The following is a 57,671-nucleotide window of genomic DNA, read 5'->3' as shown; positions in this document are numbered from 1 at the left end:
CTTATCACGACAATCGTAACAGTAGCTAGTTTATTTTTAGCATTCAGTTTCTCACATGGAGCAAGTGCAAAAAAAGTAAGCGGCAATATTACTTGGTATAATGGTGTCGGCAAAAAAGGCGCAGATGGAAAAAAACTCGGTCATTGGGATGCAGCAACTAAAATGGGCTTTGACGTACCGAAAAAAGGTACAAAACTAAGAGTGACAACAAAAGCGAAACCACATAAAGTGATTACAGTATATAAATATGATGTAGGCAGAATGCCAAATGCTGTACTAGACGTAAGTCCAAAAGCATTCAAAGCACTTGGGTATAAAACAAGTAAAGGTGTCGTAAAAGGGCATTACACTTATTAATACATAGGCATGCAAAGAAGCGGGAAAAGTTCATTTTCTGGCTTCTTTTCTTGTAGAGAGGGTCTGAAAGGCAATGAAAAAATCAACATGGTGGATCATCACAGTCATTGGCGTCGCAGTGATTGCGGCAGTTATTTTCTTCATGATGAAGCCTGGGCAAGAGGCGAAACATACAGGAAAAGTCAAAACAAATCAAGATGCAAAAGACGAATTGCTCGTTTCATTTACAGATCAAAAGTTAAACAATACTTATTACTTGCATGATCGGGCGCTTCATACGGAGAAACTGACAGCATATCCTTCGATTGCTTATGATTCTACGAAACAAGTTTTATATTACACGTATACGGATGAAGACACGCAAAAGGTGAGTATTCGGGAATTAAATGTGAAATCTGACGAAGAAAAAACACTGTTTACGAGTGATGATTCTATCGACAGTATGAGGCTGTCTGGTGACGGAAAGAAGTTATTTCTAAGGTATAACAAGGATTCTGGAGAGCAATTTTATGTCGCATCTTTTGATTTGAAAACACACAAAATGAAGGAGCTGTATCCGGAAAAAAGCAAGGATGATACAGTGAGTTCTTTTGCATATGATCCGACTTCAAATGATTTGGCGATCCAGCATTATTCTTTAAAAGAAGATTATCAAAAAACCGATGAAGCAAATGAAAAGGGCAGAGATCCTGAACCAACAACCATGAAGATTACCCTTCAAACAGGTGAGAAGGGGAAACGCATTGCACGCATCTCACAAACGATCAATGATATTTCATTTTCTCCAGATCATAAGAAATTGATTTATACAGAAGTAAAGGTTCGTAAAGAAAAAGAAATATCCTCGATTAAGATGCTTGATGTAGAAACAGGAAAAACGGCGACACTCGTTAAAAATAGCCAGGATGTTCATATTTTAAGTGCTGCACAGCCGCAATTTTCTACGGACGGGTCGTCTGTTTATTTCTTAGGTGTTGCAAAAAACGCAGAAGAATTAAAGGATGACACTGGACGAAAGGCGAAGGTAAGAACGATTTTTGAATACAATATGAAGAAGAAAACGGTGGAAGCCGCTTGGGAGAAGGATGGCGGAATCGTTAACAATTTCACTGTCAATCGATAAAGGAAACGTTCAGTTATTTATATAACTGGACGTTTTTTTATTTTGTCTCTTGAAATGCTGGAGAAATGGTGGGTTTATAGATGGAAAATCAATTTTTAAGCAGTGATACGAGGGCTATTTTCATATTTTGCTTATGTGACAGAGAGAAAGGAAAAGAGTAATATGAGTGAACATAAAAAAACGAGAGGACTGATGACATCTCGTTTTCTCTGTTTTATTTGTTTTCATCTAATAAGTTTTGAAAGATAAACAGGGCGTTAATGGAGTGAGGGAAGCCAGCAACCTTTGTACAGTGTTTAATAATCTCCATAATCTCTATAACAGAAAGTCCGGTATGTAATGCTTGTTCAAAATGAGTCTTTAAGTCTTCATCACAATTGCCTTTTGTGATGAGGGAAGATAATGTGCTGATGGCCTTTTGTTTTTCATCTAATATGAAGTGATTGAATTCTTTTTGTTCACTGAGTTCAATGGTTAGTTGTTCAATGTTTGACCGAATGCTCTCGTTCTCATGAATTGAAAGCTTCTCTCTGTTACCTGCCGCTGTTTCTTGTTTGACCTGGCAAGTCTCTTTTTCTTCATTCAAATTGAACTCCTCCGTTTTTTATCGCAATTTTCCATTTGTTCGTTCATTATGGCTTATGTGCCTCTTGATAGATGTAATGGGTATATAGTAGTATTATCGGTTTGCTGCGTCAACTTTTTAAGTATGGAACGCTCTTCAAAGGAATGATTCATGCGATTTATTTTTCCATTTTGAAATGGATCATAAAAGGGCTAATGAATAGATGTCCGTTAGCCCCTTTGTAATCAGCAGTTTCATACAAATTCTACGCTTTTAGCGGAAGAGTGGTTTCATTTTTACTGAATGATATCCATTGGCCTCATCATGTCATAATCTTCATGCTCTAAAATATGACAATGCCACACATATCGGCCGCTGTATGGAACAAATCGAGCAACGATCCGAATGACTTCACCTGCATGCGCCTGAATGGTGTCCTTGTAGCCTTGTTCATGTAAAGGAGGCGCTTCGTTTGGTCCTGTATACACGATTTCTCCTGTCGATTGATAGACTTCTGTATCAAATGGCCTTCTGTCTAAAACCCTAAATTGAACAAGGTGCAAATGAATAGGGTGTGTCCCCCTGGTTGGATTGACGATAGACCAAATCTCTAGACTGCCAAGACGAGGATTTTCAGTGACAGGGTCATTCCAAAATTGGTTATCGAGCAATAGGATAGGGCGGCCATATTTATCCTGTGTGCCGGTAAGTGTGAGCGTACGCTCTCTATCAGCTCGACTTGGCCGAAGCGATGGCAGCGGTTTGAAAATCGGACGTAATGTTTTAGGTACTCTCCCTTTTAGTGGACGTGTGACCTTGAATTGCATAATGTTCGCATCTGTATCAGGATTCACATCCTGTCCGCAGCCGGCTGTATTTTTGAGAGTGATCGTTTTGTTTTCATAAGCTGAAAAGTCGATGATGACATCGAAACGTTCAGCAGGTGCGATGCTAAAGGATTGATGGCGAACGGGTCTTGGCAAAAAGCCACCATCGGAACCAATTTGCAAGATTGTAGCGTCGTTATCTAGATGCAGCTCGTAAGTTCTAGTATTGGACGCATTTAAAATACGAAAACGGTATTTTCGCGGCTCTACTTCTAAATATGGCCATACTTTTCCATTGACTAAGATCGTTTCTCCACAAAAAAAGGGCACGATGGATGGGTCTGGTATGTCACTGTCCTCTGGCGTATCGTTTGGTCTGCTAGGATAAAACAGTGAGCCATCCTCCTGAAACGTCCGGTCCATAATCATTAAAGGAATGTCATAGTCATCTTTCGGCAGCTCTAAGGACTTTTCAAATGCATCTGAGATCAAATAAAACCCAGCTAAACCGGCGTACACATTTAGTCGTGTCAATGCCATCGCATGATCGTGATACCATAATGTGCAGGCTTGCTGATGATTTGGGTAGACGTAAGTCTCTCTTTCAAAAAAAGGGCCGGTTGCTTCAAAGTCCCGTGAAAACCAGGCCTCTGGGTAGCCGTCACTGCTTGCTGGTGTGACACCGCCATGCAGATGAACGACTGTTTTCACCTCTGGTTCATCGTGATGACCGGAGTGGATGGTGTGATCGACAGGCAGAAAATGTTTCGATGGCAATTTGTTCATCCATTTCACTTTGACCTTTTCATTTCGATTGGCTTTAATGGTTGGACCAGGCAAGCTGCCATTATAGGTCCATAGCTTGGTTGGGGGCAGGTCTCTATGAACTTTTAAGAATACCTCCTCCATAGCAATCTCATAATACGTTTGTCTTGGGTTCTTTTTGACGGGCTCCGCGACTTCTGGAATTGGAAGCTCGTCAACAAATTTTTCTAGGTTCATGTTGACTAATCCTCACTTAAATTCAATTTGATACAGTATAAGTGCGGACATCCAAATAGGTGAATAAAATAAAAAAACCCGCTTTTCAGCGGGAGAATTACGGGTGTTTATTTTCAAGCGCCGCATTTGCAGGCACTTTTTTATTCGGTTTAAAGATAAAATAAGCAGCCAGTACGCCAAAGGTAATGATACTCGTCAAAATGAGCTGTGGCCGCATGGATTCGATAAACAGCATCGATGCCAAGATGGCGCAAATGACCAAAATGGTAAAATACGTGAGGTATGGGAACAGCCACATTTTGATTTTGAGCTGTTCTGGATTTTCTTTTTCGATTTTGCGTCGCATTCTTAATTGAGAAACGGCAATGACCAAGTAAACAAGAAGAGCAATGGCGCCAGATGCATTGACTAAGAACAAAAAGATGGTTTCAGGATAAAAGTAGTTCATCATGACTGCAATGTAGGAAAAGAAGGTACCTGCGACTGTAGCCGCTACAGGAACACCACGTTTGCTGATTTTCATAAAACGTTTCGGCGCTTCGCCTCTTTCTGCTAATGAATAAAGCATTCTGGACGTTGTGTACAAACCGGAGTTTAAACAAGATAGAACAGCTGTTAAGACAATGACGTTCATGACTTGAGCGGCTGATGGAACACCAATGTATTCTAATACCGCAACGAACGGGCTTGTTAAAATACTTGCGGAATTCCAAGGAAGCAAGGTGACAACGACAGCAATTGATCCGACATAGAATACGATAATACGCCATACAACAGAGCGGGTGGCTGTCGTCACAGATTTGACTGGGTCTGCTGATTCACCGGCCGCTATGGCCACAATCTCCGTTCCCATGAAGGAAAAGATGACGACGACGATTCCGAGTAACACAGAGCTGAATCCATTTGGAAGAAAACCGCCGTTCCCTGTTAGATTGGCAAGACCTGAAGTATGATGACCGCCAAAACCAAAGATAAATGCAAAACCAATGAGTAGAAAGAGAATGATGCTGACGACTTTAATTAGTGAAAACCAATATTCAAATTCGCCAAAAGATTTAACAGAAAAGATATTTGTTAATGTTAAGAGGATTGTGAGGATAAGACTTGTGAGCCAAACAGGTGCATCTCCATACCAATATTGAATAATGGCAGCACCGGCAATGGCTTCGATGGCGATGACGATCACCCAGAAGAACCAGTAAAGCCAGCCGATTGTAAACCCGGCCCATGGACCGATGGCATCGCTCGCATATTGTGAGAAAGAACCGCTTGTCGGATAGGCACATGCCATTTCTCCAAGCATTCTCATAATAAAGATCACTAGAAGTCCGGCAAAAGAATAGGAAAGAATGGATCCAGGGCCTGCAGAATGAATGACAGCGCCGCTACCAACAAATAGCCCTGCCCCAATGACCCCAGCAATGGAGATCATCGAAATATGTCTTGTTTTAAGGTTTTTTTGAAGACCGTTTGTCATGTTGGACATTTCTTTACCTCCAAACATTTCTCATGTATAGAGAATTTGTTTTTAGAATATTTTAAATTTTATCATACTGAATTGTCATTCAGCATTGGACAGGTTATCAAACTGACATTTCAAACCTCTTAACATGATGTTAAAAAGTAGAAAGGATTTGAGAGATTATGTTCCCTCTTTTCCCTCTGTTTATTTTTAAAATAGCATAAAAAAGGAAGGAGGGAAGTTGTGTCTCGAAATAAAATTATTCTGATAATTTACCAGAGAAGAGTGATTTGACGATATGTCCATTTCGAAGAGAAATGGAAAAAGGTTGATAGGAGTAGGTCTTGAGGTCATTTGACCTTATAAAAATAAGTTTACTTAGGTCAACACATTTCTATTTATCCTATTTTGCTGACGTAAGCGAATCATGTTGCTGTAGACCCACACGGGCTTTGCTTTGTAAGATAAATAATAGAAAAGTGATGTGTGAGGAGGCGCGGTTCAACATGGAGCGCTATAACGAATTAAGACAAGGTGAAACAGGTGCTTGGGTCAGCATCATTGCCTATGTGATCTTATCTGCGGTCAAACTCATTATTGGGTATGTGTTTCATTCAGAGGCTCTTTCAGCAGATGGATTGAATAACACGACGGATATTATTGCATCCCTTGCTGTGTTGATTGGGCTGCGTATTTCTCAAAAGCCGCCTGATGAAGATCATCCGTATGGTCATTTTAGAGCGGAAAATATTGCGTCTCTTGTGGCTTCCTTTATCATGATGCTTGTTGGACTTCAAGTTTTGCTGAGTGCAGGCAAGTCGCTCTTCTCATCTGAGCATCAAACGCCGGATATGATCGCGGCTTGGACGGCAGCAGGAAGTGCTGTTGTGATGTACGGTGTGTATATCTATAATCGCAATCTGTCCAAACGGATCAATAGCCAGGCTCTTCATGCGGCAGCTGCTGATAATAAATCAGATGCGTATGTAAGTATTGGCACATTTGTAGGAATCATGGCTTCTCAATTTCAGCTGGCATGGATTGATACGCTTGCAGCGTTTGTCATTGGCTTAATTATTTGTAAAACTGCGTGGGAGATTTTCAGAGATGCCTCTCATTCGTTAACAGACGGTTTTCATATCAAAGATATGTCTAAATATAAAGAGACCATTGAAGCAACACCAGGAGTAGGCGATTTAAAGGATATAAAAGCGCGTTATCTTGGAAGTACTGTTCATGTGGATGTAGTGGTTGAGGTCGAGCCTAACTTGAACATAGCAGAAAGCCATGATATTGCAGATGAAATTGAACGGAGAATGAAACAGGAGCATGATATTTTACACTCTCATGTTCATATGGAGCCAGCAAGTAAGCCAAGAGAAGAGAAGAAGTCTTTCCCATCGTGAGAAGGCTTCTTTTTTTATACGTGCTGATGTTATATGCAAATGCGCGTTGTATGGTAAAGTTAGACTATATGAAATTTGACAGAAACGTGATAGGAGGATCAGGATGGCATTTGATGAACCGATGCATTCAGATTTACAAAAAATCGTAGATAACATCAATAAAGTCATGGTTGGGAAAAAAGACATTGCGATATTAAGCCTTGTTGCGATTTTGGCGAAGGGGCATGTGCTGCTAGAGGATGTGCCTGGTGTAGGGAAGACGATGATGGTTCGTGCTTTGGCAAAATCCATTGGCTGTGAGTTTAAGAGAATCCAATTCACTCCTGACCTTTTGCCTTCAGATGTAACAGGCGTGTCGATTTACAATAAAAAGACGAATGAATTTGAATTTAGGCAAGGACCGATCATGGGCCAGATTATTTTAGCTGATGAGATCAACCGGACCTCTCCTAAAACTCAATCAGCATTGCTTGAAGCGATGGAGGAAGGCAGTGTCACAGTGGACGGAGAAACGATGCCGCTTGCGGATCCTTTTTTCGTCATGGCGACACAAAACCCAGTGGAATATGAAGGGACGTATCCGCTTCCAGAAGCGCAAATGGACCGGTTTTTATTCAAACTGCAGATGGGATATCCGACCATGCTCGAGGAGCTGGAGGTGCTCAACTTGCAGGAGAAGCAATCCCCGATTGATACGCTCCAAGCTGTCATGACAAAGGAACATATTCATGCGTTGCAGCAGGCTGTTCAGACTATTCATGTGGATGCATCCATTAAAGAATATATTGTTGAAATTGCTCAAGCGACGCGTAAACACCCATCTGTTTATCTAGGTGTAAGTCCAAGGGGATCGATCGCCCTGATGAAAGCGGCACAGGCGTATGCACTTTTGAATCAGCGCGATTATGTGATTCCTGATGATGTACAGTATTTGGCGCCTTATACATTACCGCATCGTATGATTTTGACATCAGAAGCGACATATGAAGGGAAGAAGGCGGAGACACTGCTGCGGCAAATGCTTGAGCAAATTGGCGTCCCAGTTCAAAAGTCGATGACTCAATGAAGTCACGTCATCGTGTAGCAATTTCATTATGGTTAAGGGTGATGATGCTCATCATTCTCACTGCGGCAGCCTTTTGTTATGCCATGTTTCAAGGAGGGTTTGTGAGCTGGTTCCTTTTTTATGCATTTTTACCATATGCTTTGTATGCATTGCTGTTTGTACTTGTTCCGCTTCGCGCGACAGCCAAGAGGACAATACAGCAAACACGCTTAAAGGCGGGGGATGTGCTGTCCGTTGACCTTGAAATCAAGCGGACCCATCCATTTCCGTACGTTTACGTCATGATAGAGGATGCTCCGCCAGAGACCTTTCACTTAAAGGAACAGATTGAAATGAAGCAAATGCTTTTTCCTTGGTTTCGGAAAACTTGGCGATTTTCCTATCAATTGAATGATGTCATGCGGGGAGAGCATCATTTGACAGCCGTTAGAATCAAAACGGGGGATATGTTTGGTTTTGTTGAAAAGGAAATCATCATTCCGTTAGAGAAAAAGCTGCTTGTCTACCCAAAAGTGCTGGATATCCCTGTAGAGCCTGCTGAGTCAGTGAGTGAAAATGGAGGCAAAGCGGTTCACTCGTGGTTCAATGAACCGGCCCATGTAACAACAGGCGTACGGGAATATCAGCAAGGCGACCGTTTTGCTTGGGTGGACTGGAAGACGACGGCCAGAAGAGGCCAGCTGATGACGAAGGAATTTGAACAGAATCAAGCAAAGGACCTTGTCGTGTTTGCTGATTTTACTGATCAAGCTGTTTTTGAAACAGTCGTCTCGATTGCGGCATCTGTTCTTCAAACGGCTGTGAAAAAAGGAGTGCCGTCAGGTCTTGTCCCTCTAGGAGATCAGCATGCCTTTCGAGTCGATCAAGGAGAACTTCATTTACAGGACATGCTTTATTATTTAACAAGGGTGCAGCATCAGTCTTCCCGGGCACTAGAATATAAATCGTTAGCAGCGAGTGAGTACCAGCATTCAGGAAAATATGTCGTCACGGGTCAGTTGCAGGAGGAGCTTGCGGCAGGTCTCTTTGGAAATCGAAACAGAAAGAACATCACCGTGCTTTTAGTGAAGAAAGCCGTTGACCATTTGACGACAAAAGAAAAACAGCTTGTAGACCGGCTCAAGGCTTCTGGAATACGCATCACCCTTTTATTTGAAGACCGGCTGCACGAAAGAACTGTGAGGTGACAAACATTTATGCTGCATACGCATCTGCGGCAAAGCCGTTTTGAATTGTTCATCTATTATGCTGTAGCTTTTCTGCTGCTATGGGAGTGGCTTCGTCCACTTCAAGATTTTACAGAGACGAGCCATACGTCTTATTTCATCATTTTTATCGGGCTTACGTGTTTGTTTACGTTCTTTCGTCTAAAGTGGTATGTGACGTTTCCTATTTGTGCTGGACTGATTTTGCTCGCCTTATATTTGATCTTTTATCAATCAGCGCCAGGCTATCCGGCTGCTTTGTTTGCTGATATCAAGGATAATATCACGTTAATGAGCATGGGCATGTGGAGTGACATGTATCCGTCTTTCCGCACATTGTTGTTTTATATTTTGCTGTGGCTGCTTGTCTACTTGCTTCATTATTGGGTGGTCTATCAGCAGCGTATCTTTTTCTTTTTACTGATGACGATTGTGTATGTCACGATTCTTGATACGTTTACGCCATATGATGCGACCTTTGCGATCGTTCGTATTATGGTATTTGGCTTTTGTTTGCTTGGATTGCTGTATTTCGATCGACTGCGTTCAGCTGAGGGCGTTCGGGTGTCACAGAAAGCGCGTCTAAAGTGGTTTTTGCCCATGCTGGCGCTTGTCCTCCTATCAGCGACACTCGGCGCTTCTTTGCCGAAGTCAGATCCAAAATGGCCCGATCCTGTCCCGTTTTTTAAGGCGGTCACGAATCAAGATGGGGCAGCTGGGCAGAATAAAGTGGGATATAGTGCAGATGATTCGGCGCTTGGCGGACCGTTTAGTGAGGACCGCACACCTGTCTTTAAATGGAGCGGAAAGGAGCCGTCTTACTTTCGTGTAGAGACAAAAAGTATTTACACAGGAAAGGGCTGGGAGGATGCTTCAAATGATACGAAGCCTACTCGGCTAAAGGACGACACTGTGCCGAATCGGTGGTTTACTGAGCGAGTGAAAACAGAGGAGCATGAAACAAGAATTGATATAGAATCGGATTATCGATTTAATCATGCTGTGTATCCTATTGGAACGATCATGCTGACGCCAATGGAAAACATTCCGCTGCAAATCATGGGCAAAACGGAGAAAATTGTCCCGTCTATGCAAAACCCACCCAAAAATTTAGGGAACTATCAAGTCAGCTTTTTATCTCCTACATTTATCCTGGAGGATTTGCAAAGGATTAAAGTACCGACAAAGAAGCAGGTGAATCAGCAGGTTGGCCGTGAATACTTGCAGCTTCCATCGTCACTTCCAGAGCGTGTGAAAACTTTGGCAAACAGCTTAACGGAAACGAAGGACAATATGTATGATAAAGCGAAAGCAATCGAAGATTATTTAGGATCTGCGAAGTTTTCATATGAAACGCAGAATGTCGCTGTGCCTGGTCGTAATGAAGATTATGTGGATCAATTTTTATTTGATACGATGATTGGCTACTGTGATAACTTTTCAACCTCTATGATTGTGATGCTTCGTTCGATCGGAATTCCGGCGAGATGGGTGAAAGGGTATACGTCTGGTCAGTTATATGAAACACAAATGGATGGAAACAATGTGTATGAAGTGACCAATAACAATGCGCATTCATGGGTAGAGGTTTATTTTCCAAACAGAGGCTGGGTCACCTTTGAACCGACAAAAGGATTTACAAACCCAGAGACATTTACGAATGAAGCTGTTTCAAGCGATCAAACGGATGATCAAAAGGAAGAAGAAGATCAGTCTAGTTCTGATGCAAGTGAAGAAAAGCAGCAAGACCAGCCGCAGCAGCAGGAGAGAGAGCAGCCGGCACAACCAAAGGAACAAACAGCGCAGGCAAAGCCAAATATGGTGCATGTTGGTTGGGTTATAGGTTATGCGGCAGGAGCTATTGTCCTGCTTGGATTCATCAGCTGGATGCTTTATCGATTCAGAACAAGATGGCTGCCATTCTTTATTGTAAAAAAGGTGAAACGTCTGCCAAAGGATGAAGCATTCTTCTATGCATATGCGGCTCTATTAAAGCAGCTAGGGCGCAGAGGAATCGAGAAAAAGCCAGGTAGGACGCTAAGAGAATTCGCTTCGCTGGTTGATGAGAAGGATGGAGATCATCATATGTCAGAGCTGACGCAGCTTTATGAACGTGCGCTCTACCGGCGAGAGGATGCCTCGGCGCTTTGGCAGCAATCGGCAAAGTTATGGGAAAATTTAATAAACAGGAGATAGTCTTGACCGCGTACCTTCCTGTTGTTAGAATAGGTGAATATTAAAACCTTCTAAAATACATGAAATTGAAGCGTTCGGATGTGAGTCTGGGCGCTTCAAAAGCGTGATTCACACTGAGAGCAGGTTTTCTCCTCTCATTTTTTCTGTGCGTTTATAAAAAACTATATTGGACATAGAGGTGACACCATGACAAATTTAGTAAATGAAATGATTTTGGTTCTCGATTTCGGCAGTCAGTACAATCAGCTGATCACACGCCGTATTCGTGAATTTGGTGTGTACAGTGAGCTTCATCCGCACACTTTAACTGCTGAAGAAATTAAAGAAATGGCACCTAAAGGAATCATCCTTTCTGGTGGACCAAACAGTGTTTATGATGAAGGATCTTTCCGCTGTGATGAAAAGATTTTTGATCTAGACATTCCGGTTCTAGGCATTTGCTACGGCATGCAGCTCATGACTCACTATTTAGGCGGGAAAGTAGAAGCGGCCAGCCAGCGTGAATATGGAAAAGCAGATATCCATATTAACGGAACACCTGCTTTATTCAAAGACCTTCCAACTGATCAAGTCGTTTGGATGAGCCATGGTGACCTCGTTGTGGAAGTACCAGAAGGCTTTACAGTCGATGCAACAAGTGCACATTGTCCAAACTCAGCCATGAGCTTAGCTGAGAAAAATTTCTATGGCGTTCAGTTCCACCCAGAGGTTCGTCACTCTGAGTACGGAAATGACCTATTGAAAAACTTTGTCTTCGGCGTGTGTGATTGTGATGGCAAATGGTCAATGGAGAACTTCATTGAAATCGAAATGCAGAAAATCCGTGAAACAGTAGGCGACAAGCAAGTATTGTGCGCATTAAGCGGCGGTGTGGATTCATCTGTTGTGGCGGTATTGATCCACAAAGCCATCGGCGATCAGCTGACATGTATTTTCGTTGACCATGGTCTTCTTCGCAAAGGCGAAGCAGAAGGGGTTATGAAAACATTTAGCGAAGGTTTCAACATGAACGTGATTAAAGTAGATGCGAAAGATCGTTTCTTAAACAAGCTAAAAGGTGTGTCTGATCCTGAGCAAAAACGTAAAATCATCGGTAACGAATTCATCTATGTATTCGATGACGAAGCGGACAAGCTAAAAGGAATCGACTACTTAGCACAAGGAACACTTTACACAGACATCATTGAGAGCGGAACAGCAACGGCACAAACAATCAAATCTCACCACAACGTAGGCGGTCTTCCAGAAGACATGCAGTTCGAATTGATTGAGCCACTCAATACGCTATTCAAGGATGAAGTCCGTGCCCTAGGTTCAGAGCTTGGCATTCCTGATGACATTGTCTGGAGACAGCCATTCCCAGGTCCAGGACTAGGTATCCGTGTACTAGGTGAAATTTCTGAAGAAAAACTAGAAATCGTCCGTGAATCGGATGCAATTCTACGCGAAGAAATTGCCAACTTCGGCCTTGAGCGCGACATCTGGCAATACTTCACGGTTCTCCCAGACATCCGCAGCGTAGGTGTTATGGGTGACGCAAGAACATACGACTACACAATCGGCATCCGTGCTGTTACATCTATTGATGGTATGACGAGTGACTGGGCAAGAATCCCTTGGGACGTGCTAGAAAAGATCTCAACTCGTATCGTCAATGAAGTGAAGCATATTAACCGCGTGGTGTATGATATTACGAGTAAGCCGCCTGCTACGATTGAGTGGGAATAATTGTAAAAGAGCTAAAAGCCTTTGTGTATCAAGGGTTTCTAGCTCTTTTTTATTTTTAACTGCACTTTTTCCTTCCGTCATCATGTGTTCATTCATAATTCCATCCCTTACACACATCAATCCATTGTGAATAACCGGAGTATTTTTCTAATTGTTTTATTGTGAGTTCAATAGCACTGTTACTGCTCCCGCAGGCTGGATAGACTGTCTCAAAACGTTTGAGTGAAATATCTAAATAAACAGAAACGCCATTCTTTATAGCAAAAGGACATACTCCGCCAATTTCATGACCGACCAAGTCAACAACCTCATGAGGAGAAAGCATTTTAGCTTTTGTTTTAAAATATTCCTTGAATTTTTTGTTATCAACTTTTGCATCGCCAGAGGTCACAACTAAAATAGCTTGTCCATTTACTAGAAAGGAGAGTGTTTTTGCGATTCTTTCAGGTTCGCAGCCCAATGCAGAAGCAGCCAAGTCTACGGTGGCACTAGATACTGAAAACTCTTGAATTCGAGTATCCATATCATATTGTTTAAAATAATCTTTTACTTGTTTGATGGACATTATCATTTCTCCTCTTTATTATCTATTTTTTAAACGATATTGATGTGGTGTTAGGTGATAATTTTTCTTAAATAAACGAATGAAATGCTCTACATTTTGATAACCAACGGCTGCCGCAATATGATCTACTTGTGAATTGCTGCCAGTGAGCATTTCGCAGGCTTTTTCCAATCTTATTTCTTGTCGAATCTCACGAAATGATTTGCCAAGCTTACGAGCTATATATTTTGACAGGTAAGACTGTGAAAGGTTAAATTCCTCTGCCATCTCCTGGATTGTTATATGCTCACAACATTGCTGAATATATTGGAGCATTTCAATAATACGTATATCACGATATTGTTTGACCTGATTTACGTTCATATGACTTGGTTTGAATCTTAATAAGAGACATAATAATATCTCAAACAAATTATTCATAATCAACTGGTAACTAGGGAACCGATTATAATTTTCTGTAAATAGTTGAAGAGAGCAGTCTAGCAAATGTTTATCCAAGTGACTATGGAAAATAAGAATATTTTTATTTTCTTTTATATACAATGCATTCAAAAAGAACTCTGAAATGACATTGTTTCCTTTTAACATTTTAAAAAACACTTTTTGAAAAGTACTCTTACGGATCATGATTTGCATGGCGATTGTATTCTCCAATACAATTGGCTTGTGTATGGTGTCAGGTGGAATAAAGGCAATATCTCCTGATTTTAAAGTCATTTTTTTGTCTTCCACTTCTACATACATCTCATTTTCCAGAACATAGATCATTTCAAAGAAATCATGGATTGCCGGCAATTGAGGCATAAAACGGCTATACTTTCTCACTTCGATATCTTTCTCCTGACCTAACCACATGGTATCCTCTTTTTCAAATTCGTTCTGCCCTTTTTGCAAAAATTCTTCTATATATATTTGCTTATGCATTAAATTGTGTTTATCATAATCCTTCAAAAATAATTGCAATGATTGATTGTCATGCTTTTTCTGTTGGTATTGTTGATAAAAGATTTCTTGCTCGTTATATTCTCTTAAATATTGCATCACTTCATGTTTTTCAAGTTTATCTTTTTCCATCTACATCCAAACCTCTAGTTTATTTACTGCAACCACCAGGGCCTTCACTGTTGCTTCTATAATATCTTTATCAATTCCAGCACCCCAATGCATTTTTCCTTGATATGAAATGCCAATCTGTGCACAGGCTTGTGCTTGGGAATCTTTGCCCAAAGAATTCTGTTCATAGACTTCCAAAACATATTCGAGATGAAAATATGCTTTTAACGCATTACTGATTGCATCTAAACTTCCAGTGCCAGTTCCTTGTATTTCAATTTGTTGATCATCTCTCAGCAAAGTTAAGGTAACTTCCTGCTTTTCTCCTTTATGAAATTGATAATCAAGCAGCTGGAAATGAGGGTGATAATCAACATACTGTTCTTTAAAAACATGATATATTTCTTCGACACACAATTCCTTACTTGCCTGATCAGATACTTTCTTCGCTTCATATCCCATGGCTTCATTCATTTGATAAGGAAGTTGAATGCCATAATTTGTTTCGAGTATATAGCCTATGCCGCCTTTTCCAGACTGGCTATTGATTCGAATCACATCCGTTTGATAATTCCTCCCCAAGTCAACTGGATCTACTGGGATATACGGAACGTCCCATTTATCAACATGATTTTCCTTTCTATATTTCAAACCCTTAGATATCGCATCTTGATGTGAACCAGAGAATGCGGTGAAAACCATCTCCCCAGAATAGGGCTGCCTCTCGGGAACAGTGATTTTTGTTAGTTTTTCATATTTTTTACGAATCGCTTCTAGGTTATTGAAATTCAATTTTGGATCATAACCTTGTGAATACATATTCATCGCCAAGGTAATTAAGTCTACATTCCCTGTACGTTCACCGATACCAAATAATGTACCTTCGACTCTTTCTGCGCCAGCTAGAACACCAAATTCTGCATCACTCACCCCAGAGCCGCGGTCATTATGAGGATGAACAGATAATGTCACACTGTCTCGGTAAGACAGATTTTTGTGTATATACTCAATCTGACTTGCAAAGATATGAGGCATTGAATATTCAACTGTTGTCGGAATATTGATGATTGCTTTATGAGTTGGTGTCGGTTTCCAAATATCTAAAACACTATTACAAATATCTAACGCATAATCAACTTCTGTTCCTGGAAAGCTTTCTGGACTATATTGAAAATAAATATCACTATTTGTTTTTTCGGCAAGTTCTTTTACTAAAATAGCTCCATCAATGGCAATTTGTTTAATTTCATCTTTTGTTTTCTTAAATACCTGTCTGCGCTGCGCTTCTGAAGTCGAATTATATAAATGAACAATCGCTTTCGGTACTCCCTTAATGGCTTCGAAGGTTCGGCGGATAATATGCTCTCTCGCTTGTGTGATCACCATAATCGTGACATCGTCTGGAATCATATGATGATCAATCAGTGTCCGTAATAGCCTAAACTCCGTATCAGAAGCAGCTGGAAATGCGATCTCAATTTCTTTAAAACCTATCTCTACTAATAACTGAAACATTTCCAATTTTTCTTCTAAGTTCATAGGAATAGGTAATGCTTGATTACCATCCCGCAAGTCCACACTGCACCATATCGGAGCACTTTCTAATGTTTCTTTCTTCACCCAATCATAAGTAAGGTTCGGTGGCAAAAAGTATTTCTTTTCGTATTTTTTGTGGTTAAACATGATCGATTCCTCCTAGAAAATAGAATATAAAAAAAGCCTTTCATCCCCAATATTTACCTTGGAGACGAAAGACTTCTTCTTACGCGGTACCACCCCTGTTTCATGATAACCGTACATTATCATGCCCTTATTCGGATACAGATTGTTTCATCTGATATCCTTCCCATATAACGGTGGGGTGCCGACCTTAACTACATTCAATACTTTTCATTTCACTAAGGCTACTCTAAGGTGAGTTCCCTGCTTTTTTGTTATTGCTTCTCATCAACCAGCAACTTTCTGAAAACATTTTGGCAAGTACTATTCCTTATCATCGCATTCTAATTTTTCTGATTTTTTCTATTATACCAAGTCTACAAAAAAGAGATAGTGATAGGGATATCTTTTTTAATTGATTTTTTTTGTTCTATGGGTGCTTATCTTTAATCCTCTTCACCAAATAAAATTCCAAGGCCACAAATAAAGGTGAGTGAATTCATAGCGAACAATAAAATCGCACCAATTTTTTTCATGGCAATGAACCTCCTCTTAAATTCAGTCTGCTAGCCTTCAAAATTTAAATTCACTGGTTCATCCTCTAAATGATCCACGGTATTTTGTTCTGTCACTGGCACACTTTCATCTACAGTTTTAAAACTAAGTTCGTCCATCCAAATGTGACCTTGACCATGTAGCAATATGCCAAACGCAATGACTTCACTTTTGACTGGAACATCCAATACTACACTAAAATGATTCCAGCCGTTTGTTCCTGTAATGGGGCGGTTCATCATGTTGTCAAACGCAAGAACTTCACCTGAAGAATGGTCAATCCTCATCCATAAACCAGCTGAACCTTTCACATCTTCGCTTTTGACAAAAGCAGAAAATTGAAGGCGTTCTCCGCGGTAACGATCAGACTTAATTTGCTGCATTAAGGTCGCGAATCCTCGTGCTTTTTCATCCTTTGATTTCAGGTAAGCTGAGGTAGTACCACTGTGTACAATTCTGTCATCCAGACCTGTTTCATAATCAGATGGTGTTTCTCCCGTCATAATCCAGCCAGTAGGTGTGTTCTTATTTGCAGCCATATTCGTTTCCTCCTTATCAATGACATTCCTTAGTAATCTCCGATAACGTGCGGGTGACATGTCATATATCTTCTTAAAGGCTCTAGTGAAGGATTCCTGTGAACTAAAACGATACTGCAATGCGATATCAATCGCCCTCTGATCCGTATGAATTAAATCCTTCGCCGCTTGAGTCATTCGACGTTCCCGTATATAGTCAACAACTGACTTCTTAATCACTTTTTTGAACATACGGTGAAAGTGAAACCTAGAATAACCAGCGTGTTTCGCTAGAGTTTGAAGCGGTAAATCATCTTTCAGATGCTGTTCAATATAATTCAATGTTTCTTGAATCGTTTTCTCATGTTCTTGATAGGACAACCGAGCACCTCCTTGCCTTACGAGTTTAGTATAGCGGAAATGCTTTTTAGGGAACTTGACTTTTTGTGCTGTGTTGCAATTTTAGAATAGACCTTCTAGTCCTGGTTCAGGACTTGGTATCCGTGTACTGGGTGGAGTTTCTGAAGAAAATCTAGAAATCGTCCGAGAATAAGATTTAATTCTACTCGAAGAAATTACCACCTTGGGCTTTGAGTGAGACATCTGACAATATTTTAAGGTTCTCCCAGACATCCGCAACAAAGGTGCCATGGATGACGCCAGAATATACGACTAAACAATTGGTATCGGTGCTATCACTTTGATTAATGGCAAGAAAATAAAAGGGTACTCTAAAAAAACTGTTGAGCGCATTTTAAATACAGTTTGGGATATTTACCATGTAAGATTAATAGAACAATCTTTTTTTAAGATAATAGTAATAAGGAAGAGATATTTTTATCATATTTCAGTTCAAGAGATGATGCTTTTAATGAGTTATCTAAAATAAATCAAATAAAGATTTTTGTAATTAATGATGGAAGACCGCTTGCAATTCGAGATATAGGTATAAAAGATATTTGTAACGACGAATTTTACAATGAGCTTTCATTCTTCATTTTTATTGCTATTTTTGAGCATTCTTCTCTGTTTTGATTTATTAGCCATATCAATCCTACAAATATAGATTCAATACCTAGCATAATTGTGGCTATTATGATTCCTATAAAACCAGCTAAGAAATATAAAATCAAAAATACACCTCCTCTAAAAACATCCTACTAAAACATTGAAAAGAACCCCTAACCAGGAGTTCTTTTCTCTATTCAATATTTTCTTAATGGGATATTTCCAATAAAGTTTTTTAGTGAAATTTTATAATGTTGTTCAATGTCACGTCCAAGGCTTTCATGTAATACCTTCATTTGTTCAATTATATAATTAAGATCGAAGACATTATATAACTGTTGAGTTTCCCAAATAGTGGTGAGTCGAGCCTTATTATCAAATGGTATTACTGAAATAATGGGGTCGTCTTCCTCATACTCCATTGTGTAATATCTATACTCTGTAACTTTGTTTTTTTTCTTTATCTTTTTAATCCAGTCGTGCAAAGATGCATAAAATTCTAATAAGGCGATATTTTCTTCAAAATATACTTCGCCATTTATAACTATTTTAAACTCTCCCTCTACTCTTAGAGCTGTTGACGGATCTTTCTTCATGTTCTTTGGAATATCTTTCTCATCAGATGTGAACATATAATTAAATTCTACTTGATTGGATAAGCTGTCCATATTTTACCATCCCAACCTATAACTATTTTTATTTTTGTCTCACCTTTTGTTCCGATCTTCTTTTTCAGATTTGCAGTGATGACAAAGGATAGTTTTTTATTATTGTTTATAGTAAACGAAACATTTTTAGATTGTAAGGCTTCTTTTATCCATTTATTCACTGTGCTCTTGCTTTTGGTATCAAATTTTCTGTATCTACCTTTTGCATTACTAAGATGTTTGTTGCTAACAGAAAACTTAGAAACTTTTTTTATACCTTGTTTAATTACCTGTTTTTTAAAAGTTTTTATTATTAGCTTCTTTCCGTATTTTTTAATAGCATATTGAATACCAAACCTAGAAACAATTCCAACTATTATTGCTGGAACAATTGATGACTGAGCTTCTATGGTGCTAACTTTATACTCTTTTCCTGTTTCATCATCCACAAAGGTTGCTGTAAAATCATTTCCTTCAATCTCTTCAATTAACACGTTGAATTTGTTAGTTTCTTTTTCCCCATTTTCTAACTCTGTAATACCATCAACTGTGATTTCACCTGTCTCATGATTAATTTTCATGTCAGTTTGGACATTCATACTCTCAGCTTCAAGCTGAGTAGATACATTAACTTCATCTGGGCTTTCCTTAACTTCCATTAACATATCTTGTTCTAGCTCTATCCCCAATTCTTTTTCAACATTCACTTCATATTCTTTACTAGCATTCTCTTCTATTCTTAAAGCATCAGAATCAATTTCGCCTGATTTTGCACTTGCAAATTCAGGAACAACTCCACACAAAAACAATGTTAACACAAGAATTTTTATTAAAACCTTCTTCAATCTAATTCTCTCCCTTGTTACAAATAATCATCCCATTGCCATACTCTCTGTCATAACCTAGCTTTCCAAGATCAACTGTATTTTTCTTGAGTGTTTGATGAACATTCTCTTTAGATTTGTATTTTTTAGAATACAAACAGCCTATAGCACCTGTTGCAAACGCAGTTGCAAAGGATGTACCTTTAACTTTTGTATATCCTCCGTGTATATCAGTTGTTTTAATATTTACTCCAGGCGCAGAAAAGTCAATTTTTCCTTTTGCTGAAATTGGATCAATTTTTAGTTTTTCGTTAAGTGAGGATATCGATAAGACGCCATCATATTTCGCAGGGTATTCAACAGTTAGACCTAATGTATTTCCAGAAGCAGCTGTAATTGTTATATTGTTATCTAAAGCAATTTTTATAACATTTCGTAATTCATCGTAGTCTTTTCCAAATCCGAAACTTATATTAATTATGTCTACCTTTTGCTCAATACACCATTTAATCCCTTTGACAACATCTTCAACTTTTCCTTTGCCATTTTTATTTAGTACCTTGACATCATAAATAATGGGATTCTGTGAAATACCTTTTATTTCTTCACCAGTTGCAGCGATTATTCCGGCAATTGCTGTACCATGACCATAATCATCTTCGATAGATTTTTTTGGTTTAATAGCATTGTACTCATAAAAAGTTAAATCTTTAAACTCTTTATGCGACTTATTAATACCGCTATCAAGGATAGCAATTTTGACATAATTCTTATGATTATTAGGTTTTTCATGACCTATAACTTTATATCCCCATAGCAGGTCTTTTTCCTTCTCTGTCTTGTATGATTTACTATTATCCTCAGAAACATCGCCAGATAGTCCCCAACATAATACAATTGCAAGAATCACTAGGCACGAAACAAATAGTAATAAGGCTTTTGACTTTTTCATTCAAGCTTCCTTCTCACATGCAGTATTTAGAATTAATACAGAATATACCTCCCTTACCTTTTTTTGAAATACAAGAATATATTAACCTATATTTATTTTGATGTAAATGTTATTTAAGGGATTATATCCTTATATATTTAAAATTTACCATGCGTGTACTACTGTAATATGCCAGTTCTTCTTCTTGACTCGTTTACTTAATAATTATCTATGATTTTTTTGATTAAGAATGTTTTGCCACTGCCGCTATGACCTGATAACACAATAAGTTTATTCATTACTTGCTGTAACCTCACTCCAATTCCACATGTCCAACGTTCTCCAAAATTGAAAGCGAAACAAGTAAACATAAAAATAATGTCACAAAAATAGATTTTGAAAATGAAAAATCTAAATTAATCAGTGAAATTGAAAATGGACAAAAGTTCTTTTTTTGGAATATGAATTCTTCTAACTAAAACAGATTAAAGAATAGGCTATTTTTATTTGAATCTTGTACCTAGAAAAGAAAAGTAAGTGAAATAGTGTAATTACTTAAGTGTGGATCTGCATTTTGTTCAAAAATTTTTACTATTACTGATACAATAATTATAGAAAGGGTGTTGAATATTGCTGGAATTGTAAGTGAATTAGAAGGGTTACCATGCAAAGAAACCTCTAGTCATAAACTTGACTAGAGGTTTCTTACTGGGTAATTGTGCAATTTTAATTCATTCACTTTAACGCTTCTGTTTAAAAATCATTCAGTTTATTTGAAATCTCTCTTCAAAATCGAATACATAAACACATCATCAAACCCGTTCTGACCAAAATCATACTCCCTTAATAAACCCTCTCGAACAAAATCAACATTCTCCAATAATTGAATAGAGGACGTATTTGCTGGATCAATAATCGCTTCAATCCGATTCAGGTTCATTTCCTGAAACCCATATCGTAACACCGCAGCAATCGCCTCGCTCATAATGCCTTTTCTCCAATGATCGTGATGCAATTCATAGCCAATTTCCGTGCGGCAGTGCTGTTTTTCCAAATTAAGAAACCCACAGCTGCCGATGATCGCAGGATCATCTTTTAGAGAAATGCCCCAGCGGATGCCTGTTTGTTCTTTGAAGATGTCGTGATACCACTTGATTTCTTCTTTTGTGTCTTCAATCGTTTCATGAGCATCAATCCCCATGTAGCGGCACACGGTTTCATTGGATAAGTAGATGTGCATATCCTCAGCGTCTTCGATCGTTGCTTGTTTTAAGATTAGTCTTTCGGTATGTATTGTTGGAAATGTTTGTGGAGAGTTGATTTTGTTCATTTGGTTATCCTCCATGCGATGTCTTTTTTTCTGTACATGCCTTACAATAAAAAACCCCTTCATTCCTCAGCCAAGCCTTCACCTCTGTCATCCCTCGTCTCTTTGGGTAGGTCAGCTTGACGTACACTTCTTCGTTTCCTTCTATCTTTTTTTGACAGCTAGCACACGCGGGTTCTTCAAATAGAAACAATCGACTTACTCCTTTTTGTACATATTTCTTCCATTATATCAAATGTTCGACATGTTCTTTGCGGCCCGTTATTCACTTTTTCTATTTTTGTCCGACATATGCTAAGGAAAAGAAAGTTCCATTTGTTGAAACCGTTTGAGAGAAAGCTTGCTCTAACAGGTGTAGGAGGTGTGAGTGAGATGAAGCAAGTGCGTCTAATTAAAAAAGCACAAAAAGGGAATGTCCCGGCATTTGAGAAATTAATGCTGATGAATCAGGAGCGTTTATATAAAACGGCTTTTCTCTACACAAGAAATAAAGAGGATTCGTTAGATGCTGTTCAAGAAACGGTCATTAAAGCGTTTAAGCATCTATCTGGATTAAAAGAACCGGCTTATTTTTCTAGCTGGCTGACGCGGATTTTAATTCATACGATTTTTGCGATGAAGAAAAAGCAGCAAGATGTTGTTCCGTTTGAACAGCAGCACGAAAGCGTTGAGCGACATGATTTTTTAGAAGACAAGCTCGATTTAAAAAATGCACTTGAAGTGTTAGATGAGCAATATCAGCTCGTGATTCAGCTATTTTATTTTCAAGATTATTCGATTTCGATGATTTCTGAGCAGATGGGTGTGCCTGAAGGAACGGTTAAAACTCATTTGTATCGTGCAAGAAAGCTATTAAAGCAAACATTGGAGAAGGAGGAGAGTGTCAATGGAAACAAAAGAAATGAAAAAGCTCTATGATGATATTGGTGTACCAACAGTTGAAGTGACCTCTGCCATTCGTCAAGCCATTGGTGATGTAAAAGCGGAACAGAAAAGACATTGGTTCAAATGGAATTGGAGAACGCCAATATACTCTGTCCTCGTTCTCATCGTCCTTTACTTTTCATCAGGTTTCCTTTTTCCTTCTCTTAATACAGCGATGGCACGTGTACCGATTATTGGACAGTTTTATATGATGTTTCACGATAAAGTAGGAATGGCTCTTTTTCAGAGTGATTTGGTGAAGCATGTCAATGAAGGGGCTGAATCAAGAGGGGTGACTGTGAAAGTAAACAGCGTGTACTATGATGCCGGGCGGCTTGTTTATACGTTCACGGTGGAGAATCTCCATACAAAAGAAGATTCTGTTTCGTTCATAGTGAATGCAGAAAAAATCGATGGAAACTTCCAACTTAATTATGATAAAACAGAGTTGAAAAAATTAAAAGATGGCCGCTATGTTGGGCAGACGGAAGTCTATACAAATGGACAAACGATCAAACAAGGTCAGCAAGTGCCACTTGTCATTTCGAAGATTGGGGATATTGCAGGGAATTGGCGTTTCAAGTTACCTGTGGTCAAGCAAAAAACCACCTTACTAGCGGGACAAAAAGACGTGTCTATTTTAAATGGACGTTATCAAATAAGAAATGTAAAGGTAGAAAATGGAGTGAATGGCTCTGCTATTCAATATGCCATTGATTACAATGGTTTTGCCAAAGATGATAAAGTTAGTATACATGGGATGAAAGATAATTTAGGAAATGAGTATGAGCTTGAGATTGGAACTGTTTTAAGGAAAAAACACCTGACTTCTGATAAAAATAGAAAAGAACATTTGACGATTTTGAATCAGCCGATCAATCCAAAGGCGACCGAATTGACATTTGACACATCTGTGGATATCGAACGAGAATACAGCCACATCATTCCTCTCAAGACAAAGCTGCCTGTTCAGTTCAAAACAAAACACCATGGCATCGGAATCAAAATCAATAAGATAGAGCAAAAAGACCGTTCTGTGATTGTTGATTATCAATTTACTGGAGTAGATCAAAAAGAATTAGATCAGGATGTGATGGAGAATATAGGTGAATTCATTGGATTAGGCGATGTTGAAAAGATGAAATCATGGCCCGATCCACAAGCAGACTATGAAAGCGGATATTACTTGAAGGGGAACCATGCGAAGATGACGAATTTAAAGACAGCTTCCATGCAATCCACCTTTGAATTTGATGATAAGAATTTAGAAACTTTATCATTAAAGCATTTTTCTTTTAAAGAATATGGGCTTTACCTTGATTTGTCAGAACTGAATATGTTGGCACCACAGAAAGCGATAAAGGTAACCATTCCAGTCAAAAAAGAAACATCAAACGCTAGTCAATAAATAAGAGAGCGAACATGATTACACATGTTCGCTTTTTGTCTGTTGTTCCACCAGTCGATGACGATTGAACGAATACCGAATCAACATCAACGCCACAAAACTAGCTAATCCACCAATCCAACTTAAATTGGTTACATTTGTATACTGTATAATCACACCGCCCATAGACGATCCGAGCATCATGCCGATGTTCATAATCGCTGTATTAAAGCTCAGCACAGTTTCTGATGCTTGGGGTTTAAGGGAGATCAGATAAAATTGCTTCGCTGGTGTTGTTGTCCATGTGGCGATGCCCCAAATGGCGAGTGTGATCAAGACGCTAATTGTAGAGAATTGCGTAAAGAATAAGGCAAAGAGAGCGAACATCTGGATCATGATGCTGATCGAGATGGTTCGGTTTGGTCCCCATTGATCAACGGCGAAGCCGCCAAAGCGTGAGCCAATAAAAGCAGAAATGCCTAAGACGAGCAAGGCCATGCTTGTCATTTCAATTGAAAAGCCGGCGGTCTGTCGTAATAAAGGAGAGATATAAGCAAAGACCATCGTGTAGCCTAAGATCCAAAAGACCGTCGTGGCTAAGCCGCTGATCACTCTGCGGTCTTGAAGAATGTGTAATTGCTGCTTTAATGGCAGATGTGAATGTCCCTCTATGCGTGGCAGCAATTGATAAAGCAGTAAGAAGAGACAAGCAGTACCTAGTGCAATGATGAGAAAAATATAGTGCCAATCCACATGACCTGATAGAAATGTTCCAATCGGCACACCAAGTACGAGTGAAACGGTGAATCCAGTAATGACAGTCGCCATTGCGCTTCCCTTTTTTTCTGGCGGGGCGATCTGCGCTGCATAATTCGTGGCGACGACAATATATAAGCCGCCGCTCATGGCCATGATGACACGAGAGAGCAGGAGCAGCACAAAATGATGGCTGAAAAAGGCGAGCATATTGCCTAAAATAAACACAAAAATAGCTGATAACAAAACCTTTTTTCGGTTCAGCTTCGACGTTGCCATGACTAAAAAGAGAGCGCCCACTGCATAAAAAAGAGAATAGACGGTGATGAGCTGTCCGGCAGCAGGAATAGAGATGTGTAAATCAACAGCAATGATATCTAGAATGCCTGACACAACGAATTCTGACGTGCCTGTGACAAATGAACCGACAGCTAAAAGAATGATCAATAGCTGATGAGATGTGTTTTTCATTTTGAACCCTTCCTTCATGTTGATACGTTGTCTTTAGTTTAAATTCCGTGCTAACATAAGTAAAATTGATGTTTTTCATGAAGGAGATGAGTAAATACTCATGAGCTTTGTTCGCTTTGATATTATCGCAAAAGTTGTGGAGCTTGGCAGTTTTACAGCAGCAGCTGAAGCATTAAATATGACGCAGTCAGCTGTGAGTCATGCAGTGGCGAATTTAGAGTCAGAGTGGGGTGTGTCTTTATTCATTCGTGACCGAAAAAAGGGCATTATGCTGACGGACATTGGTCAAACGCTTCTCCCGCATATTAGAGAAGTGCTAAATAGAGTGGAGAAAATCCAGCAAGAAATTGCGTTAACGAAAAATATTGAAACAGGCCTGATTCGTATCGGCACATTTGCCAGTGCCTCTGCTTGTTTATTGCCTAAACTGCTTGTAAGCTATCAGAAAAAACATCCGAAAATCGAATTTAAATTTTATGAGGGAACGTATGAAGAAATATTGGAGTGGCTGGATTCTGGCATCATTGATGTTGGATTTGTTGTAAAAGGCCATGCGGATGAAGCCTTTGATTTACTGCCGCTTATGAAAGATGAGATGGTCGTCGCCTATCACCCAAATCATCGATATGAGCAGCAGCCCATTGTAGATATAACAGATTTGGCAGATGAACCATTTATTATGCCGACTGGCATGTATCAATCACATGTAGAGGATATTTTTTCGGAGGCGCAAATGAAGCCGGCTGTTTTATTTGAAGTTCATGATTGTACGACCATTGCCCGTATGGTCGGGGAAGGACTTGGCGTCACAATAGGCCCTGAGTTATTTTTAAAAACGCAGCAGCTTGTGCATATTCGCCAGCTGAATGTCTCTCATCATCGTGAGGTTGCGCTTGCCTGTCCGTCGCTCTCTCAAGCTTCTCCGGCAGTGAAAGAGTTTTTCCATGTAGCCGAAGCGGTTTTTGCAAAAGAGAAGGATTTGGGGAAGGGTGTATAAAGAACTAGATGTGAATTTCCAAATTCGTGTAATAAGACGAATGAAGCGGACATTTCTTTGAAAAATGTTCGCTTTTCGTATTGTGTTTTAAAAATGAAGTTGGTACAATAGACACAGAAATCAAATAGATAGAAGTCGTATAATCGCGGGGATATGGCCCGCAAGTTTCTACCAAGCTACCGTAAATGGCTTGACTACGTCAATTCACACTCGTTTGATATAAATCATGCATTGTTCTTGTTTTATGTCACAGTCTGAATTCACATATGTAGTCAAGCGTCCCAAAATTGTTGGGGCGTTTTTTATTTGACTAGTGAATGGGGCAGGCTAAAGCAAAAGGACATGAAGGGAGTCAGTTGGCTTGAAACAGTTTTTTCAGTTTGATGAATTAGGTACGAATTACCGCAGAGAGATCATCGGTGGTTTAACCACATTTTTGTCGATGGCTTACATTCTGTTTGTTAATCCGATCACACTTGCATTAGTGTCTGTGCCGGATTTTCCAGATAAATTACGAATTGATCAGGGGGCAGTCTTTACAGCGACGGCGTTAGCTTCTGCTGCAGGGTGTATTCTGATGGGATTGATCGCCAGGTATCCGATTGCGATTGCACCCGGTATGGGTCTGAATGCGTTCTTCGCCTTTTCGGTTGTACTTGGCATGGGCATCAAATGGGAAGCTGCACTTTCAGGTGTGTTTGTTTCAGGATTGATTTTCGTTGCTCTTTCTTTAACAGGTTTCCGTGAAAAAATCATCAATGCCATTCCGGCTGAGCTGAAGCTGGCAGTTGGTGCGGGTATTGGTTTGTTCATTACGTTTGTCGGTCTTCAAGGCTCTGGCATTATCGCCAATAATGATAATACGCTCGTTTCGCTTGGAAATATTCATAGTGGTCCGGTTCTGTTAACGGTGTTTGGTATCGTTGTGACGGTCATTTTAATGGTACTTCGAGTGAATGCAGGTGTTTTCATTGGGATGCTTGTGACAGCTATTGCAGGGATGATTTTTGGTCTTGTGCCAGTACCATCTCAAATTGTGGGAAGTATTCCAAGCTTGTCTCCAACCTTTGGTCAAGCCTTGATTCACTTACCAGAAATTTTCTCCATTCAAATGCTTGTCGTGATTTTAACGTTCTTATTCGTTGGGTTCTTTGATACAGCTGGTACACTTGTGGCTGTGGCAACACAGGCTGGTTTAATGAAAAATAATGAGCTGCCTCGTGCAGGAAGAGCGCTTCTGGCGGATTCTTCTTCTATTGTTGTAGGTTCTATTCTTGGTACATCTACAACAACATCTTATGTTGAATCTAGCTCAGGTGTTGCTGCTGGTGCGCGTTCTGGTTTTGCAGCTGTCGTCACAGGTATTTTCTTCTTGCTTGCGATGTTCTTCTCACCACTTTTATCCATCGTTACATCGAATGTAACAGCACCTGCTTTAATCATTGTCGGTGCGCTGATGGTCGCTCCGCTGGCGAAGATTGCATGGGATCGTTTTGAAATTGCGGTACCAGCTTTCTTAACGATGATTATGATGCCACTGACATACAGTATTGCAACAGGGATTGCGGTTGGCTTTATTTTCTACCCGATTACGATGATCTTTAAAGGGAAAGCCAAAGAAGTACATCCAATTATGTATGGATTGTTTGTCATCTTTATTCTATATTTTGCTTTCTTAAATCATTAATTGAACATTTGAAACAGCAGCTCATGGAAGCTGCTGTTTTTTTGTTAAAAAAATCAAAACATAGTTGACTTATAGGAATTATGTGTTTATGATAAAAAGACATAATTCGCTGATTGGATCACCAAAGGCGCTTTGATTTCCTTTTTTAATAGAAGGTTTCAGGGTGCCTTTTTTTCTTGCAGACATTCAAAAGGGGAGGAGATGTCTTTTGTCACGCTGGCTTCGACAGGTGATTGAACGAAAAAAGCAGGTGCTGATTCAAAAGCTCCTTTTATGGGGGCATGAAGAAGGGCAGGAAGCACTCATGCATTATACAATTCATGAGCTGGAAAATGAGGTTCTCTATTTAAAAGAGCGAAAACAAAAATAGGGGGATGAGCGATGGATGAACAAAAGCTGAATTATATTTTATCTGCCTTAAAAGGGATCGACTATGGATCAGTGGTCATCACCATTCATAATGGACATATTACACAGGTTGATACGACCAAGAAGACTCGGTTCCCCGCTCATCAGGAGAATCTCCGGGTCCAGCAAGGAAAGCGGAGTCAATATCGTTGACCATGAATTTCAACATTGATAAAAAGCTGATGGAGGCCGTCAGCTTTTTTGTTTTGTCTTATTTTCTCTCCATTTTAAAACCTCTGCTGCCTTTTATCCGTCTATTCGTATGAACGTCAAGGAATCTTGACTGAATAGAGAGACTCCGCTACTTTAAGAGGAGTCATCCGAACAGTTCATGCACTTTTAGCACTGTAAGGATTGGATAGGAGTTGATATGAGATGTTAGAGAAAGATCAAGATCAGGGGACATCTGAAAAGAAAAACGAAGAGTCATCAATAGATCAAGAAACAAGGCAATCCCGCCTCAGCCGCAGCGCTGCAAAACGAGGAAGAACCTCAAAAACAGCGGATGATGAGCGTTCAGCTATCCAGCGTATACTGCAAGGTGTAGGAGGCGCGTTTAAGCGTTATGGTTCATATGGACTGGCGATGTTAAAATCACCGAGCCGGGCCATTAATCAAGCGGAAACATTGCGTATGAAGTACGCCTGGATCTCGATTGTGTTATTCAGCGTGTTTTTTGCTTTAGGCAACTATGTTCAATTAAAGGCGTCAAAGACCCGTTTATTAGGCTTTGGCATTCATTATTCTTTTGGTGACGCCTTTTTGAGAGTGGCAGTCTTTACGCTCATTGTGCTGACATTGATGATGCTTACCGTCTGGCTGCTCGGAAAGTACATGCTAAAAGGAAACATATCACTGAAAGAAGTGATCATGAAGTTTGGTGCTGCGCTTGTGCCGGTGTTGGTTTTATCCATCCTTTGGCTTGTATTTGCCATGCTGAATATTCCATATGTGACCGTCATAATATCCGTAATGATGTTTGTCGGCCTCCAGTTGATTGCGGTCGTGCTCTTTCGCTCGATTCAATCGGAGCATGATGCCGTACGTGGAGATTTGATGTATGCAGGCTGGGTCTTTTTATTGGTTGAGCTTGTCATCATTGCGCTGCTCTGGGGCATAGTCGGGGAGTATTTGATTCCATCACTTGTTCCTGTTCGATTTGGATAAAACACACTGAAAACCTCCTTTTTTGAAAAAGGAGGTTTTCATGTTGAGAAAAGAAAAAAACGGGTAAACTCTTGGTAACAAAGACCACCCTTGTTGTCGAAAGATATATGTGTTTTGATCGCGTAAATTTGATTGTATCAAGGTATGTTCTCTAGTAGAATATGGGGTGCTTTATTTGATTTTTTAGTGCAGGGGGTTCGAATCGTGCTTCAACAACTTTTATCCAATGCGTTCACCATGGTTTTAATCATTTTAGTGATTAATATTGTTTATGTTTCTTTTTCCACCATGCGTTTGATTTTAACGATGAAAGGCAGACGGTACGCAGCTGCTTTTGCGGGTACGATCGAAATGCTCATTTATGTCATTGGGTTAAGTATCGTTTTAGATAACTTAGATCAAATACAAAATGTCATTGCGTATGCGCTAGGTTATGGGATGGGGATCATTGTCGGGATGAAAATTGAAGAGAAGCTGGCACTTGGCTACACAACTGTTAACGTGATCACAAAAGAATTGGATGTCGATCTCCCAAGACAATTGAGAGAAAAAGGATATGGTGTCACCAGCTGGGTAGCAGGCGGTCTTGAAGGAGACCGGACAGCATTGCAAATTTTAACACCGAGAAAATATGAACTGCAATTATATGAAACGATTAAGACGCTGGATTCAAAGGCGTTTATCATTTCATATGAGCCCAAATCGATTCACGGCGGCTTCTGGGTGAAGGCTGTGAAGAAAAGGAGAATTAAAGAATGACCGCAAAACCAAAGAAGAAAAAATTCTATGTGGAAGACAACATGACGATTGATCAAGTGTTGTCCCAGATGGCAGCGGAAGGCTACTCGCCTGTCCGTCGAATGGAGGAACCGATTTTTCAAGAAAAGAAGGAAAATGGGTCGATTCAGATCATTCCGATTGGGAAAAAAATCGTATTTGAAGGAAAAATAGTCTAAATCCGAACATTAAAACGACGACTTCATAGATTGTTCGATAAATCCGTTGACATCATGAACATCCGTTGTTAAGATAAACATGAAATCAAAACACGAGCCTCATATAATCTTGGGAATATGGCCCATAAGTTTCTACCCAGTTACCGTAAATGACTGGACTATGCAGGATAGTGAACAAAACTGACATGGCGTTTCAAAAGCGAACAGCGCTTACCATGGCCCGGTTTGTGTTGCTTCCTAACATTGCAATACAGACCGGGCCTTTTTGTTCGGCGTTTGACAAGCTGCTTAGGTTTGGGAAGCGTGTCAAACGATACAAAATCGAATAACAGCTTAAAGGTGGGGACAAAATGAAGCCGCTTGTAGGTGTCATCATGGGAAGTACATCTGATTGGGAAACAATGAAAAATGCGTGCGACATCTTAGAGGAATTAAACATTCCGTATGAAAAACAGGTAGTATCCGCACACCGGACACCTGACTTGATGTTTGAATATGCGACTGAAGCAAGAGGTAAAGGACTAAAGGTCATCATTGCCGGTGCTGGAGGCGCAGCACATTTACCGGGGATGGTCGCAGCAAAAACGACACTGCCGGTCATTGGTGTGCCTGTACAATCAAAGGCACTAAACGGGCTTGATTCCTTATTATCCATCGTTCAAATGCCAGGCGGTGTACCAGTTGCTACAGTAGCAATTGGCAAAGCCGGTGCAACAAATGCAGGCCTTCTTGCCGCACAAATGATTTCAGCATTTGATGAAAAGGTCGCAGCTCGCCTTGAAGAAAGAAGAGAGCAGACAAAACAGACTGTACTAGAAAGCAGTGATCAGCTTGGCTAAGCAGACCATTTTTCCAAACGCAACCATCGGGATCATTGGCGGCGGACAGCTTGGCAGATATATGGCTGTCAGCGCAAAGCAAATGGGGTACCGGGCAGCAGTTCTAGACCCAGTTGCACAATCTCCTTGCGGACAGGTTGCTGATAAAGAAATCACAGCCGCATATAGTGACCTTGAAGCGATTCGAAAGCTGGCAGACATCAGCGATGTGGTGACTTATGAGTTTGAAAATATTGATTATGATGCACTCAATCAGCTGAAGGAAGAAGCCTATTTACCACAAGGAAGCGACCTTCTCCTTTTAACTCAAAATCGTGAGACCGAGAAAAAAGGAATTGTAGACGCAGGCTGTGAAGTAGCGCCTTACCGCATCATTCATGATGAAAAAGAGCTGGAAGACGCAGTGGACGTGCTCGGTTTGCCAGCCGTGCTGAAAACATGCAGAGGCGGCTACGACGGAAAAGGACAGTATGTCATTAAAGAAAAAGGACAGCTTCAGGAAGCAGCTGCACTGCTCACACATGGAACTTGTATTTTAGAAAGCTGGGTTCCATTCCAAATGGAGCTATCAGTGATCGTCACTCGTTCTGTTCATGGAGAGATTGCAGTATTCCCAGTCGCTGAGAACATTCATAAGCATAATATTTTGTTCCAAAGCATTGTGCCTGCAAGGGTAGAGAACCGCATTCAGGAGAAGGCGAAAGAATTGGCAACAACACTAGCTGAAAAGCTGGGGCTGGTTGGTACTCTTGCTGTAGAACTGTTCCTGACAAATGACGGAAAGCTGCTCGTCAATGAACTGGCACCACGCCCGCATAATTCTGGTCATTATACACTCGATTTATGTGAGACAAGTCAGTTTGAACAGCACGTCCGCGCTATATGTGGTTTGCCGCTTGGCGGTACAGCCCTTTTATCAGAGGGAATGATGGTGAATTTATTAGGCGATGAAGTGGACATTCCAAAAGAGCATCCTGAGCTTCTCAAAGAAGCGAAGCTTTATCTATATGGAAAGCATGAAGTAAAAGCCGGCCGCAAAATGGGGCATATGACGTTTATGAAACAGCTCGATGATGAGTGGATGACAAACATCACAAAGATATGGACTGAAAGAGATGGAGGAAACGGGAAATGATCGAACGTTACGCACGACCAGAAATGTCAGCAATCTGGACAGAGGAAAACAAATTTAATGCATGGCTTGAAGTAGAAATTCTCGCTTGTGAAGCTTGGGCAGAGCTTGGCGTCATTCCGAAAGAAGACGTTGTGACAATGCGCAAAAATGCAAGCTTTGATATTGGACGTATTTTAGAGATTGAACAAGACACGCGCCACGACGTGGTTGCCTTTACGCGTGCTGTCTCTGAATCTCTAGGAGAAGAAAGAAAGTGGGTTCATTACGGATTAACATCGACAGACGTAGTGGATACGGCGCTTTCATATCTATTAAAACAGGCGAACGATATCCTGCTCAAGGACATTGAGAGATTTGTTGACATACTAAAAGAAAAAGCAAAAGAGCACAAATATACCGTCATGATGGGCCGTACACACGGTGTACACGCTGAACCGACAACATTTGGCCTGAAGCTTGCTCTTTGGTACGAGGAAATGAAGCGTAACCTAGAACGTTTTAAACAAGCAAAAGCTGGCATTGAATATGGCAAAATCTCTGGAGCTGTTGGCACATATGCGAACATCGACCCGTTTGTTGAGCAATATGTATGTGAGAAGCTTGGCATCAAAGCTGCACCAATTTCAACCCAAACCTTGCAGCGTGACCGCCATGCAGATTACATGGCTACTCTTGCTTTAGTCGCAACGAGCATTGAGAAATTTGCTGTTGAAATTCGTGGTCTTCAAAAGAGTGAAACACGTGAAGTAGAAGAGTTCTTTGCCAAAGGACAAAAAGGATCATCAGCGATGCCGCATAAGCGTAACCCAATCGGTTCTGAAAATATGACGGGAATTGCCCGCGTGATCCGTGGATATATGCTGACAGCTTATGAAAATGTACCGCTTTGGCATGAGCGTGATATTTCTCATTCATCTGCTGAGCGCATCATTTTACCAGATGCAACGATTGCACTGAACTATATGCTCAACCGTTTCTCAAACATCGTGAAAAACTTAACGGTTTTCCCTGAGAACATGAAGCGCAACATGGACCGCACACTCGGCTTAATTTACTCACAGCGTGTTCTTCTTGCATTAATTGATACAGGCATGGCACGTGAAGAGGCATATGACACGGTTCAGCCAAAGGCGATGGAAGCGTGGGAGAAGCAAGTGCCGTTCCGTTCATTAGTAGAAGCAGAAGAAAAAATCACGTCCCGCTTAACACCTGAACAAATCGCTGACTGCTTCGATTACAACTATCATTTGAAAAATGTCGATATGATTTTCGAACGTCTAGGTCTTGCGTAAGAAATGGGCCGCCTGCTTGCCAGGCGCCCAATCCTGAAAATTGCCAACATTCAAATTAGGAGGCCAACCTGAATGACTGTGAAACAAGAACTTCTCTACGAAGGCAAAGCGAAAAAAATCTATCAGACCGATGACGAGCATATTTTATATGTCGAATATAAAGACTCAGCTACAGCATTTAACGGCGAAAAGAAAGCAGAAATCGAAGGCAAAGGCAGACTGAACAACGAAATTTCGAGCTTAATCTTTCAAATGCTGCATGAGAAAGGGATCAACAATCACTTTGTGAAACGTCTTTCTGAAACAGAGCAGCTCATTCAAAAGGTACAGATTGTTCCGCTTGAAGTGGTTGTACGAAATGTAGTGGCAGGCAGTATGTCAAAACGCCTCGGCATTCCAGAGGGAACGAAACTGGACACACCTTTGATTGAGTTTTACTACAAAGATGATGCGCTCGGCGATCCGCTCATTACAGAAGATCATATCCGCATTTTAGATGCAGCGACACCAGAGCAGGTCGAGGAAATGAAACAAATCACAAGACAAGTGAATGAAGAGTTAAAGCAAATCTTCTCAGACTGCCATGTGAATTTAATTGATTTCAAGCTTGAATTCGGAATAGATCACGAGAATCGTATTTTGCTAGCTGATGAGATTTCACCTGATACGTGCAGGCTTTGGGACAAAGATACAAACGAAAAGCTTGATAAAGACGTGTTCAGACGAAACCTGGGCGGCTTAACGAATGCATACGAAGAGATTTTCAAAAGACTTGGAGGCCATAAACATGTATAAAGTGAAAATTTTTGTCAGCTTAAAAGAGAGCGTTCTTGATCCTCAAGGAAGTGCCGTGCAGCATGCTTTGCACAGCATGTCTTATCAGGAAGTAAAGGATGTCCGTATCGGGAAATACATGGAGCTTGTCATTGAAAAATCAGATCGTGATTTAGACACAGTCGTCAAAGAAATGTGCGAAAAATTACTTGCCAACACGGTGATTGAAGATTACCGCTATGAGGTGGAGGAGGTTGTCGCACAGTGAAGTTTGCAGTGATCGTCTTGCCTGGCTCTAACTGTGATATCGATATGTACCATGCGATTCAAGATGAGCTAGGTGAACAAGTTGAATATGTATGGCACGACGAAACGAGTCTTGACGGATTTGACGGTGTACTCGTACCAGGCGGTTTCTCTTATGGGGATTACTTAAGATGTGGTGCGATCGCCCGCTTCTCAAACATCATGCCGGCGGTGAAAAAAGCAGCTGAGGAAGGAAAACCTGTTCTTGGTGTTTGTAACGGGTTCCAAATTCTTCAGGAGCTAGGCATTCTTCCGGGTGCGATGAGACGAAATAAAGACTTGAAATTTATCTGTCGTCCAGTTGAACTCATTGTAGAAAACAACGAAACGCAATTTACAAGCGGTTATCAAAAAGGCGAATCCATTACGATTCCTGTAGCGCACGGTGAAGGCAACTTCTACTGTGACGAAGACACTTTAGCGAAGCTCATTGAACGCGGCCAAATCGCTTTCACTTACGGAGACGATATTAACGGCAGTGTGAATCGTATTGCAGGTGTAACGAATGAAGAGGGCAATGTACTCGGCATGATGCCGCACCCTGAGCGCGCGGTTGATTCATTACTAGGCAGCGCAGACGGACTTAAATTGTTTCAATCTATCGTGAAAAATTGGAGGGACACTCATGTCACTACTGCTTGAACCAAGTCACAAGCAAATTAAAGAAGAGAAATTGTATCAGCAAATGGGATTGAGTGATGAAGAATTCGCTTTAATCGAATCCATTATTGGCAGGCTGCCAAACTACACAGAAACGGGCATTTTTTCTGTCATGTGGTCAGAGCATTGCAGTTATAAAAACTCAAAGCCTGTTTTAAGCAAATTCCCGACAAAAGGAGAGCACGTCCTTCAAGGTCCTGGGGAAGGCGCTGGAATCGTTGATATTGGAGACAACCAAGCGGTTGTATTTAAAATCGAATCACATAACCATCCATCTGCGATTGAACCGTATCAAGGAGCGGCGACAGGTGTCGGCGGAATTATCCGTGATGTATTCTCCATGGGTGCGCGTCCAATTGCTGTATTAAACTCTCTTCGTTTTGGTGAACTGACTTCACCGCGCGTGAAGTACTTGTTTGAAGAAGTAGTGGCAGGGATCGCAGGCTATGGAAACTGTATCGGAATTCCAACAGTCGGCGGAGAGGTTCATTTCGATCAAAGCTATGAAGGCAACCCGCTCGTAAATGCAATGTGTGTTGGATTAATCAACCATGAAGACATCAAAAAAGGGCAGGCAAAAGGTGTCGGCAACACGGTCATGTACGTTGGTGCCAAAACGGGACGTGACGGAATTCACGGTGCAACATTTGCATCTGAGGAATTTTCTGATGAATCAGAAGAAAAACGCTCAGCAGTTCAAGTCGGTGATCCATTCATGGAAAAACTGCTGCTTGAAGCGTGCCTTGAAGTCATCAAAAACGATGCACTCGTTGGAATTCAGGATATGGGAGCGGCTGGCTTAACAAGCTCAAGTGCGGAAATGGCGAGTAAAGCAGGTTCTGGTATCGAGATGAATCTAGACCTTATCCCGCAGCGTGAAACAGGCATGTCAGCATATGAAATGATGCTCTCTGAATCTCAAGAGAGAATGCTTTTGGTTATTGAAAAAGGCCGTGAACAAGAAATCATTGATATTTTTGAAAAATACGATCTTGAAGCAGTATCAGTCGGTCATGTGACAGACGATAAAATGCTTCGCTTACTTCACCAAGGTGAAGTGGTATGTGAGCTTCCTGTTGATGCACTTGCAGAAGAAGCGCCGGTTTATCACAAACCGTCAAGTGAGCCTGCATACTATCGTGAGTTTTTAGAAACAAAAGTTGAAGCACCTGCTATCACAGATGCAGCTGACACGTTAAAGCAGCTTCTCCAGCAGCCGACAATTGCAAGTAAAGAATGGGTTTATGACCAATATGACTACATGGTTCGGACAAATACAGTCGTTGCACCAGGCTCTGATGCGGGCGTTTTAAGAATCCGCGGAACGAAAAAAGCCCTTGCGATGACAACCGATTGTAACGCACGTTATCTCTACCTTGATCCAGAGGTTGGCGGGAAAATCGCAGTCGCAGAAGCAGCACGTAACATTGTGTGCTCAGGCGCTCGTCCGCTTGCAGTAACAGATAACCTGAACTTCGGTAACCCAGAAAAACCAGAAATTTTCTGGCAAATTGAAAAATCTGCTGACGGTATTAGCGAAGCGTGCCGCAAGCTCAGCACACCAGTTATCGGTGGTAACGTCTCTTTATATAACGAATCAAATGGAACAGCCATTTACCCAACACCAGTCATTGGGATGGTTGGTTTGGTGGAAGATACAGCTCATATTACGACGCAGTCGTTCCAGCAGGCTGGCGATGTGATTTTCGTCATTGGTGAGACGAAGGAAGAATTCGCAGGCAGTGAGCTTCAAAAGATGACAGAAGGCCGTATTTACGGAAAAGCACCAGAAATTGATTTGGATGTAGAGCTCACTCGTCAGGAAGCTCTTCTTGCTGCGATTCAAAACGGACTTGTTCAATCAGCACACGATGTGTCTGAAGGCGGTCTTGGTGTTGCACTTGCTGAAAGTACATTTGGAACAGACGGTCTTGGCGCTCATATCCAAATTGATTTAAACAGCGAAGCTTCATTATTCAGTGAAACACAGTCACGTTTTGTCGTCACAGTGAAACCAGAGCACCGTGAAGCATTTGCTGCGGCTGTCAAAGATGCGAAAGAAGTTGGAACGGTCACAAATGATGGGCTATTCACTGTCAAAAATCAAGAAGGACAACAATGGATTCATGCAGCGGTCAACGAGCTTGAACGCGCATGGAAAGGAGCGATCCCATGCTTGCTGAAATCAGAGGCTTAAACGAAGAGTGTGGCGTCTTTGGGGTTTGGGGACACGAAGAAGCCCCGCAAATCACATATTACGGATTGCATAGTCTTCAGCACCGAGGACAAGAGGGTGCGGGAATCATTGCAACAGATGGTGAAAACCTGACGGCACATAAAGGCCTTGGACTGATTACGGAAGTCTTTCAAAACGGTGAGCTAAAGGATTTGAAAGGAAAAGGTGCGATCGGACACGTTCGGTATGCGACAGCAGGCGGAGGCGGCTTTGAAAATGTGCAGCCCCTCTTCTTCCGCTCGCAAAACAACGGCAGTCTTGCCCTTGCTCATAATGGGAACTTAGTGAATGCAACGCAATTAAAGCAGCAGCTAGAGAACCAGGGGAGTATATTCCAAACATCTTCTGACACTGAAGTGCTTGCTCATTTAATTAAGCGCAGCGGCTATGTTGAATTGAAAGAGCAGATCAAAAATGCCCTGTCCATGCTTAAAGGCGCATATGCTTTCTTAATTATGACGGAAACAGAAATGATTGTGGCTCTTGATCCGAACGGCTTACGTCCGCTTTCACTTGGTATGCTTGGGGACGCGTATGTTGTTGCTTCTGAAACATGTGCATTTGATGTTGTCGGCGCCACGTATTTACGAGATGTGGAGCCTGGAGAAATGCTGATCATTAATGATGAAGGCCTGAAATCTGAACGCTTCTCCATGAACATTAACCGCAGCATGTGCAGCATGGAATACATTTATTTCTCAAGACCTGACAGCAATATCAACGGCATCAACGTGCATAGTGCGAGAAAGAATCTTGGCAAAAAGCTTGCCGAGGAAGCGCATGTCGAAGCAGATGTCGTGACAGGTGTACCAGATTCGAGTATTTCTGCAGCGATTGGATATGCCGAAGCAACAGGTATTCCATATGAGCTCGGTTTAATTAAAAACCGTTATGTCGGACGGACCTTTATCCAGCCGTCTCAAGCATTGCGTGAGCAGGGCGTGCGCATGAAGCTGTCAGCTGTGCGCGGGGTCGTCGAAGGAAAACGTGTCGTGATGGTGGATGATTCCATCGTACGCGGAACTACGAGCCGCCGCATTGTGACGATGCTGAGAGAAGCGGGTGCGACGGAAGTCCATGTACGCATTAGTTCACCGCCTATCGCACATCCATGTTTTTATGGAATTGATACGTCCACACATGAAGAGCTGATTGCTTCTTCTCATTCAGTGGAAGAAATTAGACAGGAAATCGGTGCAGACTCCATTGCATTTTTATCCGTAGACGGTTTAATGGACGGGATTGGCAGGAAGTATGATGATCCGCAGCGCGGTCAATGTTTAGCATGCTTTACTGGGAAATATCCGACTGAAATTTATGAAGATACTGTTCTTCCGCATGTGAAGGAAACAGCACTGACGAAATAATCGAATAAAGGAGCAGCAGTCAAGATGATTTGATATGCTGCTCTTTCATTCTGCTGAAAATAAATGGAAGAGAAGCAGCTAAAAGGAGTGAATGGGATGTCAGAAGCATATAAAAACGCCGGTGTCGACATCGAAGCAGGATACGAAGCCGTCAAACGAATGAAAACACACGTGGAACGTACAAAAAGAGCAGGCGTCATGGGTGCTCTAGGCGGATTTGGCGGTATGTTTGATTTATCTGAGCTGCCATACAAAAAGCCCGTTCTTGTCTCAGGAACAGATGGTGTCGGAACAAAATTAAAGCTTGCCTTTTTAATGGATCAACACGATACGATCGGTGTTGATGCCGTGGCAATGTGTGTGAACGATGTGCTGGCACAAGGGGCAGAGCCGCTCTTTTTCTTAGATTACCTAGCAGTTGGTAAAGCAGATCCGATAAAAATTGAATCAATCGTCAAAGGTGTGGCTGACGGCTGTGAGCAGTCTGGTTCAGCGCTTGTCGGCGGAGAAACAGCAGAAATGCCGGGTCTTTACACAGAAGATGAATATGATATTGCTGGTTTTTCAGTAGGCGTCGTTGAAAAGGATGAAATCGTGACAGGAGAGAGCATCAAAGAGGGGCACTTGCTTATCGGACTCAGCTCAAGCGGAATTCATAGCAATGGGTACTCTCTCGTTCGTAAAGTATTGCTGGAAGACGCTGGTCTGGATCTGCATCAAACGTATGAACCTTTTACAAGACCGCTTGGAGAAGAGCTTCTTGAACCGACCAAAATTTATGTGAAGCCTGTTCTCAAACAAGTGAAAGCCGGCAAGATTGACGGCATGGCACATGTGACAGGCGGCGGCTTTATTGAAAATTTACCGCGTATGCTGCCTGAAGGGCTTGGCGTTGAGATTGATAACGGCTCATGGCCAGTACCGCCAATTTTCTCCTTTATTCAAGAAAAAGGACAGTTAAAGGCTGAAGAAATGTTCAACGTATTTAATATGGGCATTGGTTTTGTCTTAGCGGTAAAAGAAGATGACCTTGTCGAAGTGATCAGAGGACTTGAAGAAGACGGAGAGAAAGCATTTCTCATCGGTCGTGTTCAAAAAGGAGAAGGTGTCACATTCGGCGGTGGAAGCCTCTCATGAAGAAGTTTGCGATCTTCGCCTCTGGAAGCGGGACGAATTTTCAAGCCATTATGGATACATTAAAAAAAGAACAGTGGCAGGCAGAGGCCGCCATTGTGATTTGTGATAAACCGGGTGCAAAGGTGCTGGAGCGTGCTGAGAAAGAGGGCATTCCCTCCTTTGCCTTTACCCCGAAGGCTTTTCCGAATAAAGCCGCTTTTGAACAAACGATCATTGAACAGCTTAGGCTGCATGAAGTGGAATGGATTTTCCTTGCTGGGTATATGAGACTGATTGGTCCGACATTACTTGAAGCATTCAGAGGGAAAATTGTCAATATCCACCCGTCCTTGCTGCCAGCCTTCCCAGGGCTGGATGCCATTGGACAAGCCTATCAAGCAGGCGTCAAAGTGGCGGGTATCACCGTCCATTTTGTCGATGAAGGCATGGATACAGGTCCGATTATTGACCAAGCGTCGATTTACATCGAACAAGGGGAAGAGCTTGAATCGATTGAAAAAAGAATGCATGAACTAGAACACACACTATATCCAAAAGTGATCAAATCACTTTTAGAATTATCTTAATGAGGTGACGAAGGCATGACGATCAAACGCGCATTAATCAGTGTTTCCGATAAAACGAATCTTGTACCTTTTGTGAAAGAATTAACAGAACTTGGCGTTGAAGTGATTTCAACTGGAGGTACACATAAGCTTCTTCAAGAGAACGGCATTGATGTCATTGGAATTTCAGAAGTCACTGGATTCCCTGAAATCATGGATGGACGACTCAAAACACTTCACCCGAACATTCATGGCGGGCTTTTAGCAGTGAGAGAAAACGATGAGCATATGGCACAGATTGAGAAGCATGGCATTCAGCCGATTGATCTTGTTGTCGTGAATCTCTATCCATTCAAAGAGACAATCTCAAAAGACGATGTGACGTATGAAGAAGCGATTGAAAACATTGATATTGGCGGACCGGGAATGCTTCGTGCAGCATCAAAAAACCACCAAGACGTCACAGTGATTGTCGATCCTCGTGACTATGATACAGTCATCCAGCAAATCAAAGAAGGCGGCGTGTCACTCGAGAAAAAACGTGAGCTCGCTGCAAAGGTATTCCGTCATACGGCTGCTTACGATGCTCTGATTGCGGATTACTTAACAAACTTTGTGGGCGAAACAGAGCCAGAACAGTTCACTGTCACGTTTGAGAAAAAACAATCCCTTCGTTATGGAGAAAACCCGCACCAAGCGGCGACTTTCTATGAAAATGCTCTTCCAGCCAAAGGTTCTTTGGCTACTGCAAAGCAATTACATGGAAAAGAACTTTCCTACAACAATATCAAAGATGCAGATGCCGCTCTTCAAATTGTACGTGAATTCACGGAGCCAGCAGCTGTCGCTGTGAAGCATATGAACCCGTGCGGCGTTGGTACAGGAGAAACGATTGCAGAAGCATTTGACCGAGCATTCAAAGCAGATGAGACGTCTATTTTTGGCGGCATTGTGGCACTTAACCGTGAAGTAGACAAACAAACGGCTGAGGTGCTGCATACGATTTTCTTAGAAATTGTCATCGCCCCATCGTTCAGCCAAGAAGCACTTGACGTGTTAACAGCGAAAAAGAATCTTCGTCTATTAACATTAGATGTAGAAGCAGATCTCGGGAAAAAGGAAAAGCAGCTGACAAGTGTCCATGGCGGACTGCTTGTTCAGGATATTGACACGTACGGCTTAGAGGAAGCAACGATTTCTATTCCAACGAAAAGAGAACCAACAGAAGACGAATGGAAAGACTTAAAGCTTGCTTGGAAAGTAGTCAAGCATGTGAAATCAAATGCTATTGTCCTTGCGAAAGATCAAATGACAGCAGGAATCGGTGCTGGTCAAATGAACCGCGTGGGCTCAGCTAACATTGCAATTGAGCAAGCTGGTGAAAAGGCAAAAGGAAGCGCACTAGGCTCTGATGCATTCTTCCCAATGGGCGATACAGTGGAAGCTGCTGCAAAGGCAGGCGTCACAGCGATCATTCAGCCAGGCGGATCTATTCGTGATGAAGAATCGATTCAAAAAGCAGATGAATACGGCATCGCCATGGTCTTCACTGGCGTTAGACATTTCAAACATTAAGGGGATGACAGTGTGAACGTATTAATTATCGGCAGAGGCGGAAGAGAGCATACCATCGCATGGAAAGTGAATCAAAGTGAACTTGTCAGCCAAGTATTTGTCGCACCCGGCAATGATGGAATGACAGATGCTGCGAAGCTTGTACCAATCGACGAAGGCGATCATGAGGCGTTAATTCGTTTTGCAAAAGAAAACGAAATCGGCTTAACCATTGTCGGTCCAGAGGTCCCTTTAATCGCAGGTATCGTTGATGCATTTGAAGAAGCAGGTCTAAAAGTATTTGGACCGAATGCAAAAGCTGCGGTCATTGAAGGCTCAAAGGAATTTGCAAAAGACTTAATGAAGAACTACGATATCCCAACAGCCGCTTACGCTGCCTTTACCTCGTTTGAAGAAGCAAAGGCATATGTGGAAGAAAAGGGTGCGCCGATTGTCATTAAAGCAGACGGGCTTGCCGCAGGAAAAGGCGTCACAGTGGCCATGACGCTTGAAGAGGCCGTCGATTGTCTGCATGATTTCTTAGAGGATGAAAAGTTTGGCGATGCAAGTGCATCTGTTGTCATCGAAGAATTTTTAACAGGCGAAGAATTTTCACTCATGGCCTTTGTCAACGGAGAAAAGGTGTACCCGATGGTGATTGCGCAGGATCACAAACGGGCGTTTGAAGATGACAAAGGGCCGAACACTGGCGGAATGGGCGCTTATTCACCAGTTCCGCAAATTTCAGATGAAGTGGTTCAGAAAGCCGTGGAAGATGTTGTGAAACCGGCAGCTCGCGCGATGGTGCAGGAAGGGCGTCCATTTACAGGCATTTTATATGCAGGTTTAATGCTGACACCAGAAGGCTCAAAGGTGATTGAATTCAATGCACGCTTTGGCGACCCTGAAACGCAGGTGGTTCTCCCTCGTCTTGAATCAGATTTAGTCCAAGTATTCCTCGATATTCTTGATGGAAAAGATGTGGACTTACAGTGGAAAGACACTGCGGCTGTCAGTGTGGTTCTTGCATCAGAAGGATACCCAGAAGACTATGCAAAAGGCACACCGATCGGTGCCTTGCAAACGACTGTCTCTGATGTCGTGACCTTCCATGCAGGAACAAAAAAAGAAAACGATCAATTCGTCACAAATGGCGGACGTGTAGCGAATGTGACCGCATTTGACGACACATTTGAAGCGGCAAGATCAAGAGTGTATGAAGCGGTTGAAGAAATCATACAGCCAGGTCTATTTTATCGCCGTGACATCGGTGCCCGTGCACTGAAGGCTGCGGGGAAAAACGTTTAATCAAAACACCTTTCTATCTGATGAGATGGAAAGGTGTTTTTTGTTCATGAGAAGGGATGATGCTCGAATATGAAGAAGTAGTATGGGATGACGAGTTTATGAGGAGGCAGCATGGTCATTCAAGGAATTATTCTATTTGCAATCGTGTTACTTATTTTATTTATACTGTTCTCAAATCTCATCATGTATGAAGCGAGAAAGCAAAACAAAACCCAAAAAGGCTCAGCCATTCGGTATATGATCATGTCGATTTTTTCTGGTATCGTCATTGTTTCATTTTCCATTTGGATTTTTTTTATTAGCTGATTTATAAGAGAGGATGAGTATATGGTGCAATTGAAGGAACTTGCGAACGAGCGTTTTTCTGCCTCGATCTGTATTGATTCATTTAATGAGCGAATCCGTTTGGATGACTACAGCGGCAGGGTGCGGGATGTGATTCAGTCGGTTCTTAAGGAAGCGGCAGCCTGCAAGGCTTCTAAGGTCATTGTGAAAGTCAGGCGTGAGCATATGCCTCTTTTTTTAGAAAAAGGCTTTCGGCTTGAAGGCGTGTTTTCTCATTATTTTCTTGGAAGTGATGCGTACGGCATGTCGCTCTTTCTGACGGAGGATCGAATGAACAGCCCGTATTGGCTGAAGGAAGATGAAATTGTTGCGTCTATTCAGGAAAAGCCTCTCAAAAAAGACCAAGGCACGTGGCAGGATGAGTATGTGATGCGGAAAGCGGATACGCAAGATATTCACAAGCTGGCAAAGCTCTATGATACCGTTTTTGAAACGTATCCTACGCCAATGAACGAGTCAGATTACATCCAAAAGGTGATGGAGGAAGGGACGGTTTTTTATGCCGTTGAACATGACGGGCACATTGTGAGTGCAGCATCCGCTGAAATCAATGCGCCGTATGGTCATGCGGAATTAACAGATTGTGCGACCCTTCCATCATACAGAAAACTAGGATTCATGCATCATTTGATTCTAGCACTCGAAAAAGAACTTCAATCCATGCACATCTATGTCTTTTATTCTCTCGCACGTGCACTGTCCTATGGAATGAACCAAGTGTTTTATCAGCTCGGCTATACGTATACCGGGCGTTTCCAAAACAACTGTTATATTTTTGACAAAATTGAAGATATGAATCTATGGGTGAAAACGCCGAATGAATCATGAAATGGTTCTCATCTGATCAAGCAGACCAGATAGGCGGTACGCCATGATACTGAGCTGCAGCTTCATTCGATCATCCGTGGATTTGAGGCTGCAGCCTGTTCTCGTTTCAATTTGTTTCAGCCGGTAGCTTAATGTATGCCTGTGAATAAACAATTCCCCCGCAGATTTTTGAATATTTTCATTGTGGGCCAAATACACTTCGAGTGTATGGATCAGGTCTGCTCCCTGTTTTTTCGTATAAAGCAAAGGACTTAACAGCTCCACGTAAAAGTCATGCAAATTCATACCCGCTTCATTCATTTCAAGCAGCATCCCGTATAAGCCGAGCTTCTGATAATGAATGATGCATTCGTCTGTCTTTAAAAGCGGAAGAAGCCTTGCTGCATACTGCGCTTCCTTCGCGCTTTTTGAAAAGAGACCGATCTGATCATAGGCTCTCCCAATGCCAATCACAATCGGATGGACGGGAAAAAAATAAGACCAGGTGCTCCGGCACTCTTCTGCTGCGCGATACCACTCCGCTTCTTGAAACGCTTTTTTTCCTGCTGGTGTAAGAATAAAAATGGAATCTAGCCTTGTCTTAAGTAAAAAAGGAATATGTCTGCGTTCAAATATCGACGTGAGCAATTGAGATAGACGCTGCATCATTTGGTGATCAAGCTGTGTGTGCTGATGCTGAAATTGAAAGTAGATGACCACCTGCTCATCGCTCATATCATATTGCAGCTTTGTTGCTTGTTCGACCACATAGCTTTCTTCTGTGTATTGCTGCTGCAAAATATCATCTAATAAATGACCTTGCATTTGGTTTTCTGTATCTTGAATGGCTTTTTGCTTCAGCCATTCAATCGCATACACCGCCCCGGCATGCTCGATGGCAATCGCGTCAAGATGATGCCATGCATCCTTTTTCTTTAAAGATACAATAAACCCGAAAATATCGCCCATCGCAATGACCGGACATGCAGCGAGGACAAACGCACCGCATGTGTCATAAACGAGCCGTCCTTTCTCCTCAGCCTGCTTGAGAAGAGGCGTTGTTTCAATTGGTTCGTGATCTGTTTGAAAGCCAAAGGCAGGAGAATACATTACTTCCTCTGTTTCGAAGTGAGCTGCTGTTTGATGTAAAAAAACATCAAGCACAACGATGTTCGCCGAAGTGAGATGTGCCAGCTCATCTGTAATTTGCGTGACATTTTTATTGCTGACATTTAAATGGGTCAGTCTTTGGTGAATCGCTGAAGAATATTTAAGCTGATGGAGCTGGCTGCTGACGATTTGCTCTAGGACGGCTTTTGTAATGTCTGAAAAGTTGACATGTGAAGGAATCTCGATGAGTGGAATGCCGCTGTTTTTGGCAGCTTCGATCAGTGATGCCGGAATTTCCGTTAAGTATACGCCTTTATAAATCGCAATGGCCGATAGACGTTGAGATTGAATCAGCTCCTCAAGCCGGGTGCGCCTTTCCTGATTGTCTGCAAGCCCAAAGCCGGTTGTGACGAGCAGTTCCCCTTCTGAAAGCCTTGAAGTATCTTCGATAATTTCCACGATGGTCACCCACTGAATGAGGCGTTCTAGTCCATTTTCCCCAGCAAGCAGCTTTGTTTCCTTCATGATATTGAGCGAGAGTGCATCTTTGACGAGAATCGCCATAGACTCATGACCTCCTTTTGAACACTCTTATACACGATGTATAAAAAATGCGTGTGAAATTCGGGCATGTGGCGAATGGAGGATGACTGCCCTCTTGATTAAGCTAATCTTATAACAAGTATACAAAATTTTCTTGCGATTCATGAAAAAAGAAAGATGCAGCTGCTGACGAGAGAGGGAGGAATGACAAAGTGGAGACCCGGGATTACTTAATCAAACCGATGTTGAATCAGCATTATCCTGTGGCTGTGAAAGGAGAGGGGATTTATTTATATGATCGGGACGGGAAAAAATATTTAGACGGCTCATCTGGTGCTGTCACGGCGAGTATTGGACATGGCATACGAGACATCATTGATGCCATGACAGAGCAAGCGGAAAAGGTGAGCTTTACGTACAGATCACAATTCACAAATGAACCAGCAGAAGAACTAGCTTATGAATTGAGTACGCTCTGCCCAGGGAACCTGAACTGGTCTTTTTTTGTCGGAAGCGGATCAGAGGCAACAGAGACCGCCATGAAAATTGCCATTCAGCATTGGCAGGAGCAGGGGAAGGCTGAGAAGAATCACATCATTTCAAGATGGATGAGTTATCATGGCATCACACTCGGTGCGCTGTCGATGTCAGGTCATATTGCAAGGAGAGAGCGCTTTGAACCACTGCTCGAAAAACACCCGGTGCTGTCTCCGCCATACAGCTATCGTTCATGGCTGCCAAAGGAAGAAAGCAAGCAGGTCGAATGGTATGTACAGGAATTTAAGACCGTCATCCAGCGTATAGGAAAAGAGAGGATTGCGGCTTTTATTGCAGAGCCGATTGTTGGAGCAGCGGGCGCAGCACTTGTACCGCCAGACGGATATTTTGCGGCGATGAAGCGAGTTTGTGAGGAAAACGATATTTTAATGATTGCAGATGAAGTCATGACAGGCTTTGGACGAACTGGGAAAATGTTTGCCATGGAACATTGGGGCGTCGTACCAGATATTATGGTACTCGGAAAAGGCATGAGCGCCGGCTATTCACCAATTGCGGCAGCTGTCTCAGCGGATCATGTGATGGCACCGATTCTCAGCGGTTCGGGCTCTGTGATGGCAGGCCACACTTATAGCGGCAATCCGCTTTCAGCAGCCGTCTCACTGGCTGTCATTCGATATATGAAAAAACACCAGCTTTCAGAACGGGCTGATCTGTCTGGCCGATATTTAATGAATGCTTTAAAGGATTTGCAAACAAACCATTCCATCATAGGAGATGTGAGAGGAAAGGGACTGCTCATTGGCATTGAGTTTGTCGCAGACCGATTATCGAAAACACCATTTCCTGCCCATGCTCAAATGACGCATTTAGTTGTGGAGACGGCCAAGCAAAATGGTTTGCTTGTTTACCCAGCAAGCGCTGGAGAGGATGGTGTGGGGGGTGCAGCGGTCATGATCGCACCGCCGCTTTCCATTACGCAACAGGAGATGGATGAACTGATTCATTTATTCGGGCAGACAATGACGCAGGTCGAGCAAGAAGTCATCAATCGAGGGTTTTTCCCATCTGCCATGTAGGGAGGAAAGATGATGAACAAAACAGCGAACTTTGATCAAGTCATCACGCATTTTAGAGACGGAATGACCATCATGTTTGGTGGCTTTGGCGGTGTGGGGTCCCCGCCATCATTGATCGATGCCATCCTAGAAGCCAATATCAAAGACCTGACATTGATCGGAAACGATGCAGGCTTCCCGCAAATCGGTGTTGGCAGGCTGATCACAGAAGGAAGAGTGAAGAAAATCATTGCCTCTCATATTGGCTCAAATCCAATTGCCGGGCAGAAAATGCAGGCAGGTACACTAGACGTTCTTTTTTACCCGCAGGGCATCCTAGCAGAAAAGATCAGGGCAGGCGGGATGGGTTTAGCGGGCATTGTGACAGATGTCGGCATGGATAGCCTCAATCTTGATGAGAAACAATTGGTTCAGCTGGATGGAAAGAAGTATATCCTTGAGCCTGCACTGACTGCGGATATCGCGATTGTGAATGCCCTCAAAGCAGATGAAGCAGGGAACCTGATTTTTGATAAAAGTGCGCGGAATACAAACCCGATTGTGGCGATGGCAGGAGACTGGACCATTGCGGAAGTAGAAGAGATTGTGCCTGTGGGCGGGCTTCATCCAGAGGAAATCGTCACACCAGGCGTATTTGTGAACCAGATCGTGCAATCAAAAGGAGTGAACTGGACATGGGCATGGGAGACATCGATTTAAGACACCGCATAGCCAAACGCGCGGCACAGGAAATTGAAGATGGCATGATTGTGAATCTTGGGATCGGCATCCCGACCCTTGCAGCTGACTACATCCCAGCACATTACGAGGTGTGGCTGCATGCAGAAAACGGCATTATGGGGGCAGGCGCTTCACCAGCACGAGGGGAAGAAGATCCGAATTTGTGCAATGCCGGCGGTTTCCCCATTACGTTAACAAAAGGCGGCTCATATATGGACAGTACAACCGCTTTTGGCATCATTCGCAAAGGAATGCTGGATATGACCATTTTAGGTGCACTTGAAGTCAGCAGTCATGGGGATCTTGCCAATTGGATTGTGCCAGGGAAACGAGTGCCGGGTATGGGTGGGGCGATTGAGCTCGCGCAAAAAGCGAAAAAGGTGGTGGTTGTGATGAGCCACCTTGATAAACATGGGCAATCTAAGATAAAAGCAGCCTGCACGCTGCCTTTAACAGCTAAGTCTTGTGTGGACCTGATTATTACGGATATGGCAGTCATTGAGGTCAAGTCACAGCTGCTCATTTTGCGTGAAGTCATGCCGCCGTATCAGCCGGAAGATGTCATGAGGGCGACAGAGGCGCCACTCATTTTAGCGCCTGATGTCAAATCTGTTGTGTAGAAAGGATGACCGACTTGCAGCCAATTACACGTATCAGAAGCTGGATGAAAGAGCATCAGAAGGAAGCCGTGACGCTTCTTCAGCAAATGGTGCAATGTGACAGCACACAAGGAAATGAGCAAGAAGTACAGCAAATCGTAGCAAATAAACTTTCTGCCATTGGTTTTGATGTTGACATGTGGGACATTGGCGGAGATGACTTGCTGAACCACCCGTATTTTTATTCCCCGAGACGTTCCTTTAAAGGAAGTCCTAATGTCGCCGGACGATTGAAAGGAAAAGGGGGCGGCAAATCTATTTTATTAAATGGGCATGTGGATGTTGTCCCGGCAGGAGATCACAAACAATGGACATATCCGCCCTACAGCGGGCATATCATAAACGGGAGACTTTATGGACGCGGGGCAACAGATATGAAAGGTGGAAACGTTTCTTTACTCTTTGCACTTGAGGCACTGCATGCGCTTCAGATTCCGCTGAAGGGAGATGTCGTGTTTCATAGTGTTGTCGAAGAAGAGAGCGGCGGTGCAGGCACCCTTGCAGCCATACTGAGAGGATATACAGCAGATGCAGCCATCATTCCAGAGCCAAGTCATATGAAAATCTTTCCGATTCAGCAAGGATCTAAATGGTTCAGACTGCATATTAAAGGAAGGGCTGCTCATGGCGGAACAAGATATCACGGCGTTTCTGCTATTGAAAAGAGCACGATTGTCCTTTCACATATAGCGGCACTTGAAGAAAAAAGAAATCAGCGAATCACTGAGCCATTGTTTCAGCATATCCCAATCCCGATCCCAATCAATATCGGGAAAATTCAAGGCGGCGATTGGCCATCCTCTGTAGCAGACCTTGTCACAATGGAAGGCAGGCTCGGGGTGATGCCAGGTGAAACGGTAGAACAGGCAGAGAAGGAATTAGAAAATTGGATGGCAGGACTCGGAGAAAAAGATGAATGGTTCCAAGAGCATCCTGTTGAGGTCGAATGGTTTGGTGCAAGATGGCTTCCGGGTTCAATCGATACAGATCATCCGCTTTTAGGTTTATTGAAGGAACAATATGAAGCGGTCATGAAGCAGCCGCCGAAAATCGAAGCCGCCCCTTGGGGAACGGACGGCGGATTACTGTCACAGGCAGCGGGTATTCCGATCATCGTGTTTGGACCGGGAACAACGGAGCTTGCCCATTTTCCGAATGAATCCATCGACATTGAGCATGTGATTGAAGCAGCAGAAATTATTGCAGGAACAATGGTCGAATGGTGTGAAGCAGCGGAATGAGATGAAAATGATCACAAAAAAAGAAGGCTGCCTTACTCAGCCTTCTCTTTATGTGTGTCCTGCTGCTCACACATATATGTCACTGGACAAAAACGAAGAATGCCAGATCCCAGTTTCATACCGCCAAACATGATGCTAAAAAGCAGCATTTTACTCCATGGTTTTCTAGCATATAAGGATCCAGCCACAGTACATATTGTCATTCCGCAGGCAATTCTAATGAGCGCTTCCATTAAGCCGAGATTAGGTTTCATTGAAGGTGAATCTCCTTTTTTAAATTATTTTAAGTGTGATTTCAAGAAATTGTAACGTTTCATTAATGCGTAACGTAGTTCGTTATGTTACGATAGGGCTAATACAAATGAAGGAGAGTATGTGAATGTCCGAACGTACTTTTAATTGGAGAAACAATGACATCCGCACACAAATCGATGTAGTCGACTCAAAAATAGTTCCAACACTCCTTTTAACGAATGGACTCGTGCTTAACCCGTTTTTGAAGCAATGGGTGAAGGCAAATATTTGGATACATGATGATCGAATTGTTTATGTCGGAGCAGAGCTTCCTCAAAATAAATCAGCTAAACGTGTGATTGATTGTGAAGGGAAATACATTGTGCCTGGGTATATAGAGCCTCACGCGCATCCGTTCCATATTTATAATCCCCAATCACTTGCAGAATATGTGTCTCAATTTGGCACAACAACAATGGTCAGCGATAACTTATTTCTTCTTTTGCAAAGCAATGAAAAGAAAGCGCTTTCCACTCTATGTGAATTAAAAAAGCAGCCATTTCAGTATTTCTGGTGGTCCAGATACGATCTTCAAACGGAAGTCAGATATGAAGATGAGATGCTGCCAGTCAACTACCGGAAGGAATGGATTGATCATCCTGACGTCCTCCAAGGCGGCGAATTAACAAGCTGGCCAAGATTGATGGACGGTGATGATCTCATTTTATATTGCATGCAAGAAACAAAGAAGCAGAGAAAACGAATTGAAGGGCATTTCCCTGGAGCTTCTGAGAAAACGCTAACAAAAATGAAGCTGTTTGGCGCGGACAGTGATCATGAAGCGATGAATGCGGACGATGTGTTAAAACGCTTGTCCCTTGGCTATCATGTTTCATTGCGGCATTCTTCCATCCGCCCAGATTTAGTGAACATTTTAAGAGAACTGCATGAGCGTGACTTTAGACACTATGATCACTTTTTCTATACAACAGATGGTGCTGCCCCTCACTTTTATGAGGAAGGCATGATTAACCGTTTGATTTCGATTGCCCTTGAAGAAGGCGTGCCGATCATTGATGCGTATAATATGGCGACATTTAACATTGCAAAATACTATCAAATTGATGATTTATTAGGCGTTGTTGGCCCAGGCCGGCTGGCTTCTTTAAATATTTTAGATGATCCAATGAACCCAAATCCCGAAACGGTGATATCTAAAGGGGTTATTCTCAAATTAGATGGCGAGAACCAGCATCAATTCCAAGAAACAAAATGGGAAAATGGCGGGCTTGCTCCATTAGATTTAAGCTACGACCTCACGATGAGTGATTTGCAATTCTCTATGCCGCTAGGTGTGAAGATGAGAAATGCTGTCATCATGGAGCCTTATACAGTGGAAATTGATAACTCAATCAACCAGCTGTCATGTGACCATGATCAAAGCTTCTTTAGCCTGATTGACCGAAAAGGCGAGTGGCGTGTGAATACGATGCTAAAAGGGTTCGCAAATAAAGTGCAGGGCTTTGTCAGCTCATTTTCGCTCACGGGTGACATTTTAGTGATCGGGAAAAATAAAGAAGATATGATGCTGGCACATAAGCGGATGAAAGAAATTGGCGGGGGGATCGTACTCACAGAGAACGGGAAAATTTTGCACGAAATCCCGCTGCAATTATCAGGCTGTGCATCGGCTGAACCGTTTGAGACTGTTCTTCAGCAGGAACAAACATTGCGTGAGCTGCTCATTGAGCGCGGCTATCCATTTGACTGCCCAATTGATACACTTGTCTTTTTCCAAAGTACACATTTGCCGTATATTCGAGTGACACCAAGAGGAATATTTGATGTCATGAAAAAAACTGTACTCTTTCCGTCTATAATGCGTTAAAATATAACAGAGTGGAGCTGTATCATCTTTGCCGCATTTTCTGACTGCTGTTATAGGGCAGAAGTGAGCCATGGTTCTCTTCACTGCCATGTAAGTGAAAATGATCTTATGTGGAGCTATTGACAAAGCAGAGGGCTTTGACATGACGAATGAAGTACTTTAATTGTAAAATGATTTTGCCGGTTACGCTGACCGGCCAACATATTTTGAATAACCTGAGCAAGGCGGGGCGCATATTTGTGGTCTCGCCGAGCTTTCTGCAAGCCTGTATATGAGGGCAGAAGACCTAACCAAGCAGAAGTCATCTTTATACCGGAAGCAAACAAGTTTGTCAGATTGTCATACAAGGAAAATGACAGAACTTGTCGAATTTGTTTACGATAAAGAAGCTTCGGCTTACGAAAGAACCTGACGGCATTTTCAGCGTGGAACCAAACCTGTCATGATCTGTTCAAAGCTCATTGCTGAGGTTTTAAAAAATTAGTCAGGAAAGATACCGCTTTCTTAGAAGAAGATCGTGCGAAGCGGTGTGGCAATAGTAAAGGAGAAGATGTATTAAGATGCAAATTGATAAATTAAGGGGCAAAAGCTTAGATCAGTTATTCAACTCCATCTTATCCCTTAAAGACCTGGAAGAATGTTATCGATTCTTTGATGATTTATGTACCATCAATGAAATCCAATCTTTATCACAGCGTCTTGAAGTAGCGCGTATGCTTCGCGAGGGAAACACGTATCATAAAATTGAGACGGAAACAGGTGCAAGCACTGCAACCATCTCACGTGTCAAACGCTGCTTGAACTACGGAAACGATGCCTATACGATGGCACTTGACCGCGTAGCAGAACAGCAGGAAAATAACGAAACAAAATAAAGCAGCTTTCACTGTAAACAATCCTTTTCACGAAAAATGGACTTGTTTGCAGTTTTTTTATGAAAAGGCGGGCAGGGGCTGATAAAGTGTCCCTGTTTTTTTACTTTAGCTCGCCTATAAACCATCTTTCTCCTTCATAGGAGATGCCATCTTCACTAGAGATGATTTCCTTAAACTCTACTGTTTGCAAACTTTATACGCGATTGAGTGAAAAGGTCAAAAAAGGCGCGTTTCCGCACCTTTTCGAGCTAGACAGATGGCTGTGTGCCTGAGAACATCGGCACTTCGCTTGTTTCACCATTCTCTTGTCTAAAGATAATATGTTTTTCATTAAAATGAATAGGAGATTCTATTCCCGCAGCTGCGGATAAATTAAACAAACCTTCTCTAAGAGACAGGATATAATTGCACACTCGGTATTTTTTTTCTTCAATCGATAAACCCTTTTGCAGCTTTGGGTCAGTCGTGGCGACCCCGACTGGGCATTTATTCGTGTGGCAGACTTGGGCGCGAATGCATCCGACTGAAAACATGAGTCCTCTGGCAATATTCACAAAGTCAGCTCCCATTGAAAGGGCAATCGCAATTTTATCAGGCGAGAGAAGTTTGCCAGAAGCAAAGAGCTTCACTTGATCTCTGACACCGTATTCTTTCAATATTTGATGAACCATTGGGAGTGCCGTGAAAATCGGCAGCCCTGCGGAATCCGCCAATTCATGAAAGGACGCGCCTGTACCGCCTTCTCCGCCATCCACTGTAATGAAATCAGGGTGTTTCCCGCTTTTTTTCATATAGCTGGCAAGCTCTTCAATATTTTCTTTATGTCCGACAACAAGTTTGATTCCAACTGGCTTTCCGCCTATACTCCGCAGCTGATCAATGAAATCAAACATGTCAGGAATGGAGTGGAACATCTCAAAGCGGTTTGGGCTGTCAATGGATTGGTGAGGCGGTAATTTACGGATATTCGCAATTTCTTCCGTCACCTTTTCGCCGTCAATATGACCGCCGCGTGTTTTTGCTCCTTGTGCCAGCTTGAGTTCAAAGGCTTTGACTTCCTCGTGTTCGCTTTTTTTCTTGAATTCTTCAAAGGAAAATGCGCCATCCTCTGTTCTGACGCCAAATAAACCGGGCCCAATCTGGCAAATGATATCTGCACCGCCTTTGAGGTGATAAGGAGAAAGCCCGCCTTCACCTGTGTTCATCCACGTCCCGCCGGCCATTTTTAATCCTGAGGATAGAGCTGTAATCGCCCTGTCGCCTAAGGAGCCGTAGCTCATGGCAGATTGACCGATCAGTCCTTTCACACGGAAAGGCTTTTGACATGTGTGTTCGCCAATGACTTGTACATCCTCTTGATGGAGAAAGTAAGGATTTGCTTCGACTTCTTTGAAATGTTCACTTCTTCGCAGTAAATTGTCTTGATCAATCTGATATACTTTTGTTTTGATTTTTTCAGATTGATCGATTCGAAGTTCATTTCGCTGCTTTGGAAACAGGACGTTTCGAATGTAATAGCCTGGCTTGTCAAAATCACGTTTTGAGCCAAAGCCCATTGTCCGGCTTTTGTACTTCCCTGACATGACCGCCTGCTCGTATTCTCTTCTTGAGAAGGGCAGCTCCTCTCGGTCATTCAGAAACAGATATTGGCGAAGCTCAGGTCCTATTTTTTCAAAAATAAACCGCAGCTTTCCAATGACCGGATAATTTCGCAGAACTGAATGTTCTTCTTGTTTTTCATCCCTCATCCAAATCCAGATCAATAGAATGATTGGGATGATCAAACAAATGACTAGCAATGTGCCGATGACAATTAAAGTTGTTGTCATGAAGATCCCCTCTTTTCTCTTTCATTGCTGTTGATATTCCACTTTTTAATGAAAGAGAAACCACATCAGCATATTGTGACGTTTAGAAATGAAAAGGCGGGGTAACTTACAAATAAGATCATAAGGGGAGGGAACATACATGAATAAGCGTCCAAATGCGTATGTACTTGCAGGATTAGGGGTTGGAGGAGCTGTGTTATTAGCGGTAAAAAATAAACAGCATCTGAAAAAATGGGCAAGCATGTTCCGGTCAGATGAAAAGGTTCCTGAAAAAGCCGGCCACCCAGATCCATTAGATATCCAAGACAACAAAATGGTCGACGAAGGAGCCATGACATCCGTCCATTATTTTAATGAAGCGAGACAATAATTTGAAAAAACCCGTTTTGAAAGATCAAAACGGGTTTTTCTTGTTTTTCATTTGACGTTATAGCGAATTGGATCGACAATAGTAAAACCGATCAGCCCATTGTGATCAGGTGTCGAGAATTGAAATTCAACGCCTGACAGTTGATAGGTTGAGAGAATTTCCTGATCCGTCAAACGTAAAGAAAGCTCATCCTCATAAACCGGTACGTTCTGCAGGACCTTGGATTCTTCTGCAAATAACTCCAAGCCAGCCACTCGGCCCTCTTTGTCGATATCTACATTGACACATTCATTGACATCTAATTCAATGGTTTCTTTGATTTTCATATGCTCCGCTTGCGGGGTGATATAGATGTAACCGATGTCTATATTTTGTTCATATGTAATCGTTCTTTTCAATGGGGTCACCTGCTTCATTTTAATTTTAACTGTAGCTAATTAACGAGATTTGAAATTATGAATGGGTATCGAAGATAAATTAAAGAATATCAATTATTATAATAAACTAAAATTAAGAACATAGCAGGATGTGCAACGAATGTATATTTGTATATACTTTAAAGGGATAAATTAACTATATTGGAGATGAATTATAAATGGCGGATTTGTATTTTTTTGAAAAAATGTCTGAACTGAGCCATATAGTACTTGTGTTGTGCGCATATGCTTTTTATTGGAGACTTAAGAAAACTAGAAATGAGAGGAAGCTCACTAATTTTGAACTTTTTCTAAAATATTTTATTTTATTTGGAGTATTAACTTGGGGAATCTCATTTGTGGTTTTAACAGTCTCATAATTCTGCGAAAAAAGTCGAATTAGCACTATTTATGTAAAAACAAATTATTTCTACCTTAAAACGAAAACTAAACTAACACTATATGTTATTATCAAAAATAACCATAAAATCAAATTTATGGTTATTTGTTAGGTTATTTTAAGGAAAAGGGGAGTTTATACATTGATGAAAAAATTATTTGTATTCACATTGGCTTTATTACTTTCTATTGCAACAATAGTGCCAGTAGCATCAGCTGAAAATTCAGTAAATCCTGAGGCTGGATTGAAAGGGTTAACAAAAGAACAAATTGAAAAATCTGTAGCTGAAATAGAGTATATCTTTACTAAAATTCTAGTATTTGATGACGAAGCAGGTTATGTTGTTAACGAAAAGGAATTAGAAAAAGCTTCATACCCAGTTTATCAAAAAGAAGGCATGATCGCTTTTGCGAACTATATGAATCAACAAAAAGGTATTGCTACTACACAAAAAAACACTGTTCAACGTTGTCTTGAAGATGCTCTTGGTATAACCAAGGGGGCTTTAAATCAGGTTCAAAAGGCTATTGAAAAAGGTGAATGGTTAAGTGTTCTAGGGTTCCTAACTTTAACTGGAATTGCGGTATCACCTCCTGTATTATTTGGCTTTTTCTTGCTATGTGGTGCACCAACAGCACAAGTTGCTCCACTTGAAAAATAAAAAAACTGTGTTCATTTATTAAAAAAGCAGATGCTTAGCATCTGCTTCAGACCGTAGACAAACCCC

The 57,671-nt window shown here is 41.8% G+C and carries 54 protein-coding genes, 2 pseudogenes, 2 riboswitches and 1 other annotated feature (1 of these 59 running past the window's edge); of the genes and pseudogenes, 39 read left to right on the top strand and 17 right to left on the bottom strand.

Annotation, left to right across the window (positions count from 1 at the left end; all coding sequences use genetic code 11):
* Both AWT60_RS13420 and AWT60_RS13415 read left to right on the top strand, forming a co-directional pair.
* Positions 1 to 357, top strand: the 3' portion of a protein-coding gene (locus AWT60_RS13420; protein ID WP_024424478.1) for an RlpA-like double-psi beta-barrel domain-containing protein. The gene continues 12 nt to the left of window position 1, outside the view; 357 of the gene's 369 nt are visible here — the last part of the coding sequence; the start codon falls outside the window, past its left edge; the stop codon is at positions 355 to 357.
* Positions 358 to 430: 73 nt separating this feature from the next.
* The gene (locus AWT60_RS13415; RefSeq protein ID WP_076841145.1) at positions 431 to 1,480 is read left to right on the top strand and encodes a hypothetical protein; all 1,050 of its coding nucleotides are present in this window, start codon (positions 431 to 433) and stop codon (positions 1,478 to 1,480) included.
* Between the two features lie 214 nt (positions 1,481 to 1,694).
* Here the strand turns inward: AWT60_RS13415 and AWT60_RS13410 are convergent, their stop codons facing one another.
* From AWT60_RS13410 to gabP, 3 genes and pseudogenes are all read right to left on the bottom strand, one after another.
* Entirely contained in the window at positions 1,695 to 2,066 is a 372-nt protein-coding gene (locus AWT60_RS13410; protein WP_041108735.1) for a carboxymuconolactone decarboxylase family protein, read from the bottom strand.
* A 275-nt stretch (positions 2,067 to 2,341) separates the two neighbouring features.
* Positions 2,342 to 3,874 carry a multicopper oxidase family protein gene (locus AWT60_RS13405; RefSeq protein WP_202739357.1) on the bottom strand — a complete coding sequence of 511 codons (1,533 nt, stop codon included), beginning with the start codon at positions 3,872 to 3,874 and terminating at the stop codon, positions 2,342 to 2,344.
* Positions 3,875 to 3,963: 89 nt separating this feature from the next.
* Positions 3,964 to 5,360: pseudogene (gabP, locus tag AWT60_RS13400) on the bottom strand (GABA permease); the annotation flags it as partial.
* Positions 5,361 to 5,842: 482 nt separating this feature from the next.
* On the opposite strand from gabP, the gene AWT60_RS13395 reads away from it, so the two are divergent.
* The 5 genes from AWT60_RS13395 (at position 5,843) to guaA (ending at position 12,937) form a co-directional block, all read left to right on the top strand.
* Positions 5,843 to 6,742, top strand: coding sequence for a cation diffusion facilitator family transporter (locus AWT60_RS13395; RefSeq protein ID WP_218677365.1), 900 nt, complete (start codon positions 5,843 to 5,845; stop codon positions 6,740 to 6,742).
* A gap of 103 nt (positions 6,743 to 6,845) precedes the next feature.
* A complete protein-coding gene (locus AWT60_RS13390) occupies positions 6,846 to 7,808 on the top strand; it encodes an AAA family ATPase (protein WP_024426718.1) in 963 nt (320 codons plus the stop codon).
* Entirely contained in the window at positions 7,805 to 8,995 is a 1,191-nt protein-coding gene (locus AWT60_RS13385) for a DUF58 domain-containing protein (protein ID WP_218677364.1), read from the top strand. The genes AWT60_RS13390 and AWT60_RS13385 overlap by 4 nt, the downstream gene beginning before the upstream one ends.
* A gap of 9 nt (positions 8,996 to 9,004) precedes the next feature.
* Complete coding sequence (locus AWT60_RS13380; RefSeq protein ID WP_218677363.1) at positions 9,005 to 11,209, top strand: transglutaminase TgpA family protein; 2,205 nt, start codon at positions 9,005 to 9,007, stop codon at positions 11,207 to 11,209.
* A gap of 186 nt (positions 11,210 to 11,395) precedes the next feature.
* Positions 11,396 to 12,937, top strand: coding sequence for a glutamine-hydrolyzing GMP synthase (guaA, locus tag AWT60_RS13375; protein ID WP_024424487.1), 1,542 nt, complete (start codon positions 11,396 to 11,398; stop codon positions 12,935 to 12,937).
* 88 nt (positions 12,938 to 13,025) lie between these two features.
* Here the strand turns inward: guaA and AWT60_RS13370 are convergent, their stop codons facing one another.
* The 4 genes from AWT60_RS13370 to AWT60_RS13355 form a co-directional block, all read right to left on the bottom strand.
* Complete coding sequence (locus AWT60_RS13370; protein ID WP_202739355.1) at positions 13,026 to 13,502, bottom strand: YbaK/EbsC family protein; 477 nt, start codon at positions 13,500 to 13,502, stop codon at positions 13,026 to 13,028.
* An 18-nt stretch (positions 13,503 to 13,520) separates the two neighbouring features.
* The gene (locus tag AWT60_RS13365; RefSeq protein WP_218677362.1) at positions 13,521 to 14,576 is read right to left on the bottom strand and encodes a helix-turn-helix domain-containing protein; all 1,056 of its coding nucleotides are present in this window, start codon (positions 14,574 to 14,576) and stop codon (positions 13,521 to 13,523) included.
* Positions 14,577 to 16,238: a 2-isopropylmalate synthase gene (locus tag AWT60_RS13360; protein ID WP_087976368.1), complete on the bottom strand. Its 1,662-nt coding sequence runs from the start codon at positions 16,236 to 16,238 to the stop codon at positions 14,577 to 14,579. It abuts the gene before it with no gap.
* Between the two features lie 57 nt (positions 16,239 to 16,295).
* Positions 16,296 to 16,561: a binding site (T-box leader), on the bottom strand.
* A gap of 219 nt (positions 16,562 to 16,780) precedes the next feature.
* The gene (locus AWT60_RS13355) at positions 16,781 to 17,668 is read right to left on the bottom strand and encodes a helix-turn-helix domain-containing protein (RefSeq protein WP_218677361.1); all 888 of its coding nucleotides are present in this window, start codon (positions 17,666 to 17,668) and stop codon (positions 16,781 to 16,783) included.
* 88 nt (positions 17,669 to 17,756) lie between these two features.
* Here AWT60_RS13355 and AWT60_RS18545 point away from each other — a divergent pair.
* Positions 17,757 to 17,960, top strand: a pseudogene (locus AWT60_RS18545) (glutamine-hydrolyzing GMP synthase); the annotation flags it as partial.
* Between the two features lie 532 nt (positions 17,961 to 18,492).
* On the opposite strand, the gene AWT60_RS13350 reads toward AWT60_RS18545, so the two are convergent.
* From AWT60_RS13350 to AWT60_RS18540, 5 genes are all read right to left on the bottom strand, one after another.
* The gene (locus AWT60_RS13350; RefSeq protein WP_041108713.1) at positions 18,493 to 18,963 is read right to left on the bottom strand and encodes a DUF7878 domain-containing protein; all 471 of its coding nucleotides are present in this window, start codon (positions 18,961 to 18,963) and stop codon (positions 18,493 to 18,495) included.
* Entirely contained in the window at positions 18,939 to 19,787 is an 849-nt protein-coding gene (locus AWT60_RS13345) for an SAR2788 family putative toxin (protein WP_041108711.1), read from the bottom strand. The genes AWT60_RS13350 and AWT60_RS13345 overlap by 25 nt, the downstream gene beginning before the upstream one ends.
* 1 nt (position 19,788) lies before the next feature.
* On the bottom strand, positions 19,789 to 20,718 hold the full coding sequence (locus AWT60_RS13340; RefSeq protein WP_041108709.1) for a S8 family peptidase: 930 nt from the start codon (positions 20,716 to 20,718) through the stop codon (positions 19,789 to 19,791).
* A gap of 748 nt (positions 20,719 to 21,466) precedes the next feature.
* Positions 21,467 to 22,027, bottom strand: coding sequence for a GNAT family N-acetyltransferase (locus AWT60_RS13335; protein ID WP_041108707.1), 561 nt, complete (start codon positions 22,025 to 22,027; stop codon positions 21,467 to 21,469).
* 4 nt (positions 22,028 to 22,031) lie between these two features.
* Positions 22,032 to 22,217 (bottom strand): hypothetical protein, encoded by a 186-nt coding sequence (locus tag AWT60_RS18540; RefSeq protein WP_041108705.1) that lies wholly within the window; start codon positions 22,215 to 22,217, stop codon positions 22,032 to 22,034.
* Between the two features lie 179 nt (positions 22,218 to 22,396).
* Here AWT60_RS18540 and AWT60_RS13330 point away from each other — a divergent pair, with 179 nt between their 5' ends.
* Entirely contained in the window at positions 22,397 to 22,942 is a 546-nt protein-coding gene (locus AWT60_RS13330; protein ID WP_024426708.1) for a sigma-70 family RNA polymerase sigma factor, read from the top strand.
* Positions 22,911 to 24,356 carry a DUF4179 domain-containing protein gene (locus AWT60_RS13325; RefSeq protein WP_218677360.1) on the top strand — a complete coding sequence of 482 codons (1,446 nt, stop codon included), beginning with the start codon at positions 22,911 to 22,913 and terminating at the stop codon, positions 24,354 to 24,356. Before AWT60_RS13330 ends, AWT60_RS13325 begins: the two co-directional genes overlap by 32 nt.
* Before the next feature lie 18 nt (positions 24,357 to 24,374).
* Here AWT60_RS13325 and AWT60_RS13320 read toward each other — a convergent pair whose 3' ends face one another.
* On the bottom strand, positions 24,375 to 25,562 hold the full coding sequence (locus tag AWT60_RS13320) for an MFS transporter (RefSeq protein WP_025092617.1): 1,188 nt from the start codon (positions 25,560 to 25,562) through the stop codon (positions 24,375 to 24,377).
* Between the two features lie 100 nt (positions 25,563 to 25,662).
* Between AWT60_RS13320 and AWT60_RS13315 the strand changes: the two genes are divergently transcribed.
* From AWT60_RS13315 to ablB, 21 genes are all read left to right on the top strand, one after another.
* Entirely contained in the window at positions 25,663 to 26,559 is an 897-nt protein-coding gene (locus AWT60_RS13315; RefSeq protein ID WP_218677359.1) for a LysR family transcriptional regulator, read from the top strand.
* Between the two features lie 115 nt (positions 26,560 to 26,674).
* A riboswitch (purine riboswitch) is annotated at positions 26,675 to 26,776 on the top strand.
* Between the two features lie 144 nt (positions 26,777 to 26,920).
* Entirely contained in the window at positions 26,921 to 28,246 is a 1,326-nt protein-coding gene (locus tag AWT60_RS13310) for an NCS2 family permease (protein WP_024424502.1), read from the top strand.
* A 208-nt stretch (positions 28,247 to 28,454) separates the two neighbouring features.
* Complete coding sequence (locus AWT60_RS13305) at positions 28,455 to 28,616, top strand: hypothetical protein (RefSeq protein WP_162860200.1); 162 nt, start codon at positions 28,455 to 28,457, stop codon at positions 28,614 to 28,616.
* Between the two features lie 11 nt (positions 28,617 to 28,627).
* The gene (locus AWT60_RS13300) at positions 28,628 to 28,807 is read left to right on the top strand and encodes a YezD family protein (protein ID WP_024424503.1); all 180 of its coding nucleotides are present in this window, start codon (positions 28,628 to 28,630) and stop codon (positions 28,805 to 28,807) included.
* 222 nt (positions 28,808 to 29,029) lie between these two features.
* Positions 29,030 to 29,821, top strand: a complete 792-nt coding sequence (locus tag AWT60_RS13295; protein ID WP_034623017.1) for a hypothetical protein — start codon at positions 29,030 to 29,032, stop codon at positions 29,819 to 29,821.
* A 204-nt stretch (positions 29,822 to 30,025) separates the two neighbouring features.
* The gene (locus AWT60_RS13290) at positions 30,026 to 30,580 is read left to right on the top strand and encodes a DUF2179 domain-containing protein (RefSeq protein WP_024424505.1); all 555 of its coding nucleotides are present in this window, start codon (positions 30,026 to 30,028) and stop codon (positions 30,578 to 30,580) included.
* Positions 30,577 to 30,777, top strand: a complete 201-nt coding sequence (locus AWT60_RS13285; RefSeq protein ID WP_012009137.1) for an NETI motif-containing protein — start codon at positions 30,577 to 30,579, stop codon at positions 30,775 to 30,777. Before AWT60_RS13290 ends, AWT60_RS13285 begins: the two co-directional genes overlap by 4 nt.
* 79 nt (positions 30,778 to 30,856) lie before the next feature.
* A riboswitch (purine riboswitch) is annotated at positions 30,857 to 30,958 on the top strand.
* Positions 30,959 to 31,127: 169 nt separating this feature from the next.
* Positions 31,128 to 31,616 carry a 5-(carboxyamino)imidazole ribonucleotide mutase gene (purE, locus tag AWT60_RS13280; RefSeq protein WP_024424506.1) on the top strand — a complete coding sequence of 163 codons (489 nt, stop codon included), beginning with the start codon at positions 31,128 to 31,130 and terminating at the stop codon, positions 31,614 to 31,616.
* The gene (gene purK / locus AWT60_RS13275; RefSeq protein ID WP_034623019.1) at positions 31,609 to 32,751 is read left to right on the top strand and encodes a 5-(carboxyamino)imidazole ribonucleotide synthase; all 1,143 of its coding nucleotides are present in this window, start codon (positions 31,609 to 31,611) and stop codon (positions 32,749 to 32,751) included. The genes purE and purK overlap by 8 nt, the downstream gene beginning before the upstream one ends.
* Positions 32,748 to 34,043, top strand: coding sequence for an adenylosuccinate lyase (gene purB, locus AWT60_RS13270; protein ID WP_008355754.1), 1,296 nt, complete (start codon positions 32,748 to 32,750; stop codon positions 34,041 to 34,043). Before purK ends, purB begins: the two co-directional genes overlap by 4 nt.
* A gap of 72 nt (positions 34,044 to 34,115) precedes the next feature.
* Positions 34,116 to 34,838 (top strand): phosphoribosylaminoimidazolesuccinocarboxamide synthase, encoded by a 723-nt coding sequence (gene purC, locus AWT60_RS13265; RefSeq protein ID WP_106051973.1) that lies wholly within the window; start codon positions 34,116 to 34,118, stop codon positions 34,836 to 34,838.
* Positions 34,831 to 35,085: a phosphoribosylformylglycinamidine synthase subunit PurS gene (purS, locus tag AWT60_RS13260; protein WP_003214349.1), complete on the top strand. Its 255-nt coding sequence runs from the start codon at positions 34,831 to 34,833 to the stop codon at positions 35,083 to 35,085. Before purC ends, purS begins: the two co-directional genes overlap by 8 nt.
* Positions 35,082 to 35,765, top strand: a complete 684-nt coding sequence (gene purQ / locus AWT60_RS13255; RefSeq protein ID WP_024424510.1) for a phosphoribosylformylglycinamidine synthase subunit PurQ — start codon at positions 35,082 to 35,084, stop codon at positions 35,763 to 35,765. Before purS ends, purQ begins: the two co-directional genes overlap by 4 nt.
* Entirely contained in the window at positions 35,749 to 37,980 is a 2,232-nt protein-coding gene (gene purL, locus AWT60_RS13250; protein ID WP_034623021.1) for a phosphoribosylformylglycinamidine synthase subunit PurL, read from the top strand. The genes purQ and purL overlap by 17 nt, the downstream gene beginning before the upstream one ends.
* Entirely contained in the window at positions 37,956 to 39,386 is a 1,431-nt protein-coding gene (gene purF / locus AWT60_RS13245; RefSeq protein ID WP_024424615.1) for an amidophosphoribosyltransferase, read from the top strand. The genes purL and purF overlap by 25 nt, the downstream gene beginning before the upstream one ends.
* Before the next feature lie 96 nt (positions 39,387 to 39,482).
* The gene (purM, locus tag AWT60_RS13240) at positions 39,483 to 40,523 is read left to right on the top strand and encodes a phosphoribosylformylglycinamidine cyclo-ligase (protein WP_024424511.1); all 1,041 of its coding nucleotides are present in this window, start codon (positions 39,483 to 39,485) and stop codon (positions 40,521 to 40,523) included.
* Positions 40,520 to 41,089, top strand: a complete 570-nt coding sequence (gene purN, locus AWT60_RS13235; protein WP_041108687.1) for a phosphoribosylglycinamide formyltransferase — start codon at positions 40,520 to 40,522, stop codon at positions 41,087 to 41,089. The genes purM and purN overlap by 4 nt, the downstream gene beginning before the upstream one ends.
* 15 nt (positions 41,090 to 41,104) lie before the next feature.
* Positions 41,105 to 42,643 (top strand): bifunctional phosphoribosylaminoimidazolecarboxamide formyltransferase/IMP cyclohydrolase, encoded by a 1,539-nt coding sequence (gene purH / locus AWT60_RS13230; RefSeq protein WP_025092624.1) that lies wholly within the window; start codon positions 41,105 to 41,107, stop codon positions 42,641 to 42,643.
* 12 nt (positions 42,644 to 42,655) lie between these two features.
* A complete protein-coding gene (gene purD, locus AWT60_RS13225; RefSeq protein ID WP_025092625.1) occupies positions 42,656 to 43,930 on the top strand; it encodes a phosphoribosylamine--glycine ligase in 1,275 nt (424 codons plus the stop codon).
* Between the two features lie 111 nt (positions 43,931 to 44,041).
* Entirely contained in the window at positions 44,042 to 44,236 is a 195-nt protein-coding gene (locus AWT60_RS13220; RefSeq protein ID WP_218677358.1) for a hypothetical protein, read from the top strand.
* A 21-nt stretch (positions 44,237 to 44,257) separates the two neighbouring features.
* Positions 44,258 to 45,103: a putative beta-lysine N-acetyltransferase gene (ablB, locus tag AWT60_RS13215; RefSeq protein ID WP_218677357.1), complete on the top strand. Its 846-nt coding sequence runs from the start codon at positions 44,258 to 44,260 to the stop codon at positions 45,101 to 45,103.
* On the opposite strand, the gene AWT60_RS13210 is transcribed toward ablB, so the two are convergent.
* Complete coding sequence (locus tag AWT60_RS13210; protein ID WP_218677356.1) at positions 45,098 to 46,756, bottom strand: PucR family transcriptional regulator; 1,659 nt, start codon at positions 46,754 to 46,756, stop codon at positions 45,098 to 45,100. The genes ablB and AWT60_RS13210 overlap by 6 nt on opposite strands.
* A gap of 191 nt (positions 46,757 to 46,947) precedes the next feature.
* Between AWT60_RS13210 and AWT60_RS13205 the strand changes: the two genes are divergently transcribed.
* The 4 genes from AWT60_RS13205 to AWT60_RS13190 are packed head-to-tail and all read left to right on the top strand — an operon-like array spanning position 46,948 to position 50,932.
* Positions 46,948 to 48,312, top strand: coding sequence for an aspartate aminotransferase family protein (locus tag AWT60_RS13205; RefSeq protein WP_218677355.1), 1,365 nt, complete (start codon positions 46,948 to 46,950; stop codon positions 48,310 to 48,312).
* 12 nt (positions 48,313 to 48,324) lie between these two features.
* Positions 48,325 to 49,011, top strand: a complete 687-nt coding sequence (locus AWT60_RS13200) for a CoA transferase subunit A (protein WP_034282829.1) — start codon at positions 48,325 to 48,327, stop codon at positions 49,009 to 49,011.
* A complete protein-coding gene (locus AWT60_RS13195) occupies positions 48,987 to 49,652 on the top strand; it encodes a 3-oxoacid CoA-transferase subunit B (RefSeq protein ID WP_041108675.1) in 666 nt (221 codons plus the stop codon). The genes AWT60_RS13200 and AWT60_RS13195 overlap by 25 nt, the downstream gene beginning before the upstream one ends.
* 14 nt (positions 49,653 to 49,666) lie before the next feature.
* Entirely contained in the window at positions 49,667 to 50,932 is a 1,266-nt protein-coding gene (locus tag AWT60_RS13190; RefSeq protein ID WP_218677354.1) for a peptidase, read from the top strand.
* Between the two features lie 32 nt (positions 50,933 to 50,964).
* On the opposite strand, the gene AWT60_RS13185 is transcribed toward AWT60_RS13190, so the two are convergent.
* Complete coding sequence (locus AWT60_RS13185) at positions 50,965 to 51,186, bottom strand: YgaP family membrane protein (protein WP_024426689.1); 222 nt, start codon at positions 51,184 to 51,186, stop codon at positions 50,965 to 50,967.
* 125 nt (positions 51,187 to 51,311) lie between these two features.
* Between AWT60_RS13185 and AWT60_RS13180 the strand changes: the two genes are divergently transcribed.
* Complete coding sequence (locus tag AWT60_RS13180) at positions 51,312 to 53,054, top strand: adenine deaminase C-terminal domain-containing protein (protein WP_024426688.1); 1,743 nt, start codon at positions 51,312 to 51,314, stop codon at positions 53,052 to 53,054.
* A gap of 560 nt (positions 53,055 to 53,614) precedes the next feature.
* Entirely contained in the window at positions 53,615 to 53,929 is a 315-nt protein-coding gene (locus AWT60_RS13175) for a YerC/YecD family TrpR-related protein (protein ID WP_024424524.1), read from the top strand.
* A 248-nt stretch (positions 53,930 to 54,177) separates the two neighbouring features.
* On the opposite strand, the gene AWT60_RS13170 is transcribed toward AWT60_RS13175, so the two are convergent.
* Entirely contained in the window at positions 54,178 to 55,758 is a 1,581-nt protein-coding gene (locus AWT60_RS13170; RefSeq protein WP_041108671.1) for an FMN-binding glutamate synthase family protein, read from the bottom strand.
* 139 nt (positions 55,759 to 55,897) lie between these two features.
* Between AWT60_RS13170 and AWT60_RS13165 the strand changes: the two genes are divergently transcribed.
* Positions 55,898 to 56,128 carry a hypothetical protein gene (locus AWT60_RS13165; protein ID WP_039176971.1) on the top strand — a complete coding sequence of 77 codons (231 nt, stop codon included), beginning with the start codon at positions 55,898 to 55,900 and terminating at the stop codon, positions 56,126 to 56,128.
* A gap of 47 nt (positions 56,129 to 56,175) precedes the next feature.
* Here AWT60_RS13165 and AWT60_RS13160 read toward each other — a convergent pair whose 3' ends face one another.
* Positions 56,176 to 56,526 (bottom strand): DUF2283 domain-containing protein, encoded by a 351-nt coding sequence (locus tag AWT60_RS13160; RefSeq protein ID WP_041108670.1) that lies wholly within the window; start codon positions 56,524 to 56,526, stop codon positions 56,176 to 56,178.
* A gap of 563 nt (positions 56,527 to 57,089) precedes the next feature.
* Between AWT60_RS13160 and AWT60_RS13155 the strand changes: the two genes are divergently transcribed.
* Positions 57,090 to 57,605 carry a hypothetical protein gene (locus tag AWT60_RS13155; protein ID WP_117612521.1) on the top strand — a complete coding sequence of 172 codons (516 nt, stop codon included), beginning with the start codon at positions 57,090 to 57,092 and terminating at the stop codon, positions 57,603 to 57,605.
* Positions 57,606 to 57,671: the final 66 nt, after the last annotated feature.

The sequence above is a fragment of the Bacillus sp. F2HM genome (assembly GCF_019266135.1).
Taxonomy (GTDB): Bacteria; Bacillota; Bacilli; order Bacillales; family Bacillaceae; genus Bacillus; species Bacillus safensis.
The sequence above is the reverse complement of the archived record's forward strand: the minus strand, read 5'-3'. Positions and strand labels throughout refer to the sequence as shown.

Coding starts and splice junctions, on each gene's coding strand:
- AWT60_RS13330 (WP_024426708.1), top strand. CDS start 22,397: ATGAAGCAAGTGCGTCTAATTAAAAAAGCACAAAAAGGGAATGTCCCG.
- AWT60_RS13300 (WP_024424503.1), top strand. CDS start 28,628: ATGGATGAACAAAAGCTGAATTATATTTTATCTGCCTTAAAAGGGATC.
- purM (WP_024424511.1), top strand. CDS start 39,483: ATGTCAGAAGCATATAAAAACGCCGGTGTCGACATCGAAGCAGGATAC.
- purL (WP_034623021.1), top strand. CDS start 35,749: ATGTCACTACTGCTTGAACCAAGTCACAAGCAAATTAAAGAAGAGAAA.
- AWT60_RS13195 (WP_041108675.1), top strand. CDS start 48,987: ATGGGCATGGGAGACATCGATTTAAGACACCGCATAGCCAAACGCGCG.
- AWT60_RS13405 (WP_202739357.1), bottom strand. CDS start 3,874: ATGAACCTAGAAAAATTTGTTGACGAGCTTCCAATTCCAGAAGTCGCG.
- purN (WP_041108687.1), top strand. CDS start 40,520: ATGAAGAAGTTTGCGATCTTCGCCTCTGGAAGCGGGACGAATTTTCAA.
- AWT60_RS13385 (WP_218677364.1), top strand. CDS start 7,805: ATGAAGTCACGTCATCGTGTAGCAATTTCATTATGGTTAAGGGTGATG.
- AWT60_RS13315 (WP_218677359.1), top strand. CDS start 25,663: ATGAGCTTTGTTCGCTTTGATATTATCGCAAAAGTTGTGGAGCTTGGC.
- AWT60_RS13415 (WP_076841145.1), top strand. CDS start 431: ATGAAAAAATCAACATGGTGGATCATCACAGTCATTGGCGTCGCAGTG.
- purS (WP_003214349.1), top strand. CDS start 34,831: ATGTATAAAGTGAAAATTTTTGTCAGCTTAAAAGAGAGCGTTCTTGAT.
- AWT60_RS13155 (WP_117612521.1), top strand. CDS start 57,090: ATGAAAAAATTATTTGTATTCACATTGGCTTTATTACTTTCTATTGCA.
- AWT60_RS13285 (WP_012009137.1), top strand. CDS start 30,577: ATGACCGCAAAACCAAAGAAGAAAAAATTCTATGTGGAAGACAACATG.
- purF (WP_024424615.1), top strand. CDS start 37,956: ATGCTTGCTGAAATCAGAGGCTTAAACGAAGAGTGTGGCGTCTTTGGG.
- AWT60_RS13320 (WP_025092617.1), bottom strand. CDS start 25,562: ATGAAAAACACATCTCATCAGCTATTGATCATTCTTTTAGCTGTCGGT.
- AWT60_RS13350 (WP_041108713.1), bottom strand. CDS start 18,963: ATGGACAGCTTATCCAATCAAGTAGAATTTAATTATATGTTCACATCT.
- AWT60_RS13365 (WP_218677362.1), bottom strand. CDS start 14,576: ATGGAAAAAGATAAACTTGAAAAACATGAAGTGATGCAATATTTAAGA.
- AWT60_RS13180 (WP_024426688.1), top strand. CDS start 51,312: ATGTCCGAACGTACTTTTAATTGGAGAAACAATGACATCCGCACACAA.
- AWT60_RS13390 (WP_024426718.1), top strand. CDS start 6,846: ATGGCATTTGATGAACCGATGCATTCAGATTTACAAAAAATCGTAGAT.
- AWT60_RS13200 (WP_034282829.1), top strand. CDS start 48,325: ATGAACAAAACAGCGAACTTTGATCAAGTCATCACGCATTTTAGAGAC.
- AWT60_RS13395 (WP_218677365.1), top strand. CDS start 5,843: ATGGAGCGCTATAACGAATTAAGACAAGGTGAAACAGGTGCTTGGGTC.
- AWT60_RS13220 (WP_218677358.1), top strand. CDS start 44,042: ATGGTCATTCAAGGAATTATTCTATTTGCAATCGTGTTACTTATTTTA.
- guaA (WP_024424487.1), top strand. CDS start 11,396: ATGACAAATTTAGTAAATGAAATGATTTTGGTTCTCGATTTCGGCAGT.
- AWT60_RS13295 (WP_034623017.1), top strand. CDS start 29,030: ATGTTAGAGAAAGATCAAGATCAGGGGACATCTGAAAAGAAAAACGAA.
- AWT60_RS13335 (WP_041108707.1), bottom strand. CDS start 22,027: ATGAACAAAATCAACTCTCCACAAACATTTCCAACAATACATACCGAA.
- purH (WP_025092624.1), top strand. CDS start 41,105: ATGACGATCAAACGCGCATTAATCAGTGTTTCCGATAAAACGAATCTT.
- AWT60_RS13380 (WP_218677363.1), top strand. CDS start 9,005: ATGCTGCATACGCATCTGCGGCAAAGCCGTTTTGAATTGTTCATCTAT.
- AWT60_RS13360 (WP_087976368.1), bottom strand. CDS start 16,238: ATGTTTAACCACAAAAAATACGAAAAGAAATACTTTTTGCCACCGAAC.
- purE (WP_024424506.1), top strand. CDS start 31,128: ATGAAGCCGCTTGTAGGTGTCATCATGGGAAGTACATCTGATTGGGAA.
- purB (WP_008355754.1), top strand. CDS start 32,748: ATGATCGAACGTTACGCACGACCAGAAATGTCAGCAATCTGGACAGAG.
- AWT60_RS13370 (WP_202739355.1), bottom strand. CDS start 13,502: ATGTCCATCAAACAAGTAAAAGATTATTTTAAACAATATGATATGGAT.
- AWT60_RS13185 (WP_024426689.1), bottom strand. CDS start 51,186: ATGAAACCTAATCTCGGCTTAATGGAAGCGCTCATTAGAATTGCCTGC.
- AWT60_RS13210 (WP_218677356.1), bottom strand. CDS start 46,756: ATGGCGATTCTCGTCAAAGATGCACTCTCGCTCAATATCATGAAGGAA.
- AWT60_RS13170 (WP_041108671.1), bottom strand. CDS start 55,758: ATGACAACAACTTTAATTGTCATCGGCACATTGCTAGTCATTTGTTTG.
- AWT60_RS13325 (WP_218677360.1), top strand. CDS start 22,911: ATGGAAACAAAAGAAATGAAAAAGCTCTATGATGATATTGGTGTACCA.
- AWT60_RS13175 (WP_024424524.1), top strand. CDS start 53,615: ATGCAAATTGATAAATTAAGGGGCAAAAGCTTAGATCAGTTATTCAAC.
- AWT60_RS13165 (WP_039176971.1), top strand. CDS start 55,898: ATGAATAAGCGTCCAAATGCGTATGTACTTGCAGGATTAGGGGTTGGA.
- AWT60_RS13340 (WP_041108709.1), bottom strand. CDS start 20,718: ATGAAAAAGTCAAAAGCCTTATTACTATTTGTTTCGTGCCTAGTGATT.
- purC (WP_106051973.1), top strand. CDS start 34,116: ATGACTGTGAAACAAGAACTTCTCTACGAAGGCAAAGCGAAAAAAATC.
- ablB (WP_218677357.1), top strand. CDS start 44,258: ATGGTGCAATTGAAGGAACTTGCGAACGAGCGTTTTTCTGCCTCGATC.